Here is a 57,671-nt window from a genome sequence, read left to right as displayed (position 1 = left end):
GCACCTTCTGTAACAGCAACTTTTAAATCAATTTTCTTTATTGTTAAGATACCGATAGTATCACCTACTAAATAATCCTCATCTGTTTCTTCATCACTAGGATTATTTAGTTGTTGTTCAAAATCAGATATTTTGGTTTTGTTTTCAGATGTTCCTTTATAATTCATATAAAGTACAACACCAATTGTAGACAAACCAGCAATAATTAATAGTAAACCTATAAACTTACTTATTGAAAAACTTTTCTTCTTTCCCATATTAAACATCTCCCATATTAACTTGTCCTAATTTAATTTATATTTTGATGGAACACCAACAAATGGTGCGTTAAATTTGAATGTTTTTTCTGCACCACAATTTTCACAAACACAGTGAAATACATCGAAAGCACCAGTGTTCAATATTTCAACTAAAATTTCTTCAGTTATAAACATACCATTGCAATATTTGCAGTGAGTATGATTAACAATATAATATTCGCTTTCTATATATTGCATTATATTATTTAAAGTCATAAAAAAATCTCCTTAATATTAATAGAAAATATAAGTATCTGTAATTTAAATAGTATCAGAGCTATATATATATTTCAAGTTAAAGAATTTTATTTACTTTTTTAACATATAATTTAATGTATTAATATAAATAGGAGGGGGATAACTGTAATATGATTAACTATATATGGTTCGGAATTATATTTATTGGAACTATATTTGGAATTACTACAGGAAAGATTGAGGAAGTATCTAAAGCAGTTGTAAATTCAACTAGTTCCACAGTAGAATTTATGATAACCTTTGTCGGAATGATGTGCTTGTGGTGTGGTGTTATGAAAATTGCTGAAAAAAGTGGGCTAACAGATAAGATTGCTAAGGTTTTGACACCAATAATGAAGTTGATATTTAAAGATGCTGTAAAAAATGATAAAGCTTTAGGAGCTATGGTGATGAATATAACATCAAATATGTTAGGGTTATCTAATGCAGCAACACCTTTTGGAATAAAGGCTATGGAAGAATTGGAAAAGGATAATAAGAATAAGGGTGTTGCAACTAATGATATGGCTTTATTTTTAGTATTAAATACAGCGGCTATTCAACTTATACCAACATCGGTTATATCTATAAGGGCTGCTTGCGGATCGGCTAACCCAGCTATTATTATTGGACCAGCCATAGTAGCAACCGGAAGTGCAGCAATAATGGGTGTTATATATTGTAAAATATTGCAGAGGTATTTTTAATGATTAGTTACATAATAAAGGGAATAATTCCTATTTTGATTTTTAGTATAGTTACATATGGGATTGTAAAAAAGGTAAAAGTATATGAATGTTTTATAGAAGGGGTTAAGGATGGAATAACATTATCCTTGAGAATATTTCCATATATTTTAGCAATGTTAGTGGCTGTGAATTTATTTAAGGAATCTGGTGCATTGAAAGCTTTCACTTCATTAACATCGCCGGTAGTTAATTTAATTGGATTACCATCAGAAATATTACCACTAGTATTAATAAAGCCTCTATCAGGTAGTGGAGCGTTAGGAGTATACACGGATATAGTAAAAACTTTTGGACCAGATACTTTTATAGGTATTGTTGCATCTATTATAATGGGAACTACAGAAACTATATTTTATACTATATCAGTATATCTTGGCGCAGCAGGAGTAAAGAAGATAAGACATACTTTATGGGCGGCACTTTTAACGGATTTTACAGCCCTTATAATATCATTAATGGTAGCAAGAACAATAATATGAAAAAAATAACTATTGAACTTTTTGACAAAAATATATAAAATATTTAAGTATAAGATACAAGGAGGGAGAAATTTGGACAAATTTTTCAAAGATGGCGATTTTATAAAAGTAACTGAGATAGATGGAAATACATTATATGGTGTTTTAATGGATGAAGGTGAGAATAACTATAAAGTAGCAGTGTTGAAGTCAGATTTAGATATGTTAGATATAAGTAATAATTTAAAATATATAACTATAAAGTTAATTGAAGATAAATTCATTGATTGTAATGGATATAAAATAAATGTGGATAAAATAAAAGATGTATTACTAGTTGAAGAAATACGACAATTGTATAATATGTACTGTGGAGTAAGATAAATTAACTAGATATACTTAAAATGGGTATTTATTATTAATACAACTGGTAGGCTAATGAAGGTTGTACCTTCATATAGCTATTCTAAAGCCTACAATTAAGAATTATGAAATGTGAAATGCGAATTATCAAATATATTTTATAAAAAGAACTAATACAACAATATTTATTATGTATTGGTTCTTTTTTATTACAAATAAAAGTACAAATTATACTTTTTTATCTTACCAATATTTGTTTAAGGTAGCATAAATGTACCTTTATATTAAGCAATAAAGTTGTAGGATGACTTTTAGTAAATAACTATAATGGAAATATATTAAAACAAAAGCGAGGAATTAATATGAGAAACATAGAAATTACTAATGGTTGTTCAGAGGATGCCCCCAGTATATCAGCTCTTATTTATGAAACAGAAGAATATCCAGAACATGAATGGGGACCATATTCTAAAGAAAAGATTATAAAAAAGTTAGAAGAATTAGTAAGAGTAAAAGGAAATAGATATAGTTACGATAGAACTAGAGTTATTAAGATAGATAACAAAGTAGTGGGAGTTCTATTAACATTAAGAGGAGATGAAATAAGAAGATTAACTTATGTTACTTATTTTAAATTTATAGAATTTGATAAGTCATTTAAAAATATAGTAAGCAATGTTAGAGGAATTTTGGAATATTTATTTTTTAAAGAATGTAATAAAAATGAATATTATATTGCTAACTTAGCTGTAGATAGAGAATATAGAGAATTTGGTATTGGAAAGAGATTATTAAAGGAAGCTGAATCTTTAGCAAAAGAAAAAGGATACAATAAAATATCTTTACTTGCTAAGGATAGAACAATAGTAAGATACTATAAAAAGTTTAAATATAATATAGAAAATATGCACCATTTGAAGATGGTTAAATTTATATAATAATAATTCATATTGAGTATGTATAAAAAAATAGGGCTTGCCTTAATAACGATTAAGTTTCGTTAAGGCGAACCCTATTTATATAATAAATCAAAGCAATTGTAGTTTATTCTCCAGAATCAGCTTTAGTATAATATTCTTCTGCAGCTTTAGTATTTCCTTGTGCAGATAATACGTTACCTTTACCTATAAGAGCATATTCATTATTTTCATCTAAATCTAAAGCATTATCGAAGGCTTTAGAAGCTTCATCATATTCTTTCTTTTCGTAAAGTACTGAACCTTTTCCTATAAATGCATTAATAGATTTTTTATCTAGTTTTATTGCTTTATTAAAAGAATCTAAAGCTTTATCAAAGTCAGATTTTTTGATATATGCATTTCCAAGAGATACATAGAAGGTCACATCATTACTATTAAGTTTTATAGCCTTTTCTAAGTTTTCTATTGATGAATCAATGTCATTTTCATTTAATAAAGATACACCTTTATAGTAATAGTTATAACTATTTTTAGAATTTAATTTTATACTTTTATTGAAGTTATTTATAGCTTCAGAATTGTTATTTAACCATTGATAAGTTATACCTCTATTTGTATAGAAGCTAGCATTAGAATTATCAAATTCTATAGCTTTATCAAAGTATTTTAATGCTTTTTCATGGTCATGTAATTTGTCATTATATATAATTCCTACTTGATTATATATGAGTTCATTTTTAGTGCCTCTCTTTATAAGTTTTAGATATGTATCCAATGCTTCATCACTCTTATTTAAATGCATTAAACTATATCCTTTATATTCATATGCCAAATCTACATAATCACCTTTTTTTATGAGTTTATTACTGTTTTGTAATGCCTTTTCATAATTTTCTACCTTGGCTGCTTTAATCATATCATTTTTAGTTTTTTTACTGGATGTTAAATACACAATTAAAAGTGCACTAATGAGTATGATAAGCGTGAGAAAAATAATAGATGTAGTTATAAATGCCTTATTATTTGTTCTTTTATGTCCACGATTTGACATAAGTATCCACCTTTCAAAGTATCATTGTGGTATATAAAATTGAATTCTATATACCAATATATTGTATTATATATTAAAAAATTTAGAAAGTAAAAAATAACTTTTTTATCACTTATAATTAAAAATTTCATATTATATATCATAGGATACATTACCGTACTATAATTCATTGAAAGGTTTGAGGTGAATGGATAAAGCGGATGAAAGAAAAGAGATTGGAAAGGCAATAAATGATATGGGGGATAAGCTTCATATATTAAAAATATATATAGCTAAAATGGAAAGAATGAGTTCATTGTATAGAGACTTAATAACAGATTTAGATAGTAACAAGGTTCAAAATTTTACAGATAGAATGAGAAAAATTAAAAATGTAGAAAATGAAGATGATATAGAAGGTGTCTTTTCAAACTTGTGGATAATTGTAAAGGACTGTGAAAAAGATTACAGAATATTAAAAAGTAATAAAGGTGAAATTAACTCTAAATAGATATAGGCTGTCCTAAGATAAGACTGAAGGACAGTCTTAAGAAAAAAGGGTATATTGACAAAACAAAATACATACACTATTATGAAATATATGAAAAGCAAATGCTATGAAAAGAAGAGTAGTAGTTATGAAACCTAAAGAGAGCTACGGGTGGTGGAAAGTAGTGGTAGAGTAATTATGAAGATGGTCTTGAAGCAGATTTTCTGAACAATGATTATTTATAGTAGGAAAATACGTGGTACACGTTACGTACAAAGTGAAATATTCACTTACAGAGCTAATACTAGGTAACTAGTTTAGGAATTAGAGTGGTAGCGCGGTTTAACGCCTCTAAATAAGTATATACTTATTTAGAGGCTTTTTATTTTTTATAAAATGGAGGAATTATTATGTGTAAAAAGAACTTTTATATCACAACACCTATATATTATCCATCTGATAAGCTACATATAGGTAATACTTATACAACAGTAGCAGCAGATGCACTTGCTAGATATAAGAGATTAACAGGCTATGATGTTATGTTCTTAACTGGAACTGATGAGCATGGTCAAAAGATACAACAAAGAGCGGAAGCGAAAAATATGAAGCCTAAAGCTTTTGTTGATGAAATAGTTGCAGGAATTAAAGACTTATGGAAGATGATGGACATAAGCTATGATAAATTTATAAGAACTACTGATGATTATCATGTAAAGACAGTACAAAAAATATTTAAAAAGTTATATGATCAAGGGGACATTTATAAGGGATCATATGAAGGATGGTACTGTACTCCATGTGAATCATTTTTTACAGATACTCAATTAGTAAATGGAAACTGTCCAGATTGTGGTAGACCAGTAGAAAAAACTAAGGAAGAGTCATACTTCTTTAAGATGTCAAAATATGCAGATAGACTTATTGAGTATATAGAAACTCATCCAGAATTTATACAACCAGAATCAAGAAAAAATGAAATGTTAAATAATTTCTTAAGACCAGGTCTTCAAGATTTATGTATATCAAGAACTTCATTCTCATGGGGGATTCCGGTAGAATTTGATCCAGGTCATGTTGTATATGTATGGATAGATGCATTATCTAACTATATATCTGCTCTTGGATATGGTAGTGATAATGACGAATTATATAAAAAGTTCTGGCCAGCAGATGTGCATTTAATTGGAAAAGATATTTTAAGATTCCATACTATATATTGGCCAATAATTTTAATGGCTCTTGGAGAACCACTGCCAAAACAAGTATTTGGTCATGGATGGCTTCTTGTTGATGGTGGAAAGATGAGTAAATCAAAAGGAAATGTAGTAGATCCAGTTTTATTAGTTAATGAATTTGGATGTGACGCTGTTAGATATTATTTACTTCATGAAATACCATTTGGAAGTGATGGATTATACAATAGTGAGATATTTATGAATAAGTTTAATTCAGATCTTGCTAATGATTTAGGAAACTTAGTATCAAGAACTTCAGCAATGATAATTAAGTATTTTGGTGGAGAAGTATTAGCACCTTCTTCAGAAGAAGAAGAATTTGATAAGGAATTAAAAAATGTTGTTTTATCAATGCCAGAAAAAGTAGAAAATGCAATGAATGCATTCAAGATACCAGAAGCATTAGATGAAATATGGACAGTTGTAAGAAGAGCTAATAAGTATATAGATGAAACAACTCCTTGGATTTTAGGAAAAGATGAATCTAAGAAAGAAAGATTAGCAACAGTTTTATATAATCTTTTAGAAGCATTAAGATTTGTAACTGTAGAACTTGAAGCATTTTTACCTAATACAGCAAGTAAAATAAAAGAACAATTGAAGTTTGAAAATGTTTCTTACGAATCATTAAAATCTTTTGATGGTGTAAAAGTAGGTACTAAGTTAAAAAAAGGTGAAGTTATATTCCCAAGAATAGATGTAGAGAAGAAACTTGAAGAGTTAGCAGCAATGAAAGCAGAAGCAGCACCAAAGAGAGAAATTAAGCCTATAAAAGAAGAAATAACTATAGATGACTTTGAAAAAATCGACTTAAGAGTTGTTAAGGTATTAGCTTGTGAACCAATTAAAGGAGCTAAAAAGTTATTAAAACTTAAAGTTGATTTAGGTGGAGAAGAACGTCAAGTTGTTTCTGGCATATCTCAGTATTATAAACCAGAAGAATTAGTAGGAAAAAATGTTGTTCTTGTAGCAAACTTAAAACCAGTTAAATTAAGAGGGGAATTATCTCAAGGTATGATTCTTGCAGCATCATCAGATGATGATAAAGAGTTATTTGTGGTAGATCCAGGAAAACTTGAAACAGGATCAGTAGTAAGATAATTTACTATATAATATGAAGGAAGATGGAGGTATTGCTAACAAATGAAAATTTGTTAGCAATACCTCCTTTTATTATGATAGAAGACATGGTACAGGTTAGATGGCACATGGCAAAAGTAAGGTTAATTTTCCCTAAAGGAAAATATTATACTCCTGCGGATGGCGAATTACAATTGTATTTATTATGTATTTAGTGAATATATAAAACTATTATACTTAAGTGTTGTTTTTTATAAATTAGAGGCTTCTATTCCAAAGTTAACCAAATGGAATTTAATCAACAACTGTGTACTGATTTTGTATAAAAGTAACACTAAATACAAACAATAAAAAATGACTATGGGAAGAGGTGATAAGTGTGAAAAAAGCGATAACTATGATGCTTGGAATTTTTATGGCGTTAACAAGTATAATATCTTTTTGTAGATATGGTAATGGAGTGATGTTGTTAAGTGGAGAATGTGCAAATGCATCACAAAATATTATGATAAATGATGAAAAACCCTTAGTTATAAAGGATATAGTAAATGAAGAAAATAAACTAGAATATAAATTTAGAATTCATATTCCAAAGATAACTGGACTTAAGGATACAAAAAAGCAAAATGCTATAAATGAAGCTATTTCTAAAGATATTTTTAGATTTAGAGATGGTTTTATAGAGAATGCCAAAGGTGGAGACAATAGTGAAGCTGAGGTGTATTATACTGTAACTAATAACAAAAAAATATTTAGTTTGATTGTATATTATTATGAATATTATGGAGGAGCACATGGATTAACCACAAAAAAGTCAATCAACATATATGTGCCTAATTCTGGTGGAATTAATGAAAGTCAAAATTTTTTAACAATAGGAGATTTATTTTTAGATAAGGTAGATTATAGGTCTCTAATTAACAAATATATAATAAGTGAAATAAAGAAGGAACCAGCAAAATATTTTGAGGATACAGTGGAAAAATATACAGGATTTAATGAAAATAATTTTTATTTTAACGATAAAGGATTAGTTATTTATTTTCAAAGCTATGAAATAGCACCATATGCTTCAGGAAGTCCAGAATTTAATATATCTTATAGTTTTTTAAGGAATTATCTTAAAAAGGATTTCATTCCGTAGCTTTGATATGTTATTATAAATATAATATAGGAAATACAAGGAGAATCTTAGATGGATAAAGAAATAATGAAATCAGATAATTGCGGATGCGAAGAGGAATGTAACGAAAAATCAAACATTGTTAGTTTCATGACTGAAGATGGAGAAAAAGTAGATTTAGAGTTAATAGAAACAGTTATTGTTAAAGGAAAGAAATACATATTATTAGCACCAGTTGGAAATGAAGATGATGCATATGTTTACAAGGTAGTTACAAATTCTGAAGGTAAAGATGAACTTATAGCTATTGAAGATGATAAAGAACTTTCATTAGTAATGAAAGAATATGAAAAAACTTTCGCATAATTTACATATTATTTCAATCCTCACATGATAGTGGGGAATTTTTTTTAGGAGGATGTTATGAAAATATTTGATACACATAGTCATTATGATGATGAGGCTTTTGATAATGATAGAGAGGAATTAATAAAAACAATTATAGAAAATGATGTAGTAGGGGTAATTAATTGTGCTGCAGATATGAAAAGTGTTAAAACAACTATAGAACTTACTAAAAAATATCCTATGTTTTATGGAGCTGTAGGAGTACATCCATGTTCTGCTGATGAAATAAATGAAAAAACGATTGAAAACTTGAGAGATGCTGCAAAAAATGAAAAAATTGTTGCAATTGGAGAAATAGGACTTGATTATTATTACGACGATAATCCATCTAGAGAAATACAAAAAAATGCATTTACAGCGCAATTGGAATTAGCGAAAGAGCTGTCAAAGCCAGTAATAGTGCATATTAGAGATGCTCACGAAGATGCTTTAAAAATTTTGGAAGAATTTGTAGAAGTAAGTGGAATTATACATTGTTTTTCAGGAAGTGTTGAAATTGCTCGAAAATGTGTTAAAATAGGATATATGTTAGGAATTGGTGGAGTGGTAACTTTTAAGAATGCAAGAAAGCTTGTGGAAGTAGTTAAAGAAATTCCTATGGAGCATTTGCTTCTTGAAACAGATTGTCCTTATATGGCTCCTGTACCTCATAGGGGAGAAAGAAATAACTCTATGTATATTTCAGAAGTTATTAAGAAAATAGCAGAAATCAAGAGTATAAGTGAGGAAGAGGTAGCTAATATAGCCTTACGTAATTCCCAAAAATTTACAAACAACGTTTGGTAGAGTATTATGGTAATACCTTATAAAGCGAAGTCTCATACCACCAATACAATATGGTGCAAGGCTATTATGTGCTATATCCATATCAAAAAAGTATGGCAAATTTGACAAATAGGGAAGTTATGGATATAATAGACACGACGCATTTGCCAGAGGAGGTAAAGTATGAAAATAGACTTTAAAGGTTTTTTCAAAAAGCCTATGGCAGTGATCAGTATAGTTTTATCGGTAGGATTAGTTTTTACCGGAATAAGCTTTAAGAAGACTGTTTATATCGATGTTGATGGATCAACAACGAAAGTTACAACTTATAAAGGGAAAGTAGAAGATGTAATTAGTGACATAGACATAAAACTAGGGACAGAAGATAGTGTCAAGCCGAAGTTGAATTCGGAGATAAAAAATGGACAAACTATTAAAATAAAAAGAGCCGTGAGTTTAGATTTAATAGTCGACGGTAAGACCGTGGTGATAAAAAGTGCAGCAGATAGCGTCAAGGATTTGATAGAATCTAAAAGTATGTCCAAGAAGTTACAATCAGAAAAGATTTCTGCAATTAGGGAACAAGATAAGATTGAGCCTACTCTTGATACAAAGATAACTGCAAATATGAAAGTTATTATCAAGAGAATTGAGAAAAAAAATGAGGTAACTCAAGCGGAAATACCGTTTAGCACAGAAAAAGTAGTCGATGAGAATATGTATAAGGGCGATAAAGAGAAAGTAGTTGTTGCTGGTAAGGCTGGTATTAAAGAAGTCACTACAGAAGTTACAACAGAAGATGGAAATGTTATAGCAACTTCAGTGATAGGGGAGAAAGTTATAGAGGAGCCAACCAACGAAAAAATTGCTTATGGAACAAAGGAAAAAGTTGTTCCAACAGTAAATGTTCCATCTAGAGGTGGAAATATTCCTTACAAATCAAAAATGACTATGAAATCAACTGCATATTCAAGTAGTGATAAAGGTGTTTCAGGAATCACTGCTAGTGGTATGAAAGCGACTAGAGATCCAAATGGTACAAGTACCGTTGCGGTAGATCCAAGGGTTATACCGTTAGGAACAAAACTATATATAGAAGGATATGGTTATGCAATAGCTTGTGATACAGGATCTGCTATAAAAGGCAATAAGGTAGATGTTTACTTTAATTCTGTAAAGGAATGTTACTCTTGGGGGTCCAGGAATGTTGACGTTTACATATTAGAGTAAACGAGTAAAGAGTTATCATTAACGAATTGGAATTTGTTAATGATAACTCTTTTTTTATTGTAAATGGGCAATAATCAGGGTATAAACGGTGTGTAAAATTTAAAGTATAGAATCTCTGTAGCATAAATAGTTCTTTTACTTTACAATAAGAATAAGAAGTAATACGGATTACAGATGACATTCTATATTTTACAAATTAATATAAAAGTATTATACTAATTCAGTATTAAAAAGATATTAAAAGAGGATAAATACATTAGACATGGAGTTGAGTATATGATCAAAGAAATTATTGTTGTGGAAGGTCGTGACGATGTAACAGCAGTAAAAGCAGCAGTAGATGCTGAAGTAATAGCTGTAAGTGGTTTTGGAATAAATAAAAATACCATAGATAAAATAAAAGAAGCTCAAAAAAGAAAAGGCGTTATAATTTTAACTGATCCAGATTTCGCTGGAGAAAAAATAAGAAGAATCATATCAAAGCGAGTTGAAGGTGTAAAACATGCATATATATCTAGAGAAGAAGGAACAAAGGATGGAGATATAGGTGTAGAAAATGCATCACCAGAATCAATAAGAGAAGCATTAAGTAAAGCAAAAGCAGTTATAGAAGAGAAGAGAGAAGTATTTACAGCAAATCACTTAGTGTATTATAAGCTTGTTGGAGATACTAAGGCTAAAGAAAGAAGACAATTATTAGGCAAGATATTAGGTGTTGGATACTGTAATGGATCTCAAATGGTAAAGAGGCTTAATAATTTTAATATAAAAGAAGAAGAATTTGTTAACGCTATGGATAAGATAGAGAAACAATTATCAAAGTAATAAATATAAGAGACATTGGAGGAAGTATGAATCAACGTAAAGATGTAATAGATACTGCAGATGTAGTAAAAAAATATGGTTTTAAGTTTACTAAAAGTTTGGGTCAAAACTTTTTAATAGATCATAATGTTATAGATCAGATTGTAGCAGGTGCAGAAGTATCATCAGAAGATACAGTAATCGAAATTGGACCAGGAGTAGGAACTTTAACAAAGGAACTCTTAAAAAGAGCTAAAAAAGTAATTGCTATTGAAATAGACAGTGATTTAATACCTATATTAACTGAAGAGTTAAAGGATCATGATAATTTTGAACTTATTCATAAAGATGCTATGAAAGTTGATTTTAATAAAATCATTGAAGAAAATGAAAATGTAAAAGTAGTAGCTAATTTACCTTACTATGTTACTACACCAATAATAACAAACTTATTAAATGCAAAATATAAATTTAAGTCAATTACAGTTATGATTCAAAAGGAAGTAGCTGAGAGAATGAATAGCGATCCAAATTGTAAGGATTACGGATCATTATCATTACTAGTACAATATTATTGTGATACAAAAATTATAATGAAGGTGCCACCTATGTGTTTTATACCTAGACCAAAGGTAGATTCTATTGTTATTAGATTAGATAGGTTAGAAAAACCAAGGGTAGAAGTAGAAGATGAAAGACTATTCTTTAGGGTTATAAGAGATTCTTTTAATATGAGAAGAAAAACTTTATGGAATGGAATGAAAAACATAGGGTTAGATAAAGAAAAGTTGGAAGAAGCTTTTAATGATTCTGGAATAGATCAAAAAAGAAGAGGCGAAACACTTACAATACAAGAGTTTGCAGATTTAGCTAATGCTATAAATTCAAAAATAAAAGGTTAATTATGAGACTGTCACACAAATAAGTGGGACAGTTTTTTTTATACAATATATAACACAGAGTTTAAGCAATATAGTTAGTATATAGCATTCTAAGTATGTAACATTTTTGCAGTTGGTAGAATATTAAATAATAGTAAATAATATATATATACCAGTGTAAAAATATAAAGAGGTAGGGGGGATTGCTATGACCCATAAAAAAACATATAGTAGAGTATTTATAATTTTACAGGAAATGAAAAAGAATCTTGGGATATCTGCTGATAAGATTCCAAATGGTTATGTAAAATTAGAAATTAAAAATACCAAATGTAAGATTTGTTTTTATGTACAAAATTTAAAACCAATAGCAGAAGATTATAAAATGCTTTTATTAAGTGGAGATAAAAATGATGGTAAAGCTATTGATTTAGGTAAAGCTAAGATAGATAGTAACGGAAAATGTGAAATTAACATAGAGAAGTCTATGGATAACTTGTCAAGTTATGATATAAGTATTGATAAAGTTATCGGTGCTGCCATAGCTAAGGTAGATGGTAATAATATAGATGGTATTATGTGTGGATTTTCTATAAAAGATATACCAGAAGATTGGACAAAATATAAGCTTGTAAAAGAACAAAAAGAATATACATCACAAGAGCAAGCGAAAGAAACTAAAGTTATTGAAAAGCCAAAAGAAATAAAAAAGGTAGAAGAACAAGAATGTAAGGTTGAAAATAAAGTAGAGCCGTGTGAAGAAGAAAAAAAAGTTGAGTGTGAAGATAGAAAGCATGAAAAGAAAGAAGAAGAAAGTTATTCTACTGATGACATAGTTAATCCTCAAAATGATTTGCAAGAAGTTAAGGAAGAAGAGACAGCAGAGGAAAATGGTAGTAAAGGTGAAAATACTCAAAGTGTGGGAACAACATCAAATACTGAAAATACAAATAGCATGAAATCTAATGATATAAATTTTGATGCATATGAAGGTACTATAAAAGAAAATTTAGGTAAATCATTCTTTAGGGGAGCCAGTGGTGAGTTTTTTGAATATTTAGTATCTGGATTAGAAGAAGTGGAATATATAATGCCTGAAATAAAAAAGTGTAAATGGTATAAGATTCGAGTAAAAACTCTTGATGATTTATATTATATAACTGATTATAGAAAATATTCTATGATTTATTATCCAATGGTTAATAATTATCCATATATCTGCAAGTATGGTCATTATTTATTTGGATACAAATTAGATGAAAATGATAATTTAAAATATATGTTATATGCAGTACCTGGAACTAAACATCCATATGATCAACCATATGGCGGAAAGACAGGGTATGTTATGTGGCTTCCTATGGAAAAAGGAAAAGAAGGAGATAAGGATCCGGGATATTGGATTATGTTCTATGACTTTAAAGATGCCACAGTTTGTGTTCCAGCTAAAAAGGAATAATAGTAAATTTGAGCTTTTGCAATTGCGAATTTGTATTCGTAAGCAAAAGCTCTTTTAGCAATTTACAAATGTATTTTTTATTTGTAAAAAAATTTATAGAGTCTGTCGCACAAAGAAGTCATATCAGAGTGCGGCAGTTTTTTCATCAAAATAGAATGTCAAGGCACAACCATATATCGGTGCACAGTGATGGAGGAAATTCCCCTTGAGGGAATTTCTGAGATTTTAAATAGGATAATTTTATGTATAGAATAAGATAGTTTTCTTAAGAGATTTATATTTTCATAGAACAATGCTAAAATATGATATAATAAGGGAGTAATATATAGATAAAATGATAAAAAAAGATAGAAAGGATATATCAAAACTATTTTAAGTTTTTGATGATGGAAATTATAATGAAGCCGTTTTTATTAGAGCTAGGTAAATTTAAAATTGCAGGATATGGTACTATGATTTTAATTGGTGTTATAGTAGCATACTGTTTATTTGCATATAGAGGCAAGAAAAAGGGATACAATGAAGGTAATCTTTTTAATATTACTGTATTTTCAATAATTGGAGGATTTTTATCTTCAAAGCTATTATATATTATAATAGATAATCCAAAGGCACTACTTAATCCAGTTGAGATAGTAAAAACTTTTTCACAAGGGTTTGTTGTTTATGGTGGTATTATAGGTGGATTCTTAATATTTATATTGATGTGTAAAAGGTATAAATATAATCCTCTTGAGGTAGGGGATTTAGCAGTTGCTAGTTTAGCAATAGGTCAAGGATTTGGTAGAATAGGATGTTTGCTTGCAGGATGTTGTTATGGAAGAACTACAGATTCTGCAATAGGAATAATTTTTCACAATTCTTTTATTGCACCTAATGAAGTGAAATTATTACCAACTCAAATATTTAGTTCTATTTTTGACTTTATATTAGCAGGGATTTTGATATGGTATTCATGTTTATTAGAAAAGAAAAATGCAGAATATAAATCAGGAAAAGTTGTTGGTGCATATATGATTTTATATAGTATAGGAAGATTTATAATAGAGTTTTTTAGAGGTGACTTAGAAAGGGGTTTTGTTGGAACACTATCTACTTCACAAGTTATAAGTATAGGAGTTGTAATTATTGGATTAATAATTTTTAATTTAGATAAAATTAAAAGATTAAAGCATAAAGAGGGGATCTAATTGAAAAAAATCATATCGATAGTATTAATATTTATGACGATATTTTTAAATGGTTGTGCGATGACAAATAAAATTGGTTGGACGAATTCTGATTTTGATTACATAAAAGATGGCATGGTTACTGAGATTAAGATACAAAATACAAGAGATAAAGGATATACATTTGTTATTTCTGATCAAGTAAAGTTACAAGGATTCTATAAAATATTATCATCTTCAAAAGGTGTAAAATCAAAAAGTGAGTATGTTCCAGATTATAATATTGAAATTGAAAAATCAGATGGAAGTGTTGAAAAATTTAATTATGTAATAGGGAATCCAAATGATGGAGGAAATTTTTATAGTAAAAATAAATTTTACAATGTTTCTTCAAGATTAGATTCTGAAGTATTCAACTATTTTGAGGATATAAGAAAGCCTAAAGATTTTGATGAAGTATATTATTATGGAGTTATAAGAGGCTCTTTAAATAAATTCAGAGAAGATACAAAAACAAAAGATAAAGTTACTTTAAACTTGAATGATGATGTTACTATACAAAAGTATATTACATCTATTGAGTTAGAAGGTTATAAAAAGAAGATGAAGGACTTAGAAATTGTAGAAACATCTAAAAATGAGGGTCAAATTACTATGAGTGTAAAAACTACAGGATTTAGAACTGATACTTCATCAGGAAAATATGTATCAATATATAAAGCTATAATTACATTCCATAATAGGGGAACAAATGAGGAAAAGGTTTATTATAGTGTCAGCAATAATTCTGGAGGTAAGTGGGTTACAGATATAACAGATAGTGAACCGAAAGGATTTTAAAAGTAGAGATATAGAAAGATGTTACATTTTATGGTAATATATATAATGGGGTTATTTCAAAAGTAAAACTTATCATAATTACAATAGTTATTCAGTAATAATGTTTTATACTATATATAAAGGGGGATTATATGGTAGGTTGTGAATCTTGCAATAATAGTAAAAAAATAAAAAGAGATATATGTAATATTAAATTTGGTACAATAAAAAATATTATAGCGGTGATTTCTGGTAAAGGTGGAGTTGGAAAATCAACAGTATCAGGTTTGTTAGCAACAGAGCTTAGGAAGGCAGGACATGAAGTTGGAATATTAGATGCTGATGTAACAGGTCCATCTATTCCACGATTTTTTGGTGTTAATGAAAAAAGATCATTGATAAACCCAGAACCATATACAGGGGATGCTGTATTTGAACCGGTAATTACTACTTTAGGATTAAAGATAATGTCTTTAAATTTACTTGTAGATAAGGAAGATGATCCTGTTATATGGACATCATCTGTGTTGCATAAAGTTCTAAAACAAATGTATACAGATACAAAATGGGGGGATTTAGATTATCTAATAATAGATATGCCACCAGGAACTGGAGGTATATCTATTACTATAATGAATACTTTCCCTATTGATGGATTATTAGTAGTTGGAACACCTCAAGATATGGTATCAGTTATTGTTAAGAAAGTTATAAATATGGCTGAAAAGTTATCTATACCTATGATTGGGCTAGTTGAAAATATGGCTTATGTAACTTGTACTTGTTGTGGTGAAAAAATAAAATTGTTTTCTAATAAAACTATAGAACAGTATGAAAAGTATTTTGGTATTCCTTTAATAGCTGAACTACCAATGGATTTAAAACTCTTAGAGTCGTTAGATGAAGGTACAGCAGAAGAATATGTATTTAAAATAACTAAATACAAAGATTTGTTTGAAAAGTTTATGGATAGATATAAGGAAATGAAAGAGAATAAGTGTAACTCTTGAGGAGAAGATATTATAGTTTTTAGTATGGAATAATTCATGTTTAATGTTGAGAATTTTATAAATTATACTGTGTGTATTGAAAAGAAGTTGTCGCTTACGAAATTTATCGTTATAGCGACAGCTTCTTATTTAATATCATTATATAAATCTTCGTATACGAGATTAAACACTTGTAGAGATTCTAACATTTTATCTTTTAATAGTTCTTTTCTATGAGCAAATTCTTCTTTACCTAAAGAAGTTAATCCATAAATTTTTTGAACCTTCTTTTTAGGATTGTCCCATTTGCCTTCTATTAAGCCTTCTTTTTCTAATTTCTTTAATAGTGGATATATACCACCAGTACTTGGCGTCCAAAGTCCATTAGTTCTTTCGCCGATTTTGTTTGCAATATCATTCCCGTTGGTTGGTTGAAGAGAAAGAATATATAGAACATATATAGGAAGAAGTCCTTTGGTAAAGATACTTCCTACAGCATCATGTTCCTTTTTTACTTTCTTTAGTTCTGAAAGTTTTGCTTTATATTCTTCATATAGTCGTTTCTCTTCTTTTTTTATATCTTCAGGAGACATCTTAGTATTCAAAATCTTTTATTACTCCAAAAGCTAAGAATCCAGGACCAGAATGGACACCAGCAACTGCACTTAAAACGCCTAGTTCGATTGATTTTACATTAGGTAACTTTCCTAAAATTTCATATAAACGTTCTGCTTTAGGAAGTGCATCACCATGAAGAACTTTAACTTTACAAGGGCCTTCATTAATAAGGTCAGTGGCAATAGAAACTAGTTTATTAAATGCATTTTTATCACCTCTAACTTTGTCATAAGTATAGTATTTACCATCTTTAGGATCAATAGATACTATTGGTTTTAAGTTTAAGAGTTCACCTATTGTACCAGATATTTTACCTATACGACCACCTTTTTTTAAGTATTCAAGGGTACCGAAAGTAAAGAAGCATTTGATGTTGTCACGACATTTTGGTAATACTTTTATGATTTCATCAAATGATTTACCTTGTTCAATCATTTCACCAGCAACTACCATTAATTCACCTTCAGCCTTAGAAATAGATAATGAATCAATTATATATGATTTGATTTTGTCACTAAAATCTTCAGCTACAAAATTTAAGTTATTAAATGTACCAGACAATCCAGATGAAATACAAGTACCAATAACATGAGTATATCCTTCAGCAACTAATTTTTCATATAAATCTTCAACTTCTCCTACGGAAGGCATTGAAGTTGTAGGAATTTCAATTTTTAATTTAGCATAAACATCTTCAGCGCATATATCTACGCCATCAATATATTCTCTATTTTTATAAATAATTTTTAATGGTAAAACTTTTATATCATACTTTTTTATTATATCTTTTGATAAATCACAAATACTATCTGTGATTAGTGCTATTTTCTCCATAGAAAATCCTCCGTTAAGTTATTATAGTATCATTATAGCAGAAGTGATTATATTATCAATACTGATAATGTGAAAAAAATTATAATAATTTTTTAAATATTTGTGATGTCGCTATATATCAGGGTTTTAGTGTTAAGAAATAAGTGCATACTCAATATTGATAATAGTAAAAATGCAGATATGCAATTATAATATTTTTGTTACAAAAGAGTTAGGAGGATATATATTTGAAGAAATTATATGAATTATTCATGATAGTTATAGGAACAACTGTTTTGGCCTTAGGAGTAAATTGGTTTTTGGAACCGGTAGGATTAGTAACTGGTGGATTATCAGGGTTTTCTATAGTTGTAAAGACTGTAAGTGAAAATATAATAGGGTATGGTATACCATTATCAGTAACTACTTTTGTGTTAAATATACCATTATTTTTGATTATATTTAAACAAAGAGGATTCAATTTTATGAAAAAGACACTTTATGGTGTAGTATTTTTATCATTAGCATTATGGTATACAGAATACATTCCTAATATTTTTAATGTAAATAGTGATCTATTTTTATGTTCAATATTTGGGGGAGCCTTTGTTGGGGCAGGTCTTGGACTTGTATTAAAGGTATCTGCTACTACTGGAGGGACAGATACTTTAGCATCTATAATTAAATTCAAATTTCCATACTTTCCAATACAACAATTAATGTTAATAATTGATGGAGTTATAATTTTAAGTGGATTTTTTATTTTTGGACCTAGAAATGGAATGTATGCTATTTTAGCAGTTTTAGTAACATCAAAAGTTATAAGTGTAATCTTAGAAGGTATGCATTATTCAAAAGTAGCTTTTATAATGACAGATAAGACAGAAGAGATAGCGAAGGAAGTAATGGAAAAGATTCCAAGAGGAGCTACTGGATTAAAAGCAAGGGGAATGTATTCTAAAAAAGACAAAGAGATGTTATTTGTAGTAGTATCTCAAAAGGAGATAACACAATTAAGAAATTTAGTGAAGTCAATAGATGAAAAAGCATTTATTACAATAGCTGATGTTAGAGAGGTACTAGGAGAAGGATTTATAGAAGATTATAGTGAATCATTATAAGGATTTAATGTAGGAAATGTAAATAAAACCAAATAAAAATAATATTGATAGAGATAAAAGCTTCTGATTAATTGTTAGAAGCTTTTATTGCATAATTTTACAAAATGTCTGATATGAGTTATTAATGCTAGAGTGGTATAATTTAATTGAATACAATAGTTGAAAGAAGGCATTATTATGACAAATGTAGCGTTCAATATTAGTGAGAGAAATGAAAGTGGTAAGGCAGTAAGAAGAAATGGAGAAATTCCTTGTGTTCTTTATGGAGAACATCTTGAAAAACCTATCTCAGCAAAGCTAACAAGAAAAGAAGTAGACAAGCTATTAACTTGTGCTAAAAGTTCTATATTGTCTTTAAATTTAAATGGAACTACAGAAAATTGTGTAGTAAAAGAATTACAAAAAGATAATTATGGTAAAGTAATACATATTGACTTTCAATATGTAAATAAAGATGAAAATATAAAATTAAAAATTCCAGTAGTATACACAGGAGAAGGTGTACTAGAATCTAAAAAGTTATTCTTAGAAACATTTTTATCAGAAGTAGAATTATATGGAGAAGCAGATAAGTTCCCAGAAAATATAGAATTTGATGTATCTGCTTTAAATTATGGTGATACTGTAGTAGCTGGAGATTTAAACCTTGTAGAAGGTATGAAGCTAGTAACTAATAGTGATGTTGTATTAGCCAAAGTAGACGGAAATAATGCTGTTGAAGAAGAAGAAGAAGAGGATGCAGAATAATATATAACTAAGAGAGGTATAGATGAGCTAATGAAAGTTATACTTTCATATAGTTTAAGAAAACCTATGTTTACTCAAGGCATATGTACTAATTTAGTTATAGCAAAAAAACAACACTTAAGTATAATAGTGTGATATATGAACTTAAAATATAGATATGTTAAATATGTTATTTACAATAAAAGGAGTTATCACTTTGACGAATTTTCATTTGTTAATAGGATAACTCCTTTTATATTTATAAAATTATTTTTTTAATTTATTAAAAGCATAATTTAGTGCATTTTCAAGATTGCCATTATTTTTTCCACCGCCTTGTGCTAGGAATGGACTTCCGCCTCCACGACCATCAATTAGTGTAATGGCGTCTTTAAGAATTTCATTAACTTTAACATTTTTTAAGTTTTTAGAGCAAGCGAATATAAGATTTACTTTATCGCCAGAAACTACGGCCATAAGTGTTACCATATTATCATTTTCAACGACTTTAGATATTACAGTGTTTACATATTTAACAGTTTCATCGGTGTAAATCTTTTTTAATACTTTCATATTATCAATAGTATCAGCTTCGTTAATAAGTTCTTTTATTTCATAAGTAGCTAATTGATTTTTAATTTTTTTATTTTCATCTAAGGCATCTTTTAATGATGCATTTAGATTTTTTATTCCATTTATAACTTCGTCTTCATTACAATTTAGATATTTACATATTATATTGGCAAAGTTATCTTTTTTTAGAGAATCGGCAACAGCTCGATTTCCAGATAAAAATTCAATACGAGTTCCTTGCTTATGTTTTTCGTATTTTTTTATTTTAATCATTCTAAGATCTCTAGTGTTACGTGGATGTACACCACAGCAAGCGTTAATATCTAAGTCGCCGATTTTTACTACAGAGATATCTTCTTTTGTATTAGGTAATGCTCTTCTTAGTGTTAATGACTTTAATTCCTTTTTAGTAGGAATAAGAAATTCAACAGTTAAACCTTCAGATATAACTTCGTTAGCATATTTTTCAGCTTCTCTTACTTGTTCTTCAGTAAGGGTTCCTTCTATATCTACAGTGCTTATTTCTGTACCTAGATGTATTGCAAAGGTATTGGCATTAAAAAGTTTGTAGAAGCAGCCTGAAAGGACATGTTGACCCAAATGTTGTTGCATTCCATCGAAACGTCTATCCCAATCTATAGAACATTTAACTTTGTGAATTTTTATTGGCTTTGTTTCTACTACATGATAGATAGTGCCATCAGCTTCATAAACATCGATAACTTTATGATTTTCTATAAAGCCTAAATCGCCACATTGACCACCACCACCAGGGAAAAAAGCAGTTTGATCTAAAACAACATGAAATTTATTGTCTATTTCTTTTATTTCTAATATTTCAGCAGTAAATTCTTTTATGTAAGGATCTATGTAGAAAAGCTTCTTCATAATAACAAATCTCCTTTATTGTATTTTTGTGTAATTATAATAATATAATTATAACATTATATTATTTGTATAAATAAAGATATTTTAATAATCCTTTTTTAAATAGTGTATTAAGTATATAATGGACTATAGAAATACTAAGGCAAAGGTGAATGATTATATGAGAAATTTAAAAATGACAATACAATATGATGGTGGTAGATATAAAGGATGGCAAAGACAAAAAGAAGGAGAATCTACAATCCAATGGAAGATAGAGAATGTTCTTAAAAGAATGACAGGGGAAGAGATACAAGTAATAGGATGCGGAAGAACTGATGCGGGAGTTCATGCTGAAAACTACATAGCTAACTTTCATACTGAGTCAGAATTATCAGTAGAAACTATGATGGACTATTTATATGAATTTTTACCAGAAGATATAGTGGTAAAGTCTATTAAAGATACAACAGAGAGATTTCATGCTAGATATAATGCAAAAGGTAAAACTTATGTATATAGAATAAACAATGCTGAAGTTAGAAATGTATTTAATAGAAAGTATGCTTACCATACTAGTGTTAAGCTTAATTTAGATGCTATGAGAGAAGGGGCAAAATATCTTGTAGGTACTCATGATTTTCAAAGTTTCACTAGTCAAAAGCCAAAGACAAAATCAACAGAGAGACATATAAAATATATTAGTATAAATAAAACTGGTGATATGATCGAAATCGAAGTGGATGGAAATGGTTTCTTATGGAATATGGTAAGAATAATTGTAGGTACACTTTTAGAAGTTGGAATGGGGCATATGAAGCCTTCTGATGTTAAAAGAATATTAGAAGAAAAGAAGAGATCAGAATCAGGTCCTATAGCACAAGCAAAAGGATTATGTTTAAAAGAAGTTCATTATTAAAGAAAATTAAATACTTATGATAAATAAATCCATTAATTATGTTCATACTAATATTACCTTATAATAGAAAGTGGTGCAGATTAATGGATTTATCTTTTTATTTAATATTTAATTTTATTGTTTATTCATTTTTTGGATGGATAATAGAAGAAGTTTATTGTTACTGTACGGAAAAAAGATTTAAAGAAGATGGTTTTCTTTTGGGACCATTTAAGCCTATGTATGGTATAGCAATGACTATGTTAGTTTTTTTTAGGTACATATTAAGGTGGAATTTAATTGTAATGATACCTTTATGCTTTTTTGTACCATCTATAGTAGAGTACATAAGCGGATATCTTTTAAAAGCTATTTTTAATAAATCTTATTGGGATTATTCTGATATGAGGTTTAATATTAATGGTTTTGTCTGTTTAAAGTTTTCGTTATATTGGACACTTTTAAGTTTTATCACTGTAAGATATGTTGAACCTTTAATTAATAAATTATTTTTAGTGCAGTTTAGATTTTGGTTTATTATTGTTCCGATTCTATTTATATATATAATTATAGATTTATTTGTTACAGTAAAAAAACTACGAATTGAAGTAGCTAAAGAAAAAATTTGAATAGTAAATATGATTTTAGGAAAACTATCATAAGAAACAGTTATAGGAGGTTAAAAGTTATGCCAAGTTTAATATGTGGTGTTAAAAATTGCAATTACAATAATGAAAATTGTTGTTGTATAAGTTCTATAGATGTAAGTGGTGAAAGAGCTACAGAGTCAGAAGCAACTTGTTGTAGCAGTTTTTGTGAAAAAAATGGTTCATTTACTAATTCAGCAGTTGTACCTAATTATGAAGTAGATATTACATGTAAAGCTGAAAATTGTATTTATAATGAAAATTGTAATTGTCATGCATCAGGAGTAGAGATATCAGGAAATAGGGCAGAATGTTGTGAAGAGACAGCGTGTTCTACTTTTTGTTGCGAAAAATAGAATGTAATTTTTATTGGTGGTATCGTATTAGCGAATTTAAATTTGTTAGACGATACTTTTTTATTTATAAATCTATATTAAAGTAAATTTTATGATTATGTAGTTAATTGTATTTTTATAAAAAACATTATATATTAATAAGTATAGAAGGTAATATAAAATTATAGAAGGGAGGAATTTTTATGAAAAGTCCCTTAAGAGAATATATGAAAGGGTTATACTTAGGTATAGATACTTTTAAGTTTTTATCTAGCAATTGTGAATACGGAGAAATAAGAGATTTATTAACCAGTACAGAAAAGTTATATATAGAACAAAAATTAAGATGTGAGAAGAAATTAGAAGAGTTGGGAAGCAAAGTACCTTATAGTGCTGGGATAAAAAGTAGATTTTCAGAAACAGTATATGAATTAAAAAACTCTCTAAAAAAAGGTGGGGAAGAAAAGCTAAAAGACAAAGCAAAAGAAGTACTTTTAGCATCGATTAAAGTTTCAGAAGAGTTTTTATTAGAATATGATATTAATGATGATATAAAAGAATTTATAAAAGTTATGATTATGGAATACAAAGATAAAATAAATGAATATAATTAGGAGTTTAATATATATAGTATGAATATTTCCCGGAAAATAATTATATTTAATAAAAAAATAAGATAATAGGCAATTTTTCATGGAATAATGTAGTTAACGGGCTGTCGCACAAGGTAGTCAGATCAGAGTGCGGCAGTTTTTTCAGCAAAATAGAATGTCAGGGCACAAGTATGAAGGCACAAGGTACAGTTTTCAGTGCACAGTGGTAGATGAAATTTCCTTTGGGGAATTTCTGAAATTTTAAGTGTAATAATTTTGTGTATAGAACAAGATAGTTTCCTTAAGATATTTGTATTTGATATATAAATATTACGGGGGCTAATGAAGGTTGTACCTTCATATAGCTTGAAATAGAAGCTTATGATTTGTAAAAAACAACACTTAAGTATAACAGTTTTATATATGCACTAAATACATCACTTGTGCCATCTAACCTGTGCCCTGTCTCGTGTCATAATAAAAGGAGGTATCACTCTAACAACTTTTCATTTGTTAATGCGACACCTCCTTTATTTTAATTAGGCAATATTATTTATTTAATAATAAGTCTTCAATATTTAAACGTGTTGAACCATGAGGAGCCGTAGCTGCTTTTCCAACAGATATTAAAACTAATGGAACATAGTGTTTTGGTAAGTTATAATACTTAGAAAATGCTGCTGAATCAAAACCTCCCATACATACAGTATCAAAGTCATTAGCTTTGGCTATTAACATAAATTGCATTGCAATTAATCCACCGTCAATGTAACATAAGTTTTTAAGTGTTTCTTCTGGTACATTTGGATATAATTTCATAACTGTATCAACATAATTTTTACCGATTTCTTCTGTCATCAATCCTTCAGAAATTGATTTAGAAGCAATATCTTTTGCTTTTTCATAAGCATGAACATCTCCAATGATTGCAATAGTTGCTGATGCAGTTTCAACTTGTTCTTGATTCCATGCAATTTTACGTAACGCTTTTTTTTCTTCTTCATCATCTATAATAATAAATCTCCAAGATTGCAAATTATGTGATGATGGTGCAGTTGCAGCTTCTTGTAGCATTTCTATTATTTTTTCTCTAGGGATTTCATATGTTGAATCATATGAGCGAATTGAATGTCTTGAATTCATTACTTCGATTAAAGAGTTTTTTTCTTTCATAAATAACACTTCCCATAAATTTATTTTTATAAATATAGATAGCATACTAGAAGTAAAAGAATCAGTCAAGGTAAAGAATTATAACTTTTGAAATAGTGATTAATTAAGATATAATATAATAAAAAAGGATGGTGTTACTAATGATTAATGATAAACTTAAGAAACAATTAGATTTTATTATAGAGATTGATAAGGTAAAAGAAATTATTAGAATGACTTATATAGCTAGTGGTAGCAGACGTGAAAATGATGCGGAACATTCTTGGCATTTAGCAATTATGGCATTTTTATTATCAGAATATGTAGATGATGATATTGATATAACAAAAGTTATGAAAATGGTATTAGTACATGACTTGGTTGAAATATATGCTGGAGATACTTTTGCTTTTGATGAAAAAGGTTATGAAGATAAAGAAGAGAGAGAAAGAGCTGCAGCAGAAAAATTGTTTGGAATTTTATCAGAAGATCAATATAAAGAGTTTAAAGGATTATGGGAAGAATTTGAAGAATGCCAAACAAAAGAAGCAAAATATGGAGCAATGCTGGATAGACTTCAACCGCTTATTTTAAATTATGCAGTTGGTGGAGGAAGTTGGAAGGAACATGGTATATCAGCAGAGCAAGTATATAAAAGAAATGAAATTACATTAAAAGAAGGACCAGAGGAATTTAAAGAAATTATTAATTTTGTAGTAAATGAATGTTTAGAAAAAGGATATATTAAAAAAAATTAAGATAAAAGGTGACACAATATGAATATAACAGTAATTTCTGTAGGAAAGTTAAAAGAAAAATATCTAAAATCAGCTATAGATGAGTATGCAAAGAGATTAACAAGATATTGTAAGCTTAATATAATAGAACTTCCAGATGAGCAAACTCCAGATAATGCATCAGCAAAAGAAGAATTAATTATAAAGGATAGAGAAGGAGATAGAATCTTAAGTCATATAAAAGATACTATGTATGTAATAACATTGGACTTAAAAGGAAAAATGTTATCGTCAGAAGAATTATCAAAATTTATGGATCAATGTGCTGTAAGAGGAGATAGTAACCTTTGTTTTGTAATTGGAGGAAGTCTTGGATTAAGTGATAAGGTTTTAAAGAGAGGCAATTATAGTCTTTGCTTTAGTAAGATGACATTTCCACATCAGTTGTTTAGAGTGATGTTGTTAGAACAGATTTATAGAGGATTTAGAATTAGTAATGGAGAACCGTACCATAAATAAATGAGGTTTTTACTTAAATTAGGTTAATAAATAAGGGAATTTGAGAAGGAGAGGGTTTAGGATATTATCATTTAACTAAGCCTTTATATATAGAAATTTAGTGATAAATTATATATGGAATTGGTATGTAAATAATATTATTAATTTAATGTTAAGAGTGTTAATTTATGAAATTAGCACTTTTATATTTATAATATAATTGAAACTTTATGTTATTATGTATTTATAAAATAAATTCATTTTGATATATATTATATAAAATGGAGGAAAATATAAATGAAAATTAATATATTAATTGTTGAAGATGAAAAAGAAATAAGGGAAGGCGTAAGTGAATATCTAGCAGAGGTTGGATATAGCATTATAAGTGCAGAAGATGGAATGCAAGCAATAGAATTATTTAAGAATAATAAAATTGATTTAGTAATTTTAGATATAATGCTTCCAAAGGCTAACGGATTTGTTGTTTTAAATAAAATTAGACAAGAAAGCAATGTTCCAGTAATTATGTTAACAGCAATGAGTGATGATTATACCCAAATTATGAGTTTTGATGAAGAGGCAGATGATTATATTACAAAGCCATTTTCAATAATAGTTTTACATAAAAGAATAGAAGCACTTCTTAGAAGAGGAGTAAAAGTTAGTGAAAATAAAAAATGGTGTTATGGAGATATAGAAATTGATTTTGAAGGATATTCAGCAAGAAAGAATGGCAAAAATATTGATTTAAAACCTAAGGAAATAAAATTAATAGAGTTATTATTAAAGTATAAGGGAAAGGTTTTAACAAGAGCACAAATCTTAGATAATTTATGGAGGATTGAAGAAGCACCAAATGATAGGGTTATTGATGTATATATTAAAAATATAAGAAAAAAGTTGTTATTAGATTGTATAGTAACAGTTAAGGGAATTGGATATAAATTTGAGGAGCAATGATGAATAAGTTAAGACTATTTTCAAAAACATATATATTTACCATGGGGATAATAAGTGTAATAATTTTAATTTCAAATGTTTTAATTTATTTAGCATTACCCAAGGTATATGTGAATAATAAACAAAAGGAAGCTGATAAAATTATTGAAGATTTAATTGAACAAGTAAATAAATCTGATAATAAGGAATCATTTAAGATAGCAAAGAATTTTGCTGAAAAATATAATATTCAAGTTTTACTTACTATAGGAGATGAAAAAAGGGTATTTCAAGGTATGCACAAAGTAGATATATATGTTAATGAAGATGAAATTACAGAAAACTCTTTAATAATTCCTAATTTAAGTGGTGAAAATATTATAGAAAGTTTTGATGATGAAAATGGAGAAATATTCGGTCAATATATTAATATAAATAATTTATCAATAATAAAAAGTAGAGACTTTAAAAAAAGTAATGATGTAAATGGAAGTGCTAAAATAGTAATGGATTTAGAATCATTCACAGAAACAAGAGATATTATATTAAAAATACTTCCATATTCTATTTTTATAAGCTTGCTTATAGCACTTATTGCATCATATATATATGCAAGAAAAATTACAACTCCAATAAAAGAAATTTGTGATGTTACAAAAAAAATGGAGAATTTAAATAAAGAAGCCTTTTGTGAGGTAAAAACTGAAGATGAAATAGGAATATTAGCAGCTAATGTAAATAGTTTATATGAAAATTTATTAAATACAATTGTATCATTGGAAGAGGAAATAAAAAATGTAAGTGAATCTGAAAAAATTAAGGTGGATTTTTTAAGAAGCGCATCACATGAGCTTAAGACACCACTAATGAGTATGTATATAATGATTGAAAATATGCTATATGATATAGGAAAATATAAAAATCATTATATATATTTAGAAAAATGTAAGGATATAGTTAGTGAATTAAGTAAAATGGTTCAGGAAATTTTAGATACTTCAAAACTTAATATAATAAATAATAAAAATGAAAGTGTATTAGATTTAGGTAGTTTAGTTCAAAAGAACATAGAACCATATAAATTAATAGCTAAGTCAAAGAAAATTAATATTAAAAAGAATTTAAAAGAGTCTTTTAATATTAAAGTAGATGAAAAATTATTTACTAAAGCAATTTCTAATATTATTTCTAATGCAGTAAATTATACTGATGAAGGAAAGGAAATAAGAATATATATAAAAGATAAAAAACTTATTATAGAAAATGATTGTAAGCCAATTTCAGAAGAACATTTAGCACATATTTTTGATGCATTTTATAGAGTTGATTTTGATAGAAATAAGAGTAGTGGGGGGAATGGATTAGGATTATACATAGTTCGACAAATTTTTGAAATGCATAATTTAGATTATTCTTTTAAATCAATATTAACTGGAATGAGTTTTGAAGTTGATTTTAATTAAATATTTGAAATTTGTTCATGTTTAACAAAAAATAAAATAGTTAGAAAATAACGGGTATTAGATTAATAATATCCTTATTTTTTTATAAAAAATAATTTAATTAATACGATTTTTAATGAATTTTATAAACTTAATTTTTAAATTTCATAAATATTTTATATTAGGTTGATAGAATCTACTCAAGTTAATAAACAAGGAGGACATAAATATGAATGTATTTAAGAGATCAATATTATATATAACAAGAAAAAAAATAAAAAGTATTATTATGTTATTTATATTATTTGGAATAGCAACGGCAGTTTTAAGTGGAATTTCAATTAAAAAGGCAGCAAATATAGCAAGACAAGATTCAAATAAGGATATGGCAAATACTTTTGAATTACAAGCTAATTTTGCGGGTAATTTTGAAGGAACAATTCCAGAAAATTTAATTGATAAGGTTTCAAAGGTAGAAGGTGTTAAGAATTATGATGCAGCAATTCAAGGAGCTGGTTTAGATTTAGAAAATGTAAATTATATAAAACCTGAAAAAAATGTAGTTCAATATAATGATGATTATAAATATGAAAAACTTTTTTCTGTAGAAGCACATAAAAGTTCAGAATATGATATTAAGTTTATAAGTAAATCATTAAAGCTGATTGATGGTAGACATATTGTTGCTACTGATAAAAACAAGGTATTAATTCATAAGGATTTAGCAGAAGCAAATAATTTAAAAGTTGGAGATACTATAAAAGCAACAAAGAGTGCTGGAGATTTTAATGCATCAACTTTATCTAAAAGTGATTATGACCTTGAAATTGTAGGTATTTTTGAAAGTGAAAATACTGAAAGAGCTGGGCATAAATTAGAAATGCCAGAAAATCTTTTAATTACTGATGTAGATACTATTAAAACTTTATATGGATATTCAGATGGAAATGTAAAATATACAAATGCTACTTTCAATACAGATACTAATGTAGATAAAGTAACATCAAAAATTGAAGATATTTCTACTGATTGGAATAAGTATACAATAGTAAAAAGTGAAGATACATTTTTAGCTTTATCTAAGTCTTTTGATTCTTTAGATAAGATTATAAATATGGTTTTAATTGGAGCAATAATAGCTGGAGTAATAATACTTTCATTAGTGTTAGCATTTTGGATTCAAGGAAGAGTTCATGAAACCGGTATATTACTTTCAATAGGAGTTTCAAAGTTTAATATTATTTCTCAATATATAATTGAATTATTACTTATAAGTATATTAGCTTTTGGAGGATCATATTTCTCAAGTAAGGTAATTTCACAAAATATAGGAAATACAATAGTTGCACAAGCAGGTAAGCAAGCGGTTCAAGACGTTCAAAGTGGATTTGGAGGATTTTCATTAGGAAATGATGTTAATAGTTCTTTAGCAACTCGTACAGTAGATGAAATAGATGTAAAAGTAGAGGCTGAAGAATTAATTTATGTATATGTTATAGGAACAGTTATTATCATGCTTTCAGTAATGGCATCATCAGCATCAATAATTAGATTAAAACCAAAAGAAATATTATCCAAAATGAGCTAGGAGGAAAATAAATGTCAATTTTAGCATTAAATAAAGTTAATTATTCATATAAAAATGGAAAAAAAGTTTTAAATGATATAAGCATGGAATTTGAAGAAGGAAAACTTTACGCTATTTTAGGGGCTTCGGGTTCAGGAAAATCAACGTTATTATCACTATTGGCTGGATTAGATGAACCTAGAAATGGCGAAATATTATATAATAATCAAAATATAAAAGTAAAGGGATATGAGAATCATAGAAAAAACAATATTTCATTAATATTTCAAAATTATAATTTAATTGATTATATGACTCCTTTAGAAAATTTAAAAATAGTTAATCCAAAGGTGAATAAGAAAATATTAAACAATTTAGGGTTAGCTGATGATGAAATTAATAGAAACGTATTACAACTATCAGGTGGACAGCAACAGCGTGTTGCCATTGCAAGAACACTTGTTACAGATTCACCAGTAATATTAGCAGATGAGCCAACGGGGAATTTAGATAGTGATACAGCTGATGAAATTATAGAAATATTAAAAACAAGTGCACATAAACATGGAAAGTGTGTAATAGTGGTGACTCATAGTAAGGAATTAGCTAAAAAAGTAGATGTTGTACTTGTTCTAAAAAATAAAAAGCTAACACAGATTAATTAATAAAAATTATATTATTAACAATAAAGTTTTTAGAAGGAATTAAGTATGAAAGTAAAAAATTTTAAAGATGTAAATTTAATAAGTAAGGTACTATATGTTATTTCAATAATTATATTAACATATACATTATTAACTATATATAATTCACATGTATATATATTATCACTTGTAGCATCAGGTAAGATTGTGGTAAGTAAAAGTATATTAGTGGTAATAACATATTACATTAATTCATCATTACCGTATGCATTTTATTCAATAGCAACATTTTCTATGGGATATATTATCAATGAATTAAATGTTAAAAGGGAAGTAGAAAAAGATATAAAAACTGATTTAGAAGACTTTAATAAATTAAATGAAGATGATAATGAATTAGAAGAATTAATAGAATATTTAAAAGATTAACAACACGTCAGATCTCCGATCAAATTGAAAATATTTATGGGTTTTAAGTTAGTGAAGGTATGGTTTCAGATATTACAGAGTTTTCTTCATACACTCGATAGGTAATGTACCAGTAATTATCACTTCTTTAATTTATTAATTGCTTCATCGACAGAGATATCTCCATTTTCCAAAGCTGTTAAGACATCATTTCTATCTTCTTTAACTTTAGTTTCTTTTACTGGGTAACCTAGGTTTTTAATCACTTCATCTAACTTTGCTCTAACTGTTGGGTATGAAATGCTTAGTTCTTTTTCAACTTCTTTTATATTTCCTCTACATTTTATAAAGGTTTCTATAAAATATAATTGCTCATTGCTTAAATAATCAAATTTAGATAATTGAAATTCATTATCTATAATAGTATTGCAATGGTTACATTTTAATTTTATTGATGAATAGAATACGAATTACATTATTGATATTTTGAAAAATATCAAAGTGAAGATTTATTTAAGAAAATAATTTATACAGAAGGAAAATAAAATAAAAAAATTAGAACTAGTAATACATTTATGATGATTCTTGACATTAGTCTAAGATAAAAGTTTAGAATGATGGTATAATAATTTTAAGGAGGAAAAAGATGAAGGAAAATTATAATAAAAAGATGTTGATAGAAATTGATAAAATTATAGATAATAATAAAAAGCCAACATTGCTGTTACATAGTTGTTGTGCACCATGTAGTTCTTATGTTATTGAATTTTTATCCCAATATTTTCAGATAGAAGTCTTTTTCTTTAATCCTAATATTTATCCAGAGAATGAATATATAAAAAGATTAGAGGAACAAATTAGACTTATAAAGGAAATGGGGTTTAATTATAAGGTAGTAGAAAATAAATATGAAAGTAATTTATTTTATGATTCTATTAGAGGTTATGAGAAAATGGGTGAAGGTAGTAAGAGGTGTGAAAAATGTTTTATGCTAAGGTTAGATAAAACAGCTCAATATGCTAAGCTAAATAAATTTGATTATTTTACTACAACACTAACAATAAGTCCTCTAAAAAATGCTGAATTAATAAATTCTATTGGAGAAGAATTAGAAAATAAGTATAATGTTAAATTTCTTAATTCTGATTTTAAAAAGAATAATGGATATAAAACTTCTGTTGAATTATCAAAAAAGTACAATTTGTATCGTCAAAACTATTGTGGATGTGTTTTTTCACAACAAGAATATGTTGATAGAATGAATAAAAAAAATAATATATAGAGAAAAAAAGTTGCCACATTTTTGTGTGACAACTTCTTTTTTTATAAAACCTTACCGGCTTATAAGACGTAAAGTCCTATAAGCCTTACGTGTTAATTGGCTTATCTCCAGCATCATTTCCTTCGTAAGCCTCTGAACATTGAATGCTTTGGTTACTTTGATTTGACATCGTTGTTCCCTCCTACATTCAGTTTGGTTTTACAATCATAGTTTGGGTAGTTTAAGTTGAAATTATTCATGATTTTATAAAAAATTTTTAATCAGTCAATAACATTGTAAACAGTAGATTAACATTGAGATGATATACTTATATCAAAATTAAGGAGCTTAGTAGTACATTAAGGTTTGTTTATAAGTTAGATGAAGGTTTATAGGAGGAAGAAAGTATTATGAACAAAAAGAGGATAATTGCTATTATAACGGCTGTTTCAATAAGTTTGTTAGTTGGTGTAGGAGCATATATAAAAATAGATAATAGATATAAACCGAATCAGCAAGAAGAATTATTAGATCGATTACCAAATTCAGTGAATGTTGAGAGAGGTGATATAAGAAATGTAGTTGATGCTGGAGGTAGTGTTTCATTAAGTGATGAAAATAATCCAAATTCAATGATAATAACGCTAAGTGTCAATCAGTATGATATATCTAAATTGCAAGTAAATCAGGTAGTTGAAATTAATTCAAAGGTATTTCCAGAGGAGAATATAAAGGGAGTTATAACGGAAATAGCCAATAAAGCAAGTGAAAAAGAGAATCCTTCATATGAAGTTAAAGTGGCAATATCTAAACCTATAATTGAACTTGGTGAAGTTACTCAATCTTCACTAAACTTTAGGAAAGGTCCAGATATAAAGTATTCTGTTGTTACGCAGCTAGACAAGGGAGAAAAAGTAGAAATATTAGAAAGAAAAAATAATTGGGTAAGGGTTAAGAGAGAAGATAACAATGTAGGTTGGGTAATAGCTAATGCCATTGTATCAAAGGGAATGGATGGTGAAGCTGTAGAATCAAAGATATATAAAGATGATGTAATTATTAGAGAAAGTAATTCATCAAATAGTAAAGGCATTGGTATGTTAGTTAAGGATGAAAAAGTTACTATAATAGATAAAAAAGATAATTGGTACAAGATTAAAGTTAATGATTCAACTAATGGTTGGGTAGAAGAAAGTGATTTAGTTTTACAAAAGTTAATAGACGGGATGTCTGTAACAGGAACAATAATAATAAGTGAAAAGAAAGATATATTGCGAGTTCCTATATCAGCAATTCAAAAAGATGATGATGGATATTATGTAACAATGGAAGCTAACTATGACAAAAAATATGTTCAAGTTGGAGAAAATGATTCAGAATATATAGAAGTTACAGAAGGACTTTTTGAAAATGATAGGGTAATTACTGAATCATTACTAAGTTATGATGAAGAAAATTTCTATGAAGATTAAGAGGAAAATTTATGAGTGATTATGTAATACAGGCTAGAAATTTATTAAAAACTTATAGTATTGGTAATGAAAAGATTACAGTTTTAAAAAATATTTCATTAGATATAAAAAAAGGAGAGTTTGTAGCTATAATAGGTCCATCAGGTTCTGGAAAATCAACATTTATGAATGTTATTGGGTGCCTAGATTTAGTTGACGAGGGAGAATATATACTAAATGGTAAAAGTATAACTTCTTTAAGTGAAGATCAGTTAAGTAATATAAGAAATAGGACAATAGGATTTATATTTCAAAATTTTAATTTGTTAAATAAGTTAACAGCTTTGGAAAATGTAGAACTTCCTCTTATATATCAAGGAAAATCACGAAAAGAAAGAAGAGCAATAGCTATAGAGTGTTTAAAGAAGGTTGGATTAGAAGATAAGATAAATAATAAACCAAATCAATTATCTGGAGGTCAACAGCAAAGAGTAGCGATAGCTAGGGCATTGGGAACAAATCCAATGATACTTCTAGCCGATGAACCAACTGGAGCATTAGATAGCAAGACAAGTCAAGAAATTCTCGAGATATTAGAAGATTTAAATAAAGAGGGTAAAACTATAATTATGATAACTCATGATATGGAAATTGCAAAAAGAGCTAAAAGATTAATAAAAATAAAGGATGGCGAAATTTTTAAGTAGGAGGTGTTATAAGTGAAGTTTTTTCAAATACTGAAAATGTCTTTGGGAGAAATAAAGACTAATAAGTTACGTTCATTTCTTACTATTCTAGGTATAGCTATTGGTACAGCTAGTGTTATTTTATCTGTAACAGTATCTATGAGTAGCCAAAGGCAGATATATAAAAGTTTCGAATCCACTCCATTAGATTTGATAAATGCTAATGTATTTAGTGAGAAAAAAATAGGTGAATCTGATCTAGAGATTCTTAAGAATAATGATATTATAAAATCCATATCACCAAAGTTAACTTCATCGGAATCTATAAATTATAATCAACAGGATATTGACAAACAGATAGTTGGAACAGATGAAAATTATATAAAGTTGAATAATTTAAAAGTTAAAAGTGGCAGATTTATTATGCCTATTGATAATGATAAGACAACAAAAGTTGTAGTTTTAGGGAGCATAGTGGCAGATGAGTTATTTCCAGCAGGAGATGCAGTGGGGAATACAATTAATATTAAGTCGGTACCATATAAGGTTATAGGGGTATTAGATAAAAAAGATCCATCTTATGATACAGCAGAGGATGATACGGTATATATGCCTTTTAAGACATCTCAAGTTGTTTTAGGATTAAATGAAATATCTGAAATAAATATAAAGGCTACTTCAAAAGACAATGTAATTGAGGTAATGAGTATAGTTGAAAATTATTTTAAAGGAAAAGGCATGTCACAAAATGAATATTTTGTATCAAGTAATAAGGAAACAATAGATTCCATGAAATCAATGGATACTATTATGAATTTAACAGTAGGAGCCATAGCCAGTATATCATTATTTGTAGCAGGGATAGGAATAATGAATATGATGTTGGTATCTGTTACAGAAAGGACAAAAGAAATAGGTATAAGAAAAGCATTAGGATCACCTAGAAAATATATATTAGCTCAATTTTTAATTGAAGCTTTAGTTATAAGTTTTATAGGTGGAGCATTAGGAACAATAATAGGAATTTTTGGATCAATACCTATTTTCAATGTAATTGGTGCTGAATTTTATATAGCATGGAATGTAATTTTTGCATCAGTAGGATTTGCTTTAGTTATGGGCATAGTATTTTCTATAGTACCAGCAAGTAAGGCTGCAAGGTTACAACCAATAGTAGCTTTAAGATCAGAATAAGCGATTTTATAGTATAAGAATTAGTATTAGACAGTATAATATGTTAGTGAGAGAATCAAGCCAATAGTTTGTCTAGGAGGCTTGATTTTGTTACTAGGAGGAAAAATTTTATGAGAGTATTAATAATAGAGGATAATAAGGAGCTTGCATATAACCTTAAGTTAGGATTAGAAAAAGAAGGATTAGTTGTTGATGTGGCAAACTGTGGATATGATGGCGAAGAAAAAGCCTTTGTAAATAGCTACGATATTATATTATTAGATTTAAATTTGCCAGATAAAGATGGCATAGAGATATTGCAGCTTTTTAGAAGTAATAAGATAGATATACCTATAATAATAATTACAGCTAGAGATGGTGTTAATGAATTGGCAAGAGGATTGGATTTAGGTGCTGATGATTATATAGTAAAGCCTTTTCAGATTATAGAATTAAGGGCTAGAATACAAGCTGTTATAAGAAGATTTTATGGTAGAACAAATCCTAATATAGAAATAGGAATATTAAAAATAAATCCTTCATCAAGAAAGGTATACATAAATAATGAAGAAGTAAAACTAGGGGTTAAGGAGTTTGAAATAGTAGAATATATTGCAAGTAGACATCCTAGTATTGTATCAGGTTCAGATATAGCAGAGCATGTATACGATGAATATTTTGATCCAGTATCATCGGTATTGAGGGTACATATATCTAGACTAAAAAAGAAGTTAAAAGATGCTGCTGGAAAAGAAGTCATAATAACTAATAGAGGAATAGGATATTGTATATGCGAAGAATAAAAAGCGAAAATACTAAGACGTTAATTATATATATAAGTATAGCATTAATTATATGTATATTAGGAATAAGATATATATTAAAAATCATTAGAAATCATTCAAGTTACGGAGAAGATATATATAGTAAATCATTAGATTATTCAATTTATGATATTGATACATATAATGTTGAAATAAAAAATAAGCTAATTATTTTTGCAATTATATTTTTTATATTTATAGTGATGTCTAATCTGATATTTTTTAATATTTTAAAAAGATTACATTATAAAAAAAGTATGAAGATAATTGATAACTTAGAAAATATAGAAGGCAATATAGATGTGTTAAAGATAGATCCAGTTATGAATAGGGTATATAGAGAAATGAAAGAAAAATTTAATTCTAATATTGAAGATTATAAGAGATTAAATTCATATTTGTCTCATGAACAAAAGAATGCAATGTCTATTCTTAGAACTAGCCTTGAGTTAGAAGAAAATAAAAATTTGCTAGGAATTATTAATAAAGTTTCCAATACTGTAGAAGACGTACTTGCCATTAGTGATACAAGAAATGAAAATGAAATGTACAAAATAGATGTAGTATTAGTATGTGCACAGATATGTGACCAGTATTCTTTAGTTTATAATAATATAATTTTTGATTTTGATGAAGATTCAAATACAAATATACTAGGAAAAGAAAAGTGGATTCATAGAGCTATATCAAATATTTTAGATAATGCCATTAAATATGGAGAAGGTGGAGAAATACGAGTAAACGTCAAAAATGAAAAGGGCAGTGTAATAATATCAATACAAGATAATGGAATTGGTATAAGTAAGTCAAATATGAAAAGAATTTTTAATGATAGATATAGAATTAATGAATTGAATAAAGATGGTTATGGCATAGGTCTTAGTTTGGTAAAACATGTATGTAATTTATGTGATGGATTTATTTGGGTAGAAAGTGATGAAAATAAGGGATCTATATTTTATCTTGCATTTAAAGAATGTAGATAAGGAGAATATAAGTGTGTATTTTAAAGAATATGACTAAAGGTAAAAATAAGTTTTATAGTTTAATTAATATAGTAATAATGATATTTATGATTTCTTCTACTATTATATTTTTAATAATACATTCAAGTGTTAATAAAGCAATATTAAAATATAAAAATAAACTTGATTTAGAAGTTCAGATAGCAATTGATACAAAAAAGTTAAATGAACTTGGAATTGCAACACAATTAAGTAAAACAAAAGATATTTTTGCTAAGGATTATTTAGAATTTGCAAAATCACAATATGTAGATAAAGTATTGTTTAGTGGTAATACGATGGTACATATTGATGGGATAAATGAGAAAGATAGTGAGTATGAATTATACAATACTAAAATTAGTGTAAATGCTGAAGTTAGTGGATATAGTGATTATAAAAGCTTTCTAGAAGTATCAAATGTAAAGATGAAAGAAGGAACTGTATTTAAAGATGATACAGAATGTGTTATTAGTGAGGCATTTTCACAGTATAATATGTTGAAAATAGGAGATGAATTAACAGTATATAATGGAATTAAGGGGGAAGAAAATAATAGTATAAAATTAAAAGTAGCGGGTATATATCAATATATTCTTAATGAAGATGTCTCTGTTGTTGATACTGTAGAATTTTCTAATGTAGTAACTACATATAACTCTATGGCAAAGTTGGAGGAAGATACAGGTATGGCTAGAATTTATACAAAGGCTAAATTTTTTTTAAAGGATTCTAGTAGTAGAGAAAACTTTGAAAAAGAATTAAGAGATAAGGGGTTAGATGATATATACATAGTTTCTATTGATGAAGAATCATATAGAAAATATATAGTGCCTTTGAATCATATAGATAATTCAGTTTTTACAGCTGCATTTACAATGTTTGCGATAGGAGGAATATTACTTATACTGAATTCAATTTTAGTTCTTAAGAAAATAAAATATAAAATAGTAGTGTTGAGATTAAGTGGAATTTCAAAGTTGAAGATAGCTAAAAGTTTTATATATCAATCATCTATTTGGATTTGTATAGCATTAATTTTAGGAGTTCCATTAGGTATACAGCTATCAAAAGTAGTATTTAATTATATTTTTAATATGAAAAGGAATCTTGATGTTGCATATATATTAAAGTTAAGTATAGATGATGTATTTGCAATAACTTCAGTGTTATTAATAATGTTAATATTAACAAGTGTTATAAAAGTCTATAATATTTTCAAATATAGATTAATGGACATAATTAGTAAGAGAGATTAGGAGCAGTTTAGTGAATATATTAGAAGTAGAAAATCTTAAATATATGAATAAATATATAAATAAATGTATATTAAAAGATATTAATATTAAATTTGAAAAAGGTAAGTTATATGTTATAACAGGTAAGTCAGATTTAGATAGAAGTACGTTACTTGGTGTTATTGCTGGATTAGATAATTATGATAGTGGAAATATTATTTATCAAAATAAAGATTTAAGAACTATAAATAAAGATATATATAGAAATAAATATATAGGTACTATTTTTAAAGATTACAATATAATAAAAGATATCAATGTTTTGGATAATATGTTACTACGTCTTAATAAAAATAATATGAGAGAAGTAGAAGATATTTTGAGTATAGTAGGAATACAGAATGATAAATTATTAAAAAAAGTAGATAAGCTCACAAAAGCAGAAAAGAAAAAGGTTTTTATTGCAAAAGCTTTATGTAATGATCCAGATATAATAATATCTGATGATATCATAGAAGATTGTGATGAAGGTACAACTGAAATTATAATAAATATATTTTGTAAGTTAGCGTATGAATATAACAAATGTATAATAATATCTACCAATTCATATACTTGTGCGACTTATGCTAATGAATTATGGGGAATGAATAATGGAAAGTTAATATATATACGAGGTAAATAAAGTCTTAGTCAAATAAAATAAATGGCTAAGGCTATTTTTATAATGGAATAAAAGGTACCAAAACTTTGTAAGCTGCGTAGAATATATTAGATGTAGATATTTATTATACAAAACAGGACAAAATCAAAGAAGAATGTATAAAAATACATAAATAAATTTATTTAGGTATTGAAGTATTGACAAATAAAACTATAATTAATAATAAGGAGTAAAATATATTCCCAAAAACGTAATATAAAGTTATAAAAAGTCATATATTGGGGAGGAGAATAGATGATGAAATTAGTTAAAGAAGAATCTTTTACTGAGAAGGACGAAGAACTTGGAGTATTTGATAAGATGGAGGATGCTATTGATGCGGTATATGAAGCACAAAAAGTCTATTCTAAGCTTAGCTATAAGAAGAGAAAAGAGATAGTAGATTCATTTAGAAATGGTTTTAGAAAGTATGTAAATGAAGTAAGTGAGATGGCAGTTGAGGAGACTGGCATGGGAAGAGTAGAAGATAAGATATCAAAAACATTATTAGTTTTAGATAAAACTCCTGGTGTTGAAGATTTAAAAACAGAAGTAACTAAAGGCGATGAAGGAATCATATTAGATGAATTTGCGCCATTTGGTGTAATAGGGGCTATAACACCTTCAACAAATCCAATTGCAACTATACTTAATAATGGTATATCAATGCTTTCAGCAGGAAATACAGTAGTATTTTCTCCACATCCAGCAGCTAAGAAAGTGTCTGTCTATGCAGTTAAGTTAATTAACAAGGCCATTAAAGATGTTAGTGGAATGAGTAACTTGATTGTTACAGTAAAAGAACCATCTATTGAAAAAACTAACTTATTATTATCTCATGATAAGATTAAGATGATTTGCGCAACCGGTGGCCCACAAATAGTTAAGATAGCACTATCTTCTGGTAAGAAAGCAATAGGTGCCGGAGCTGGTAATCCACCTGTATTAGTTGATGAAACTGCAGATATAAAAAAGGCTGCAGCAGATATTATTAATGGATGTGCATTTGACAATAATATGCCTTGTATATCAGAAAAAGAAGTAATTGTGGTAGATGAAGTAGCTGATAAATTAAAAGAGTATATGTCTGAAAACAATGCTATGGAATTAAAAGATAAGGAAATAGTAGACAAGCTACAAAATCTAGTTCTAACAAAGGAAGGCAATATTAATAAGAAATGTGTAGGTAAAAATGCTGATTATATAATGAATCAAATTGGAGTTAAAATAGACCCTAATATAAAAGTTGTATTTACAGAAGTTGAAGCAAATCATCCATTTGCAGTAAAGGAATTAATGATGCCAATACTTCCAGTAATCAGAGTTAAAAATATAGATGAAGCAATTAAATTAGGAAAAGAATTGGAACATGGAAATAGACATACAGCAATAATGCATTCAAAGAATATTGATAATCTAAATAGATTTGGAAATGAAATAGAAACAACTATATTTGTTAAAAATGCACCTTCTTATGCCGGTGTTGGATTTGGAAGCGATGGAATAACAACATTTACAATAGCAGGTCCTACTGGTGAAGGATTAACTTCAGCAAAAACTTTCACAAGAAAAAGAAAAAATGTATTATGCCAAAGATTAGTGGATTAATATATTAAATTATAGGTGTTTAAGTAAGTATATGAGGGAGGAGAATGAAGTCCATATGGATGAAGTTTTCCTCTTTTTTATTATATAAGTGAAAATAACAATTATAATACATATAAATACATTACAAAATATGATAAAATATTACTTATCTACTAAAAGTAAAATATTTTAATTATAGAGTAAGAATTATACAAATATAAAAAATAGTAGGGAGTGATATAATTATGATTTTTAAAATAAATAAAAAAGTTGAAGATAGAATACGTGATATTCAAAATAAATTAAGCTATATTTTAAGTGAAGAAGGATTAATAGTTGAAGAAAACTTTGCAATAAATCAGATTTTATATAGAGGATTAGAAGCTATATCTAAAGATTTAAAACAATATGAAGATACAGGTAAATTTAGTACATACATTTTCAATAATTATAAGTGTGTTGAAGAAGATGAAGATACTACTGTTTTGAATGTAGATGACAATTCAGATAAGTTATTAGGATTTTTAAGTATAGAATATATAGAAAAAGTATTTAATGCATCTTTAGAAGATGGAACTATACCAGATTCATCTAACTTTAAAGACGTGTGTTCTATTATAGAGTATTTAGAACCTAAAGAAATTGCAGCATTAGATAATATCATAAAATATTTGTGGAGCGAGTTTATATCTGAAGGTGAAAGATTAGTTTGCACTGGAAAAGTTGAAAATATTGATTTTAAATATGTCTTTGATAATAGTGAAAAATTTATGAATCTTATAAAAAGTTTAGGAGAGTTTAGTGAAGATATAATATCAAAAGATAGATATTATAGTATAGTAGAAAACAATAAAAATCTTTATGAGAATACCGAAGGTGATTTAGCAAGTCAAGATTCTAATAAAGTTTATGAAGAAGATAAAAAAACTTCCGTTACTTATGATTCAACAGCAGTAGTTATGGGATTTATAAAGATGAAAGACTTAGAAGTGTTATTTAATTCTTGTTTAAAAGAAGGATTATATCCAAGTATATTAGATTTACAAGATATGGGATATTCTTTTGCTGGTTGTGGATTAAATATTTTGCAAAACATGGAGTATAAGATAAGTGGATTATGGCATATATTTATAGAACAAATTAAGATATTTATTAGTAAGAATGTTAATGTAGAGATTATTGATTTTAAATATGTATATGAAAATAGTCCTAAGTTTGAGGCTATGATTCAATCAATAAATGATGAGGAATAATAAAAGTTATAGAAGGAGTATTTACAATTCCAATCAATTTGCAATTTCAATAACAATGTGAACTGACAACTGTGCCCTGCACTTCTATTTTGCTGAAAAAACTGCCACACTAATTTGTGCGGCAGTTTATTTAAAGTTTACGCCTTGCATTTTTCATTCTTAAAAAGGTTAATAGGGCTCCGATTAAACAGATTAGTCCCGCAACTACATACACCCATCTCATTCCATATATGAATGCATCATTTCTTTCTGGTATATAGGTTGTAACATGATAACCAACTTTAGTACTCATTTTTGTATATAAAAGAGTTGTAGATAATGCAGTTCCGCTAATAATACCTATATTTCTAATAAGGGCATTGATACTCCCGGCAACCCCTAACTTATTTTTTTCAACAGTAGACATTACGAGAGAATTATTTGGAGATTGAAATGCTCCCATTCCAATAGACATAATTATAATAAATAAAATCATATTTATTACTGATGAATTTACATTTAATGAAGCCATTAAAAATAATCCTACACTTGTAGATACTAATCCTATAAGTGTTAATATTTCAGAACCAATTTTATCTGATAAGCTACCACTAACTGGTGCTACAACTGTTAATATTAAGGGATATGCCATAAGAATCATACCAGCTTTTTGTGGTGAATAATCCATTACATCTTGAAGGTAAAATGGCAATATAGTATTATGACAGAATATTGCTACGAAACTGATGAATCCGCAGAAAATACTTAACGAAAATAATTTATTTTTAAATATATCTAATTGCATTAATGGAGATTCTAATTTTCGTTCAACAACAATGAATATAATAAATGCAATAATTGAGATAATAAATCCACAAATGATTAATGGTGAAGTAAATCCAATACTAACACCTTCGTTTAATGAAATAAATAAAGGAACCATTGTAAATATAAATAGGATAGAACCTACAATATCAATTTTTTCATTATTTTTGTGTGTGGACTTTGGAAGTAATTTAAATGCAAAAATTAGTCCTATTATTCCAATAGGAACATTTATTAAGAAGATGTATTCCCAACTAGTAGCACCTACGATAATACCTCCTAATCCAGGACCAACTAAAGAACCTAATGCTACTGCTGTTCCAGAAAGCCCCAGTGCTTTTCCTCTTTCATTTTCAGGGAATATTTCAGTTATAATACCTTGATTATTTGCCATGGTTCCAGCAGCACCAATTCCTTGTATTATTCTTGAAAAAATCAATACAGGGAATGAATGTGAGATTCCACATAATAATGATCCAATTGTAAAAAATAACATACCAATTCTAAACATTCTAGTTTTACCAAACATATCACCAAGACGTCCAAATATTAAAATAATTCCAACAATAACAATTAAGTAACTTGTTACTACTAATTGAATTTTAGATGTTGTAACTCCTAAAGCTTTTGCCATGTTAGGTAGAGCAACATTTACAATACTACCATCTAAGGTGCACATAAATACAGCTAATACTACTATAATAAATATAGTCCACTTTTTAACATCTTTTGATTCTTTCACTTTACTCCCTCCATTTTTCGTAATACTTGTGTTTTTTCAAAGATTTTTTCTAAAGAAGCCATAGTAATATCTAACTCTTTTTCACTTAAATCTTCTGTTATCAATCCAATTATTGAATCAATTTCCCTATGTAATTCGGGTATAATTTTTTTTGCTTTTTTAGTTAAGTATAATTTGTATGCTCTGCTATCTTGCTCATCTTGTTGTCTATATATAAAGTCATTTTCAATTAATTTATTAATGGTTCTTGTAGACATTGCTTTATCATTACCAATTTCATTACTAATTTTTATTTGGCTGATGCCTTCATTTTTTTCTAATGTAAATATATAAGGATAAGCACCACTAGTTAAATTATATTTTTTTAATACTTTATCTAAATAGCTTTGAGTATTTCTAAAAATTTTATTATTAAACATTATAAAGGATTTAATGTATATACACCTCCTAAACTCAATTGATTAGTCAACAATGTCATAAATGTTATTTTATTACTTTTTGATTGACTAGTCAATTAAATTATTTTTTGTAGTATCTAGACATAAAGATATTATAAAAAGTTAAGTTAGTGAGTAATTAGAATATTATTCAATAATATATAAATAAATTCTATTGAAATAAAATAATTACAAAATGGTTGATAAATGTAAAATATGGTGATACAATTTTAAACATAGTATTTTTATAAGAAAAGTGTGTTTTAATCAATTAAAGTGATGAGGAGTGGTGAAATGAAGAAATATAAAAAGATAATACTAGCGGTAGTTATATCAATGATGGTTTCACTATTAGGTTCTTGTAAAGGCAATGAGCAACAAGTAAAGAATTCTATAAAGATAGGGTATCTACCAATAACACATTCGTTACCACTATATGTAGAGAAGAAAGTAGAAAAGGAAAATATAGAGCTTGTTAAGTTTGGATCATGGCCAGAACTTATGGATGCATTAAACTCTGGAAAAATAGATGGTGCTTCAGTACTAATAGAGTTAGCGATGAAGGCAAAAGTGCAAGGAATAGATTTGAAAGCTGTTGCCCTTGGACATAGTGATGGAAATGCAGTGATAGTAAACGAAAAAATAAAAAATGTGAAGGAGTTAAAAGGAAAAACTTTTGCAATTCCTAATAAGTTATCTACTCACTATATTTTGTTATACGAGATGTTAAAAAAAGAAAATATGAGTTTGAAAGATATAAATATTGTTGAGCTTCCACCATCTGAGATGGCAGTGGCGTTATTAGAAAAAAGAATAGATGGATATTGTGTTGCAGAACCATTTGGAGCAAAGGCTGTTGTAAATGGTAATGGAAAGGTATTAAAACAATCTTCTGATATTATTCCTAATTCGATTTGTTGCGCATTAGTTTTTAGAGGAGATTTTATAAAAGAAAGAAATGAAAAAGCAAAAGAGATAGTAGAAAAATATAGCGCAGCAACAGAGGATTTGAGTAATGAAAAAGAAAGAAGAACTCGTGCAAAAGAGTTTCTTAGTATCCAAGATACTGTCTTAAGCGAATCTTTAGGATGGATATCTTATGATAAGTTAAAGATTGAGGAAGAAGATTATAATAGAATATCACAGTATTTAAAAGAAATGAAGTTGTTAGATAATACACCAACTTATGATGAGTTTGTAGATAATTCTTTATTAGAATAAGAACAATAGGAGGTTGGAGATGAAAAAAAGTAAAAAGTTTATAAACGTTATTATATCTATTGGAATATTAGTTTTATTATGGAGTATAGCATCTATGACAGGAAAGGATGGAAGAATTATCATACCATCACCAGTAGATGTAGCAAAAGCAATAAAGGAAATGATAGATGATGGAATTTTATTTAATTATATTGGAATAAGTCTATATAGATTTTTCTTAGGATATTCTGTAGCAGTAGTTGTAGCTATATTTTTAGGACTGTTATTAGGATGGTATGGAAAGGCATGGGATATTGTAAATCCAATAGTACAACTTTTAAGACCTATATCACCAACAGCGTGGTTTCCTTTTATAGTAATTATTTTTGGAATAGGTAATTTACCTGCAATAGTAATAATATTCATAGCTGCTTTCTTCCCTGTATTATTATCTACAGTTTCAGCAGTTAAGAAGATGGACAAAATATACTTAAAAATAGCAAGCAATTTTGGGATTAAAGGTTTTAGGTTAATGACAAAGGTAGTATTGCCAGCAATATTCCCTGTAATAATAAATGCAATGCATATTGCTTTAGGAAGTGCATGGATTTTTCTTGTTGCAGGAGAAATGGTAGGAGCTCAATCAGGACTTGGATATTTAATAATTGATGCTAGAAATAATCTTAGATATGATATGTTGTTAGCTGGAATAGTATTTATAGGTGTTATAGGACTTATTTTAGATAAAGCTATAGAAGTAGTAGAGAAAAAAATAGGTTCTAAATGGGGAAATGCGTATTAAATTTAAAAGGGGGCTTTTTTATGAGTATTAAAGTAAAAGATGTATCGAAAATTTTTAATAATACTAAGGTAATTGATAATATAAATATAGATATAGATGAAGGAGATTTTGTATGTCTTTTAGGACCTAGTGGTTGTGGGAAAAGTACCTTATTAAATATGATGGCTGCTTTTGATAAACCTACTGAAGGAAAAATATATATTAATGATGTAGAAGTAGATAAGCCCACAATAGAAAGAGTAACAATATTTCAGAATTATGGATTATTACCATGGAGAACAGTAGAGAGAAATATTGAGTTTGGATTAGAAACATTAAAGATGTCTAAAGTGGAGAAGAAAACTGTTGTAGATAAATATATTAGATTAGTTGGTTTAGAAAAGTTTAAAAATCATTATCCAAATCAATTATCAGGAGGAATGCAACAAAGAGTTGCTATTGCTAGAGCTCTTGCGGTGAAACCAAAGATTTTATTTATGGATGAACCTTTTGGTGCATTAGATCCTGTTATAAGAAGCAATCTTCAAGAAGAGATAAGAAATATATGGAGAGAAGAGGGAATAACAATTATTTTTGTTACTCATGATGTAGAGGAGGCAGTATATCTTGGAAGTAAGATAGTTATTATGTCGCCGCACCCAGGCAGGATTAGAAAGGTAATTAGCAGAGATAACAAGAAACCAATAGAAAAATTAAGTGAAGAATTCTACCAATTAAAGAGTACTATTATAAATGTTTTGGAGGAAAATTCTAGAGATAGCATAGAGTATTATATATAAAAAGGGGGAAGAAGTATGCATATGGCAGATGCGCTTATAACACCAGAAGTAGGGGCTGCAATGATAGCATCAACAGTTGGAGTTACTTTATATTCTACAAAAAAGGTAAGGGGAGAATCAGAATTTGATAAGAAAATACCGCTTATGGGCGTTGTAGGTTCTTTTGTTTTTGCAGCACAGATGATTAATTTCACTATACCGGGGACAGGTTCTAGTGGACATATCGGTGGAGGATTGTTACTTGCAGCACTTTTAGGTCCTGAGGCTGGATTTTTAACGATACTATCTATTTTATTGATACAAGCATTGTTTTTTGGAGATGGAGGATTAATAGCGTTAGGGTGTAATGCTATTAATATGGGATTCTTTAGTTGCTTTATTGGATATAAGCTGATATATAATAAAATTTTAAGTAAAGGTTATTCAAAAAAAAGAATATATTTTGCGTCAATTTTAGCTGTAATAATTAGTTTACAGCTAGGGGCATTTAGTGTAGTAATTGAGACTTTATTGTCAGGAATAACAGAGTTGCCATTTAAAACATTTTTAATGTTTATGCAACCAATTCATTTTGCTATAGCCATAGTTGAAGGAATAATTACTGCATTTGTAGTAAGTTTTGTTTGGAGTCATAGACCAGAGTTAGTAGAGAAAAATACAAGTAATATTGTAAGCACACAAGGAAGAAAAAAAGTAGCTATTATATTTTTAGCAGTTGCTTTAATAGTTGGTGGTGGCGTTTCACTTATTGCATCATCAAATCCTGATGGTCTAGAGTGGTCTATATTAAAAACTTCAGGGAAAGAAGAGATAGTGCGAAATAATGAAATTCAAGATAAGGTAGCGGCAATTCAAGAAAAAACTGCTATTTTACCAGATTACAATTTAGATAGTAAAGTATCCAGTAGAGGAGGTACTACTGTAGCAGGTATTATTGGAGTGGCAATAACTACATTATTTGTTACCGTAATTGGATTATTATTAAAAAAGAGAAAAGTCATAAAGGAATAAAATAAGATGGGAGATCTTAGTAAAGCTATATATAATATAAGAAAAATTGATGAGTTAGGAAAAGAAGATACTATAATTCACAAAATTAATCCTATGATAAAGATTATAGTTACATTAGCTTATGTTATAAAAGTAATTTCTATTAAGGAATTTTTATTTGAAGATATTATTGTTATATTAGCATATTCTATATTTATATTTATTTTTGCTAAGATACCAGTAAATATAATTTTACGAAAATTAATATTTGTATTACCTGTTGTATTAGGAGTAATAACTATAAATCTTATTATAGATTTTTCATATAAGGAAATCATATATTCTTTATTGTTGCTATTTAAATGTACATTTTCGTTAATAGGGACATTACAACTTTTAGCAACTACAACTATAAATGATTTAGCTTTAGCAATGAAAAAATTAAAAGTTCCAAAAGTTTTAATTTCTACGCTACTTATGATTTATAGATATATATTAGTACTAATGGAGGAAGGGTATAGAATAAAATCTGCATATCAATTAAGAACAATGGGCAAAAAATCTATGACTATTAGTGATTGGGGCATTATAATGGGAAGATTACTTTTAAGGACTATAGATAGATCTGAACAAGTATATTCGGCTATGATAATGAGAGGATTTCATGGGGAATACTACAGTGGAGAAATTCATAAAGTTAATAGTATAGATTTAGTCTATTGTTTTGTTATAATTGGTATTTTTATTCTATTCTAGGGAGAAATTTTATGGAAAAATATATATTGGATATAGAAAAAGTAACTTATAAGTATCCAGATGGATATAAGGCTATAAAAGATATTTCTTTTAAAGTTAAGGATGGTGAAAAAGTTGGCTTAATAGGAGCTAATGGAGCAGGAAAATCGACAATATTACAACTTATTGCGGGACTCTATTTTTGCAATGAAGGAAAAATCGTTGTAGATAATATGGAAGTAAATAAAAAAACTTTAAAGGAAATAAGAAAAGGTTTAGGTTTTGTATTTCAAGAATCAGATAATCAATTATTTATGAATACTGTATATGAAGATATAGCATTTGGACTTAGAAGTAATAAGGTTTCAGAAGAAGATATTAATATAAATATTACAGATATTTTAAATAAATTATCTATAGATAAGCTAAAAGATAAGGAAATATACAAATTATCAGGAGGACAAAAAAAGATTGCATCAATAGCTGGTATTCTTGTAATGAAGCCAAAAATAATTTTAATGGATGAGCCAACGTCATCACTGGACCCAAAGTCTAGGAGAACTGTGATTAATATAATAAATAGTATTAATAAAACTTTTATTATAGCTACACATGATTTAGATATGATTTTGGATTGTTGTGAAAAGGTAATAATATTACAAGATGGTAAAGTTATTGCAGAAGGAAAGTCACAAGAGCTTCTTAGAGATAAGGAGATTTTAGAAAAAGCAAATTTAGAATTACCATTATCATTTCAAAGATAAAACATTAAAAAGAGGGGGCAAATATTTTGTTTAAATTAAGAAGAAGTAAGGCGAAATATCATCATGAAGTTTTAGGGGGACACCATAATGGTCATCATCATAGCCATGGTGGAGGAAGTAATGTAAATGATTATTTAGAAGCAGTAGCAGAATATAGAAAGACGTTTCCATCAAAGCAGGATGTATTAGATAAAACTCCAGATCCAGCAGTAAGAGAAATGCTTTTGCATATGGAACAAATAGGGTGTGATACTGCTTTTGATAGATTTGATAAGCAACAACCACAATGTAGTTTTGGTATTGCTGGTGCCTGTTGTAAGATATGTTATATGGGACCTTGTAAGATAACTAAGAAAAGTCCTAGAGGTGTTTGTGGGGCCGATGCTGATCTTATAGTTGCAAGAAACTTTACTCGTGCATTAGCTGGTGGGGTAGCTGCACATGGAGCCCATGCAAGAGAAGTAATCCTTGCACTTAAATCTGCAGCAGAAGGAAAGTTAGATTTGCCAATAATCGGTGAAGAAAAAGTAATTAACACAGCAAAACAATTTGGAATATATGAAGAAGGAAAAACAGTAAAAGAATTAGCATCAAAATTAGCAGATATACTTTTAGATGATTTATCAAGAACAATTCCTGATGAAAATAAGACAATAAAGGCTTGTGCACCAGCAGAAAGACAAAAGGTATGGAGTGATTTAGGTATTATTCCAATAAGTGCTTATCATGAAGTGTTTGAAGCATTACATAGAACTGGTGCTGCTACTGATGGAGATGCTGATAATGTGCTACAACAATTTTTAAGATGTGGACTTGCATTTGTGTTTTCTGGAGTGGTAGGTTCAGCAATTGCGACAGATAGTCTTTTTGGAATAGGAAATAGAACAACATCAAGAGTTAATGTTGGGGCTCTCAAAAAGGGATATGTAAATATTGCAGTGCATGGACATTCACCAGTGCTTGTTAGTGAAATAGTGAAGCAAGGGCAAAGTGAAGAGTTTATTAAGTTAGCAAAAGAAAATGGAGCAAAGGGAATTCAATTTTATGGAATATGTTGTTCAGGTCTTTCAGCGATGTATAGATATAATGGGGTAATCCCATTATCTAATGCAGTAGGTGCAGAAATGGTTTTAGGTACAGGGGCTTTAGATCTTTGGGTTGCTGATGTTCAAGATGTATTTCCATCTATAATGGATGTTGCAAATTGTTTCAAAACTACAGTGGTAACAACTAGTGATTCAGCAAGACTTCCAGGAGCAGAACATTATGCTTATGATCATGAACATAGTAATTTAAATGAAACTACGAAGATTGCAAGAAAGATAGTTACAAGAGCTATTGAAAGTTTTAAAGAAAGACAGGGTATACCAGTATTTATACCTCCATATGAAGTAGAAGCAGAGGTAGGATTTTCTGTAGAATATATTGAAAGTCTTTATGGAAGTGTAAAACCTATTGCAGATGCTTTAAACAATGGTGATATACTTGGAATTGTCAATGTTGTTGGATGTAATAATCCAAGGGTAATTTATGAAAAAGCTACAGTAGATGTAGTAACTAAGTTAATAGAGAATAATGTTTTGATTTTGACTAATGGATGTGCTTCATTCCCATTGTTAAAATTAGGATTTTGTAATACATCTGCATTGAAAAAGACAGGGGAAAAGCTAAGAGGATTTTTAGAAAAAGATAATTTACCACCAGTATGGCATGTTGGTGAATGTATTGATAATGCAAGATCATCAGAATTCTTTGCTAAGATAGCAGCAGAATCAGGACATGATATAAAAGATATGCCATATGGTTTATCAAGTCCAGAATGGTCTAATGAAAAAGGAATAGGTGCGGCACTTGGATTTAGATTATTTGGAATCAATTCTTATCATTGTGTACATGCACCAGTACAAGGATCAGATAAAGTTACAGAGTTTATAACTGAAGGAACAAAGAAAACATTGGGATCAAGTATGAAGGTAAACACAGATCCAGATGCCTTAGCAGATTTGATAATATCAGATTTGAAGGAAAAGAGAAAAGCATTGGGATGGGAAATATAGATACAGTGCATGGATCAGTGCACAGTTTTCAGTGCACAGTGCGCAGTTGTTGATGAAATTCCCTTTGGGAAATTTCTGAAATTTTAAGTGCCTAATTTTGTGCTATAGTATAGGCTAGTTTTTAAGGTATTGGTGTTTGAGATAGAACCATTACAGGGGGCTAATGAAGGTTTTACCTTCATGTAGCTTGTATTAGGAACTCTCATGATTTGTGAAAAACAACACTTAAGTATAATAGTTTTACATACGCACTAAGTATATGCATTAATACAATTGTGAAATGTGAAATTCGATAATGAAAGGAAATTAATAATGAATATAACAGTTTATCTTGGAGCAAATGAAGGAAATGATCCTTCGTTAAAAATAGCTATAAGAGAACTTGGAAAATGGATTGGTGAAAGTGGAAATACTCTTATATATGGTGGTTCAAAAACAGGATTGATGGGAGAGATAGCAGAAAGTGTACTTGCTTCTGGCGGTGAAGTAACGGGGGTAGAACCACAATTTTTTATAGATTCAGAATTTCAACATGAGTCTTTAACACAGCTCATTGTCACAAAAGACATTGTTGAAAGAAAAACTAAGATGATTGAACTTGGTGAGGCATTTATAGCATTTCCTGGTGGAACAGGAACATTAGAGGAAATATCAGAGATTATTTCTAAAGTATCACTAAAGTATCTTGATTCACCATGTATTATATATAATCTAAATAATTACTATGATGGTTTAAAGATATTATTGGAACATATGATTCAAATGGGACTATCATCAAAAGAAAGACAAGAAGGAATCTATTTTGTCAAGAATCTTGATCAAATAAAAGAAATACTGTCAGGACGATAAATTCTAGTTTGAAAAATATTTTGGTTTAATCATATATGAATAATTTAGAAGGTAAGAAATTGAAAAATATCTAATTGTAAATTGTAAAAGGAGTTGTCGCACAAATAAAAGGACCCATCGCTAATAAATCTTCATTTGTTAACGCGACAGACCCTTTATTATTAAAAGTTTATTATAGCATTTTTTGTAGTTCATCAAAGGTAACTGGTTTAGAAAAGTAGTAGCCTTGGAAATAATCACAATCAATATCTTTTAGTCTACTAAATTGTGATGAGGTTTCAACACCTTCAATAACTACTTTCATATTTAATAAGTGAGCTATATTGTTTATATTTTTAATGATGCTAAAAGATAGTTTATCTTCCTTATCAATAAAAATTTTATCAATTTTTAATATATCTAATTTATATTTTCTTAAGTAATTAAAAGATGCATATCCAGTTCCAAAGTCATCTAATGCAATTTTTGATCCGTATTTATGCAATAGGTGAATATTATCATATACTGCTACATTTTCATCTAAGATAATTGATTCAGTTATTTCAAAACATAAGTTGTTAAAATTAATATTATATTTATCTATTATCTTTTTTACATTAGTAACAAAATTAACATCAATTAATTGAGTTGGTGAAATATTTATACTAATTTGCAGTGAACTGTTGTTTTTATAAAGATCATCAAAGTCTTTACATACTTTTTCGATTATCCAGTATCCTATAGGAATAATTTCTCCAATTTCTTCGGCACAATTAATAAAATCCATAGGTGGAATAAATCCTAGGTCTTTATTGTTCCAACGTATAAGTGCTTCTACCTTTTCGATTTTTTTTGATTTGTTTACAATCGGTTGATAATAAATAGAAAATTCGTTTCTATTTATAGCATTTCTTAATTGAAATTTTATATCTTCTATTCTTTTTATTTTATTGTAAGTATCGTTATCGAAAAGTAGTAAATGATTACTATCAGTATTTTTCTTATTACTATACATCATAAAATCACTTTTTTGGATTAACTTATCAAAGCTGTCACCATCACGAGGATATATAGATGCACCAGCTGAAAATTCAACAATTATATTAGTATTATTAAAAGGGATTGGTTTTAGAAATTGCGGTAAAACGATAGTGTTGTAAAAGTTAAGTAATTCTTCATCATTGGTATACTTATCATATATTACAACAAATTCATCACCAGAATATCTAGTTACAATTCCTTTGTTTTTAAAAATATTTTTTAATGAATTACTAAAGTTAATTAGTAATTGATCTCCAGCATTATGACCAAGTGAATCATTGACATATTTAAAGTTATTTAAATCAATAAAAAGCAGTGCAAATGATTTGTTATTTTTTATTAAAGAAGATCCTATATTTAAAAGCATTTTTCTATTTGGCAAAGATGTAAGCTCATCATGATAAATTAAAAATTGTATCTTTTTATCAAAAGAGTTGCTTAAAGATTCAGATATAGATTCTAATTGTTTAAATTCACTATTTAAATCTAAAGTTATATCAACAGTATTCTCTTCTAAATTTTTAAGAAGTAGTTTGAGTTTATCTAGAGAGTGCATAACTGGTGTAAGTACTATAGATAAAATTTTTATTACAACAAGAGATGCTAATATACCTACTATAATTAATATTATTGCTACAATTTTATTTATTAAGTTAATTTGTTTTTTATATAATGTTAGGTTTTTATTAAAAGTAAAAATAATATTTAATTTATTGTCTAAAACACTATCGTGGTAAATTAGTGAATTATTAGTATAGATATTATCTGAATTAAGTATAGCGTCTTTTGACAAATATTTAGAATTATCTAAACTTACATATGAATTAAGTTTACCTAGGTAAAAGTTAGAATCTATATGTTCTAATAAATCTTGTACAAATATATCTAAAACAACAGCACCTAAAGGTTCTTTCATGTTTTCAGAATATATGTTTTCTACAACGCTTATAATATATTTATTTGTATTTATATCTTTGTGTAGATTTGTAATAAATGGTCTATCTAAATTGTATGAATAGGTATCTTCATAAAGCCAAGGATAATTATCTTTATTTAGTTGTTCATATAAATGACCGTTGGAAAATAAATAATTACCTTGTAGGTTTATTATATTTATAGTTTGTATAAATGAAAAAGGTTCTAGTATTTTTTCAAATAAGTTAATTTGACTTTCCATAATATCTATATCTTCATTTGTAGATATAGTATTATTTCTGTTGTTATATAATACTTCTATTATTTTTTCATCGGAACTTACTTTTTCAGTAGTAGCTTTTAAAATGTAAATAATATCATCAATAGTTGAGATACTTTGGTTATGATAAGTATCTCCAATATATTGGGATAACTTATTATAACTAGATGTTACTAATACGACATTTAAAATTATAAAAAATGATATAAGTGATAAAATTATTGCTGTGACTTGTAAGTTTATCTTTTTTGAAATTTTCAAGTTTATTCACTCCATAAATTTATTTTAGTGATAACTATATTATTTTAATATATTTATAAATAAAATGAAAATTATTTTAAAAAAATTTGATATATTTATAAATAATATGCTATGTTAAGTAATTGAAATTTACTTGTTAATAATGTAGATTTATATATGAAGGTGCCAGATATTGATAATAAAGTTATCTAATAAAATATGTGGATTTTTTCATCAAGGGAAGGAATGGAAGTGATATAAAGTGAAGAATTTAGAAGTTGATTTATTAAAAGGAAAGATTTTAAGTGCCTTAATTATATTTGCAATTCCCCTTTTTATATCAAATTTATTTCAGCAGTTATATAATACTGTTGACATAATGATAGTTGGAAATTATTTAGGAGATATGTCTTTGGCAGCAATAGGAGCTTGTGCTGCTATATATGAGTTATTAGTAGGATTTGCTCTTGGGGTAGGCAATGGGCTTAGTATAGTAACTGCAAGAAGTTATGGAGCAAAAGATGAGAACTTAGTGAAAAAATCAGTAGCAGGTTCTTTAGTAATAGGCATAGGAATAACTATTATATTAATGATTATATCTAAATTATTTTTATTACCATTATTAAGATTATTAAATACACCTTCAAATATTATAAAGGAATCATATTCATATATTTTTACCGTATGCATATTTGTTGGTGTAATGTTTTTATATAACCTTTGTGCTGGAGTTTTAAGAGCTATTGGCAATAGTATTATGCCATTAGTATTTCTTATAGTATCTTCAGTATTAAATATTGGACTAGATATATTATTTATTACGAAGTTTAATATGGGAATTAAGGGAGCCGCTATTGCAACAGTTATTGCTCAGGGAATTTCAGCGATATTTTGCATAATATATATTTATAAAAAGTGTCCAATTCTTATACCAAGAAAAGAACATTTTACTTTTGATAAGGAATTATATAAAGAATTGTTAGGACAAGGTCTATCAATGGGAATTATGTTACTTATTGTTTCAGCTGGTACAGTTATATTACAAACTGCCATTAATAATTTAGGATATTTAATAATTGCAGGACATACAGCAGCACGTAAACTTAATAGTTTTGCAATGATACCTGTATCATCTTTATCAATGAGCCTTGCAACATTTGTATCGCAAAATAAGGGAGCTGATCAGAAGGAAAGAATAAGAGAAGGTGTTCGTTATGCCAATATAATAGCAATAGTTTGGGGTGTTATTGTTACTATTCTTTTAATATTTTCAGCACCAGTACTTATGAAGGCATTATCAGGATCAAGTGAGGATATAGTAATAAATAATGGAGTAAGGTATTTGTTATGGAATTCACCTTTTTATGCAGTGCTTGGTATATTATTAAACCTAAGAAATGCACTACAAGGAATAGGAGAAAAGTTATTACCATTAGTATCAAGTATCATTGAGTTTTTTGGTAAGATAGTATTTGTAATGATATTTATACCGAGTCTTAAGTATTTTGGAGTAATTATTTGTGAACCAGTAGTATGGTGCTGCATGTGTTTACAATTAGCATATTCATTTTATAGAAATCCTTATTTAAGAGAAGAAAAGAAAATTAGATAGTATAAAGCATAGGAGCTGTTACACAAAGAAAAGTGATCTGACTCCTGTCAAGTAGACAATCAAAATAAATAAAAGATATATGATGATGCGACTACGTTGTTAGTCGCATTTATCATGATGCTCTTTTTTTCTTTGCTTCTAATTCTGCTTTATAAGCAAGTATTCTCTTATTTTCTGGTATCGGATATTGAATAGGGGTTTCTGTCGCTAATGCAGCAGTTCTAACTTCCATAGGAGCTAAGTTATTAAACCTTTCTTGATACCTATTGTTATTATAATAGTCTATAAATTCCTTTATAGCTTTTCTTAATTCATCTTCATTTTTAAAATCATTAATATAATACATTTCTGATTTTATAATCCCCCAAAAACCTTCGGTAGGACCATTATCAATACAACACCCTACACGTGACATTGATTGTGTTAGTCCGTCTTTCTTAAGCTTATTTATATATTCCTTACTTGTATATTGAAATCCTCGATCACTATGCAATAACGGCGTAGCCTTCGGATTATTTTTTAATGCAAGATTATATGTATCCAAAACTAATTTATTATCATTTCTATTACTTAGAACATATGACACTACAGATTTATCATAAAAATCTAAAATAGCACTTAGATATAACTTCTTAGTACTCATTGGTATTTTAAATTCTGTTACATCTGTTCCCCATTTTTCATTTGGTTTAGTAGCTTCAAATTCTCTATGTAGTATATTTTCAGCAATTGTTTGTACAGTAGATGAACGATATGGTTTTCTTTTTTTTCGGATTTCAGCCTTTATTCCAAGAAACTTCATAATACGCTGGATTCTTTTCTTACTGTAATTTTTGTTTTTGTCTCGATTAATATAATTACGCATTCTTCTATAACCAAGCGTACGCTTGAACTTTTCATGATATTCTTGAATCCATAGAGCAATTTGTTCATTCTCTAATTCTTCTTCCGTTTTTTCTCGATTGCACCATTTATAATATCCTGATCTTGAAACTTCTAACTTAGCGCACATCCAATTGATACTCCAATCTTTGGCTTTATAAAAATATTGAATAGTTAAATACTTAGGCTCTAATTTCCCGCGGGCTAAAATCGCCTCCTTTCGAATTCCTTCACTTTTTTTAACAGTTCTACCACCATATCTTTTTCTTCTAGCTGACGCTTTAAACGTAT

Annotated in this window: 60 protein-coding genes and 1 other annotated feature (1 of these 61 running past the window's edge); of the genes, 48 read left to right on the top strand and 12 right to left on the bottom strand. The window is 27.9% G+C overall.

The annotated features are described in order from the left end of the window. Together KQI30_RS05735 and KQI30_RS05730 are read right to left on the bottom strand one after the other, a co-directional pair. A protein-coding gene (locus KQI30_RS05735; protein WP_216462300.1) for a class D sortase crosses the window boundary here: on the bottom strand, window positions 1-257 show its beginning. The gene continues 328 nt to the left of window position 1, outside the view; 257 of the gene's 585 nt are visible here — the first part of the coding sequence; it begins with the start codon at window positions 255-257; its stop codon lies off the left edge, out of view. 27 nt (window positions 258-284) lie between these two features. Then, a complete protein-coding gene (locus KQI30_RS05730) occupies window positions 285-515 on the bottom strand; it encodes a metal-binding protein (RefSeq protein ID WP_216462298.1) in 231 nt (76 codons plus the stop codon). A gap of 152 nt (window positions 516-667) precedes the next feature. Between KQI30_RS05730 and KQI30_RS05725 the strand changes: the two genes are divergently transcribed. The 4 genes from KQI30_RS05725 to KQI30_RS05710 all read left to right on the top strand — a co-directional run bounded on the left by KQI30_RS05725 (window position 668) and on the right by KQI30_RS05710 (window position 3,044). Further along, window positions 668-1,243 (top strand): nucleoside recognition domain-containing protein, encoded by a 576-nt coding sequence (locus KQI30_RS05725; protein ID WP_216462297.1) that lies wholly within the window; start codon window positions 668-670, stop codon window positions 1,241-1,243. A gap of 2 nt (window positions 1,244-1,245) precedes the next feature. Next, window positions 1,246-1,764 (top strand): spore maturation protein, encoded by a 519-nt coding sequence (locus KQI30_RS05720; RefSeq protein WP_216462325.1) that lies wholly within the window; start codon window positions 1,246-1,248, stop codon window positions 1,762-1,764. 72 nt (window positions 1,765-1,836) lie between these two features. Beyond that, a complete protein-coding gene (locus tag KQI30_RS05715; RefSeq protein WP_216462296.1) occupies window positions 1,837-2,127 on the top strand; it encodes a hypothetical protein in 291 nt (96 codons plus the stop codon). Window positions 2,128-2,468: 341 nt separating this feature from the next. Further along, a complete protein-coding gene (locus KQI30_RS05710; protein WP_216462295.1) occupies window positions 2,469-3,044 on the top strand; it encodes a GNAT family N-acetyltransferase in 576 nt (191 codons plus the stop codon). Window positions 3,045-3,150: 106 nt separating this feature from the next. Here KQI30_RS05710 and KQI30_RS05705 read toward each other — a convergent pair whose 3' ends face one another. Beyond that, on the bottom strand, window positions 3,151-4,077 hold the full coding sequence (locus KQI30_RS05705; protein ID WP_216462294.1) for a tetratricopeptide repeat protein: 927 nt from the start codon (window positions 4,075-4,077) through the stop codon (window positions 3,151-3,153). 187 nt (window positions 4,078-4,264) lie between these two features. Here KQI30_RS05705 and KQI30_RS05700 point away from each other — a divergent pair, with 187 nt between their 5' ends. The 12 genes from KQI30_RS05700 (at window position 4,265) to KQI30_RS05645 (ending at window position 16,532) form a co-directional block, all read left to right on the top strand. After that, window positions 4,265-4,567: a hypothetical protein gene (locus tag KQI30_RS05700; RefSeq protein ID WP_216462293.1), complete on the top strand. Its 303-nt coding sequence runs from the start codon at window positions 4,265-4,267 to the stop codon at window positions 4,565-4,567. Between the two features lie 97 nt (window positions 4,568-4,664). Continuing rightward, window positions 4,665-4,902, top strand: a binding site (T-box leader). 54 nt (window positions 4,903-4,956) lie between these two features. Beyond that, complete coding sequence (metG, locus tag KQI30_RS05695) at window positions 4,957-6,885, top strand: methionine--tRNA ligase (protein ID WP_216462292.1); 1,929 nt, start codon at window positions 4,957-4,959, stop codon at window positions 6,883-6,885. A 358-nt stretch (window positions 6,886-7,243) separates the two neighbouring features. Then, window positions 7,244-8,008 carry a DUF3298 and DUF4163 domain-containing protein gene (locus KQI30_RS05690; protein ID WP_216462291.1) on the top strand — a complete coding sequence of 255 codons (765 nt, stop codon included), beginning with the start codon at window positions 7,244-7,246 and terminating at the stop codon, window positions 8,006-8,008. Between the two features lie 51 nt (window positions 8,009-8,059). Further along, entirely contained in the window at window positions 8,060-8,353 is a 294-nt protein-coding gene (locus tag KQI30_RS05685) for a DUF1292 domain-containing protein (protein WP_216462289.1), read from the top strand. 57 nt (window positions 8,354-8,410) lie between these two features. Continuing rightward, window positions 8,411-9,181: a TatD family hydrolase gene (locus KQI30_RS05680; protein WP_216462288.1), complete on the top strand. Its 771-nt coding sequence runs from the start codon at window positions 8,411-8,413 to the stop codon at window positions 9,179-9,181. Between the two features lie 162 nt (window positions 9,182-9,343). Then, the gene (locus KQI30_RS05675) at window positions 9,344-10,390 is read left to right on the top strand and encodes a 3D domain-containing protein (RefSeq protein WP_216462287.1); all 1,047 of its coding nucleotides are present in this window, start codon (window positions 9,344-9,346) and stop codon (window positions 10,388-10,390) included. A gap of 276 nt (window positions 10,391-10,666) precedes the next feature. Beyond that, window positions 10,667-11,215 carry a ribonuclease M5 gene (gene rnmV / locus KQI30_RS05670; protein ID WP_216462286.1) on the top strand — a complete coding sequence of 183 codons (549 nt, stop codon included), beginning with the start codon at window positions 10,667-10,669 and terminating at the stop codon, window positions 11,213-11,215. Window positions 11,216-11,262: 47 nt separating this feature from the next. Further along, window positions 11,263-12,096 (top strand): 16S rRNA (adenine(1518)-N(6)/adenine(1519)-N(6))-dimethyltransferase RsmA, encoded by an 834-nt coding sequence (gene rsmA, locus KQI30_RS05665; RefSeq protein ID WP_216462324.1) that lies wholly within the window; start codon window positions 11,263-11,265, stop codon window positions 12,094-12,096. A gap of 187 nt (window positions 12,097-12,283) precedes the next feature. Continuing rightward, window positions 12,284-13,534 carry a hypothetical protein gene (locus KQI30_RS05660; RefSeq protein WP_216462285.1) on the top strand — a complete coding sequence of 417 codons (1,251 nt, stop codon included), beginning with the start codon at window positions 12,284-12,286 and terminating at the stop codon, window positions 13,532-13,534. A gap of 398 nt (window positions 13,535-13,932) precedes the next feature. Then, entirely contained in the window at window positions 13,933-14,724 is a 792-nt protein-coding gene (locus tag KQI30_RS05655; protein ID WP_216462284.1) for a prolipoprotein diacylglyceryl transferase, read from the top strand. Further along, window positions 14,725-15,543 (top strand): hypothetical protein, encoded by an 819-nt coding sequence (locus KQI30_RS05650; RefSeq protein ID WP_216462283.1) that lies wholly within the window; start codon window positions 14,725-14,727, stop codon window positions 15,541-15,543. A gap of 131 nt (window positions 15,544-15,674) precedes the next feature. Continuing rightward, the gene (locus KQI30_RS05645; protein ID WP_216462282.1) at window positions 15,675-16,532 is read left to right on the top strand and encodes an Mrp/NBP35 family ATP-binding protein; all 858 of its coding nucleotides are present in this window, start codon (window positions 15,675-15,677) and stop codon (window positions 16,530-16,532) included. Window positions 16,533-16,657: 125 nt separating this feature from the next. On the opposite strand, the gene KQI30_RS05640 is transcribed toward KQI30_RS05645, so the two are convergent. Both KQI30_RS05640 and KQI30_RS05635 read right to left on the bottom strand, forming a co-directional pair. Further along, the gene (locus KQI30_RS05640; protein ID WP_216462323.1) at window positions 16,658-17,104 is read right to left on the bottom strand and encodes a PadR family transcriptional regulator; all 447 of its coding nucleotides are present in this window, start codon (window positions 17,102-17,104) and stop codon (window positions 16,658-16,660) included. Window position 17,105: 1 nt separating this feature from the next. Continuing rightward, window positions 17,106-17,963, bottom strand: a complete 858-nt coding sequence (locus KQI30_RS05635) for a DegV family protein (protein WP_216462281.1) — start codon at window positions 17,961-17,963, stop codon at window positions 17,106-17,108. 227 nt (window positions 17,964-18,190) lie between these two features. On the opposite strand from KQI30_RS05635, the gene KQI30_RS05630 reads away from it, so the two are divergent. Together KQI30_RS05630 and KQI30_RS05625 are read left to right on the top strand one after the other, a co-directional pair. After that, complete coding sequence (locus KQI30_RS05630) at window positions 18,191-19,063, top strand: YitT family protein (RefSeq protein ID WP_253287396.1); 873 nt, start codon at window positions 18,191-18,193, stop codon at window positions 19,061-19,063. 177 nt (window positions 19,064-19,240) lie between these two features. Further along, window positions 19,241-19,810, top strand: coding sequence for a 50S ribosomal protein L25 (locus KQI30_RS05625; protein ID WP_216462280.1), 570 nt, complete (start codon window positions 19,241-19,243; stop codon window positions 19,808-19,810). 246 nt (window positions 19,811-20,056) lie between these two features. On the opposite strand, the gene KQI30_RS05620 is transcribed toward KQI30_RS05625, so the two are convergent. After that, complete coding sequence (locus tag KQI30_RS05620; protein WP_216462279.1) at window positions 20,057-21,250, bottom strand: DHHA1 domain-containing protein; 1,194 nt, start codon at window positions 21,248-21,250, stop codon at window positions 20,057-20,059. Between the two features lie 160 nt (window positions 21,251-21,410). Between KQI30_RS05620 and truA the strand changes: the two genes are divergently transcribed. The 4 genes from truA (at window position 21,411) to KQI30_RS05600 (ending at window position 23,723) form a co-directional block, all read left to right on the top strand. Further along, window positions 21,411-22,148 carry a tRNA pseudouridine(38-40) synthase TruA gene (truA, locus tag KQI30_RS05615; protein ID WP_216462277.1) on the top strand — a complete coding sequence of 246 codons (738 nt, stop codon included), beginning with the start codon at window positions 21,411-21,413 and terminating at the stop codon, window positions 22,146-22,148. An 83-nt stretch (window positions 22,149-22,231) separates the two neighbouring features. Continuing rightward, the gene (locus KQI30_RS05610; RefSeq protein WP_216462275.1) at window positions 22,232-22,756 is read left to right on the top strand and encodes a putative ABC transporter permease; all 525 of its coding nucleotides are present in this window, start codon (window positions 22,232-22,234) and stop codon (window positions 22,754-22,756) included. Between the two features lie 59 nt (window positions 22,757-22,815). Continuing rightward, window positions 22,816-23,130, top strand: coding sequence for a DUF1540 domain-containing protein (locus tag KQI30_RS05605; RefSeq protein ID WP_216462274.1), 315 nt, complete (start codon window positions 22,816-22,818; stop codon window positions 23,128-23,130). Window positions 23,131-23,312: 182 nt separating this feature from the next. Continuing rightward, complete coding sequence (locus KQI30_RS05600; protein WP_216462272.1) at window positions 23,313-23,723, top strand: hypothetical protein; 411 nt, start codon at window positions 23,313-23,315, stop codon at window positions 23,721-23,723. 528 nt (window positions 23,724-24,251) lie between these two features. On the opposite strand, the gene KQI30_RS05595 is transcribed toward KQI30_RS05600, so the two are convergent. Beyond that, window positions 24,252-24,875, bottom strand: coding sequence for a nitroreductase family protein (locus KQI30_RS05595; RefSeq protein WP_216462270.1), 624 nt, complete (start codon window positions 24,873-24,875; stop codon window positions 24,252-24,254). Window positions 24,876-25,015: 140 nt separating this feature from the next. Between KQI30_RS05595 and KQI30_RS05590 the strand changes: the two genes are divergently transcribed. The 7 genes from KQI30_RS05590 to KQI30_RS05560 all read left to right on the top strand — a co-directional run bounded on the left by KQI30_RS05590 (window position 25,016) and on the right by KQI30_RS05560 (window position 31,113). Next, window positions 25,016-25,612 carry an HD domain-containing protein gene (locus KQI30_RS05590; protein ID WP_216462268.1) on the top strand — a complete coding sequence of 199 codons (597 nt, stop codon included), beginning with the start codon at window positions 25,016-25,018 and terminating at the stop codon, window positions 25,610-25,612. An 18-nt stretch (window positions 25,613-25,630) separates the two neighbouring features. Continuing rightward, window positions 25,631-26,110, top strand: a complete 480-nt coding sequence (rlmH, locus tag KQI30_RS05585) for a 23S rRNA (pseudouridine(1915)-N(3))-methyltransferase RlmH (protein ID WP_216462267.1) — start codon at window positions 25,631-25,633, stop codon at window positions 26,108-26,110. A 276-nt stretch (window positions 26,111-26,386) separates the two neighbouring features. After that, entirely contained in the window at window positions 26,387-27,052 is a 666-nt protein-coding gene (locus KQI30_RS05580) for a response regulator transcription factor (RefSeq protein ID WP_253287395.1), read from the top strand. Then, entirely contained in the window at window positions 27,052-28,494 is a 1,443-nt protein-coding gene (locus KQI30_RS05575) for a sensor histidine kinase (protein ID WP_216462266.1), read from the top strand. Before KQI30_RS05580 ends, KQI30_RS05575 begins: the two co-directional genes overlap by 1 nt. A gap of 208 nt (window positions 28,495-28,702) precedes the next feature. Then, the gene (locus tag KQI30_RS05570; RefSeq protein ID WP_216462265.1) at window positions 28,703-30,061 is read left to right on the top strand and encodes an ABC transporter permease; all 1,359 of its coding nucleotides are present in this window, start codon (window positions 28,703-28,705) and stop codon (window positions 30,059-30,061) included. 11 nt (window positions 30,062-30,072) lie between these two features. Continuing rightward, window positions 30,073-30,705, top strand: a complete 633-nt coding sequence (locus KQI30_RS05565; protein ID WP_216462264.1) for an ABC transporter ATP-binding protein — start codon at window positions 30,073-30,075, stop codon at window positions 30,703-30,705. 45 nt (window positions 30,706-30,750) lie between these two features. Beyond that, entirely contained in the window at window positions 30,751-31,113 is a 363-nt protein-coding gene (locus tag KQI30_RS05560) for a hypothetical protein (RefSeq protein WP_216462263.1), read from the top strand. 119 nt (window positions 31,114-31,232) lie between these two features. On the opposite strand, the gene KQI30_RS05555 is transcribed toward KQI30_RS05560, so the two are convergent. After that, a complete protein-coding gene (locus KQI30_RS05555) occupies window positions 31,233-31,544 on the bottom strand; it encodes a DUF2089 domain-containing protein (RefSeq protein WP_216462319.1) in 312 nt (103 codons plus the stop codon). Window positions 31,545-31,738: 194 nt separating this feature from the next. Here KQI30_RS05555 and KQI30_RS05550 point away from each other — a divergent pair, with 194 nt between their 5' ends. From KQI30_RS05550 to KQI30_RS05505, 10 genes are all read left to right on the top strand, one after another. Then, complete coding sequence (locus tag KQI30_RS05550) at window positions 31,739-32,374, top strand: epoxyqueuosine reductase QueH (RefSeq protein ID WP_216462262.1); 636 nt, start codon at window positions 31,739-31,741, stop codon at window positions 32,372-32,374. Between the two features lie 389 nt (window positions 32,375-32,763). Then, window positions 32,764-33,825, top strand: a complete 1,062-nt coding sequence (locus tag KQI30_RS05545; RefSeq protein WP_216462261.1) for an SH3 domain-containing protein — start codon at window positions 32,764-32,766, stop codon at window positions 33,823-33,825. 11 nt (window positions 33,826-33,836) lie between these two features. Beyond that, window positions 33,837-34,511 carry an ABC transporter ATP-binding protein gene (locus KQI30_RS05540; protein WP_216462260.1) on the top strand — a complete coding sequence of 225 codons (675 nt, stop codon included), beginning with the start codon at window positions 33,837-33,839 and terminating at the stop codon, window positions 34,509-34,511. Window positions 34,512-34,523: 12 nt separating this feature from the next. Then, complete coding sequence (locus KQI30_RS05535; RefSeq protein WP_216462259.1) at window positions 34,524-35,684, top strand: ABC transporter permease; 1,161 nt, start codon at window positions 34,524-34,526, stop codon at window positions 35,682-35,684. Window positions 35,685-35,794: 110 nt separating this feature from the next. Continuing rightward, entirely contained in the window at window positions 35,795-36,466 is a 672-nt protein-coding gene (locus KQI30_RS05530; RefSeq protein ID WP_216462258.1) for a response regulator transcription factor, read from the top strand. Further along, on the top strand, window positions 36,454-37,473 hold the full coding sequence (locus tag KQI30_RS05525) for a sensor histidine kinase (RefSeq protein ID WP_216462257.1): 1,020 nt from the start codon (window positions 36,454-36,456) through the stop codon (window positions 37,471-37,473). Before KQI30_RS05530 ends, KQI30_RS05525 begins: the two co-directional genes overlap by 13 nt. Window positions 37,474-37,484: 11 nt before the next feature. Continuing rightward, on the top strand, window positions 37,485-38,750 hold the full coding sequence (locus tag KQI30_RS05520; protein ID WP_216462256.1) for an ABC transporter permease: 1,266 nt from the start codon (window positions 37,485-37,487) through the stop codon (window positions 38,748-38,750). Window positions 38,751-38,760: 10 nt separating this feature from the next. Then, window positions 38,761-39,414 carry an ATP-binding cassette domain-containing protein gene (locus KQI30_RS05515; protein ID WP_216462255.1) on the top strand — a complete coding sequence of 218 codons (654 nt, stop codon included), beginning with the start codon at window positions 38,761-38,763 and terminating at the stop codon, window positions 39,412-39,414. Window positions 39,415-39,687: 273 nt separating this feature from the next. After that, on the top strand, window positions 39,688-41,040 hold the full coding sequence (locus KQI30_RS05510; protein ID WP_216462254.1) for an aldehyde dehydrogenase family protein: 1,353 nt from the start codon (window positions 39,688-39,690) through the stop codon (window positions 41,038-41,040). Between the two features lie 224 nt (window positions 41,041-41,264). After that, window positions 41,265-42,272, top strand: coding sequence for a hypothetical protein (locus tag KQI30_RS05505; RefSeq protein WP_216462253.1), 1,008 nt, complete (start codon window positions 41,265-41,267; stop codon window positions 42,270-42,272). A gap of 130 nt (window positions 42,273-42,402) precedes the next feature. On the opposite strand, the gene KQI30_RS05500 is transcribed toward KQI30_RS05505, so the two are convergent. Together KQI30_RS05500 and KQI30_RS05495 are read right to left on the bottom strand one after the other, a co-directional pair. Continuing rightward, window positions 42,403-43,818: an MFS transporter gene (locus KQI30_RS05500; RefSeq protein ID WP_216462252.1), complete on the bottom strand. Its 1,416-nt coding sequence runs from the start codon at window positions 43,816-43,818 to the stop codon at window positions 42,403-42,405. Then, complete coding sequence (locus tag KQI30_RS05495; protein WP_216462251.1) at window positions 43,815-44,237, bottom strand: MarR family winged helix-turn-helix transcriptional regulator; 423 nt, start codon at window positions 44,235-44,237, stop codon at window positions 43,815-43,817. The genes KQI30_RS05500 and KQI30_RS05495 overlap by 4 nt, the downstream gene beginning before the upstream one ends. Before the next feature lie 312 nt (window positions 44,238-44,549). Here KQI30_RS05495 and KQI30_RS05490 point away from each other — a divergent pair, with 312 nt between their 5' ends. The 8 genes from KQI30_RS05490 to KQI30_RS05455 all read left to right on the top strand — a co-directional run bounded on the left by KQI30_RS05490 (window position 44,550) and on the right by KQI30_RS05455 (window position 52,431). After that, a complete protein-coding gene (locus KQI30_RS05490) occupies window positions 44,550-45,476 on the top strand; it encodes an ABC transporter substrate-binding protein (RefSeq protein ID WP_216462250.1) in 927 nt (308 codons plus the stop codon). Window positions 45,477-45,495: 19 nt separating this feature from the next. Beyond that, window positions 45,496-46,257 carry an ABC transporter permease gene (locus KQI30_RS05485; RefSeq protein ID WP_216462249.1) on the top strand — a complete coding sequence of 254 codons (762 nt, stop codon included), beginning with the start codon at window positions 45,496-45,498 and terminating at the stop codon, window positions 46,255-46,257. A 20-nt stretch (window positions 46,258-46,277) separates the two neighbouring features. Further along, on the top strand, window positions 46,278-47,036 hold the full coding sequence (locus KQI30_RS05480) for an ABC transporter ATP-binding protein (protein ID WP_216462248.1): 759 nt from the start codon (window positions 46,278-46,280) through the stop codon (window positions 47,034-47,036). A gap of 15 nt (window positions 47,037-47,051) precedes the next feature. Then, window positions 47,052-48,047, top strand: a complete 996-nt coding sequence (locus KQI30_RS05475; RefSeq protein ID WP_216462247.1) for an energy-coupling factor ABC transporter permease — start codon at window positions 47,052-47,054, stop codon at window positions 48,045-48,047. Window positions 48,048-48,053: 6 nt separating this feature from the next. Beyond that, entirely contained in the window at window positions 48,054-48,782 is a 729-nt protein-coding gene (locus tag KQI30_RS05470; protein ID WP_216462246.1) for an energy-coupling factor transporter transmembrane component T family protein, read from the top strand. A gap of 11 nt (window positions 48,783-48,793) precedes the next feature. Then, on the top strand, window positions 48,794-49,525 hold the full coding sequence (locus KQI30_RS05465; protein ID WP_216462245.1) for an energy-coupling factor ABC transporter ATP-binding protein: 732 nt from the start codon (window positions 48,794-48,796) through the stop codon (window positions 49,523-49,525). 26 nt (window positions 49,526-49,551) lie between these two features. Further along, window positions 49,552-51,582 (top strand): anaerobic carbon-monoxide dehydrogenase catalytic subunit, encoded by a 2,031-nt coding sequence (gene cooS, locus KQI30_RS05460; RefSeq protein ID WP_216462244.1) that lies wholly within the window; start codon window positions 49,552-49,554, stop codon window positions 51,580-51,582. A 312-nt stretch (window positions 51,583-51,894) separates the two neighbouring features. After that, a complete protein-coding gene (locus KQI30_RS05455) occupies window positions 51,895-52,431 on the top strand; it encodes a TIGR00730 family Rossman fold protein (protein ID WP_216462243.1) in 537 nt (178 codons plus the stop codon). A gap of 172 nt (window positions 52,432-52,603) precedes the next feature. On the opposite strand, the gene KQI30_RS05450 is transcribed toward KQI30_RS05455, so the two are convergent. Continuing rightward, window positions 52,604-54,907: a bifunctional diguanylate cyclase/phosphodiesterase gene (locus KQI30_RS05450; protein WP_216462242.1), complete on the bottom strand. Its 2,304-nt coding sequence runs from the start codon at window positions 54,905-54,907 to the stop codon at window positions 52,604-52,606. A gap of 241 nt (window positions 54,908-55,148) precedes the next feature. On the opposite strand from KQI30_RS05450, the gene KQI30_RS05445 reads away from it, so the two are divergent. After that, window positions 55,149-56,498 carry an MATE family efflux transporter gene (locus tag KQI30_RS05445; RefSeq protein ID WP_216462241.1) on the top strand — a complete coding sequence of 450 codons (1,350 nt, stop codon included), beginning with the start codon at window positions 55,149-55,151 and terminating at the stop codon, window positions 56,496-56,498. Between the two features lie 112 nt (window positions 56,499-56,610). Here the strand turns inward: KQI30_RS05445 and KQI30_RS05440 are convergent. Continuing rightward, a partial coding sequence (locus tag KQI30_RS05440) for an IS3 family transposase (RefSeq protein WP_216462240.1) occupies window positions 56,611-57,671 on the bottom strand: 1,061 nt, incomplete at its 5' end.

It is taken from the genome of Clostridium bornimense, from assembly GCF_018917145.1.
In the GTDB taxonomy this organism is placed as follows: Bacteria; Bacillota; Clostridia; order Clostridiales; family Clostridiaceae; genus Clostridium_AN; species Clostridium_AN bornimense_A.
The sequence above is the reverse complement of the archived record's forward strand: the minus strand, read 5'-3'. Positions and strand labels throughout refer to the sequence as shown.

Excerpts from the sequence above, each read along its gene's own strand:
- KQI30_RS05565 (WP_216462264.1), top strand. The coding sequence starts at position 30,073 with ATGTCAATTTTAGCATTAAATAAAGTTAATTATTCATATAAAAATGGA.
- KQI30_RS05470 (WP_216462246.1), top strand. The coding sequence starts at position 48,054 with ATGGGAGATCTTAGTAAAGCTATATATAATATAAGAAAAATTGATGAG.
- rnmV (WP_216462286.1), top strand. The coding sequence starts at position 10,667 with ATGATCAAAGAAATTATTGTTGTGGAAGGTCGTGACGATGTAACAGCA.
- KQI30_RS05495 (WP_216462251.1), bottom strand. The coding sequence starts at position 44,237 with ATGTTTAATAATAAAATTTTTAGAAATACTCAAAGCTATTTAGATAAA.
- KQI30_RS05685 (WP_216462289.1), top strand. The coding sequence starts at position 8,060 with ATGGATAAAGAAATAATGAAATCAGATAATTGCGGATGCGAAGAGGAA.
- KQI30_RS05660 (WP_216462285.1), top strand. The coding sequence starts at position 12,284 with ATGACCCATAAAAAAACATATAGTAGAGTATTTATAATTTTACAGGAA.
- KQI30_RS05655 (WP_216462284.1), top strand. The coding sequence starts at position 13,933 with ATGAAGCCGTTTTTATTAGAGCTAGGTAAATTTAAAATTGCAGGATAT.
- KQI30_RS05480 (WP_216462248.1), top strand. The coding sequence starts at position 46,278 with ATGAGTATTAAAGTAAAAGATGTATCGAAAATTTTTAATAATACTAAG.
- KQI30_RS05475 (WP_216462247.1), top strand. The coding sequence starts at position 47,052 with ATGCATATGGCAGATGCGCTTATAACACCAGAAGTAGGGGCTGCAATG.
- KQI30_RS05545 (WP_216462261.1), top strand. The coding sequence starts at position 32,764 with ATGAACAAAAAGAGGATAATTGCTATTATAACGGCTGTTTCAATAAGT.
- KQI30_RS05530 (WP_216462258.1), top strand. The coding sequence starts at position 35,795 with ATGAGAGTATTAATAATAGAGGATAATAAGGAGCTTGCATATAACCTT.
- KQI30_RS05620 (WP_216462279.1), bottom strand. The coding sequence starts at position 21,250 with ATGAAGAAGCTTTTCTACATAGATCCTTACATAAAAGAATTTACTGCT.
- KQI30_RS05680 (WP_216462288.1), top strand. The coding sequence starts at position 8,411 with ATGAAAATATTTGATACACATAGTCATTATGATGATGAGGCTTTTGAT.
- KQI30_RS05560 (WP_216462263.1), top strand. The coding sequence starts at position 30,751 with ATGAAAGTAAAAAATTTTAAAGATGTAAATTTAATAAGTAAGGTACTA.
- KQI30_RS05540 (WP_216462260.1), top strand. The coding sequence starts at position 33,837 with ATGAGTGATTATGTAATACAGGCTAGAAATTTATTAAAAACTTATAGT.
- KQI30_RS05635 (WP_216462281.1), bottom strand. The coding sequence starts at position 17,963 with ATGGAGAAAATAGCACTAATCACAGATAGTATTTGTGATTTATCAAAA.
- KQI30_RS05705 (WP_216462294.1), bottom strand. The coding sequence starts at position 4,077 with ATGTCAAATCGTGGACATAAAAGAACAAATAATAAGGCATTTATAACT.
- KQI30_RS05485 (WP_216462249.1), top strand. The coding sequence starts at position 45,496 with ATGAAAAAAAGTAAAAAGTTTATAAACGTTATTATATCTATTGGAATA.
- metG (WP_216462292.1), top strand. The coding sequence starts at position 4,957 with ATGTGTAAAAAGAACTTTTATATCACAACACCTATATATTATCCATCT.
- KQI30_RS05700 (WP_216462293.1), top strand. The coding sequence starts at position 4,265 with ATGGATAAAGCGGATGAAAGAAAAGAGATTGGAAAGGCAATAAATGAT.
- rlmH (WP_216462267.1), top strand. The coding sequence starts at position 25,631 with ATGAATATAACAGTAATTTCTGTAGGAAAGTTAAAAGAAAAATATCTA.
- KQI30_RS05725 (WP_216462297.1), top strand. The coding sequence starts at position 668 with ATGATTAACTATATATGGTTCGGAATTATATTTATTGGAACTATATTT.
- KQI30_RS05730 (WP_216462298.1), bottom strand. The coding sequence starts at position 515 with ATGACTTTAAATAATATAATGCAATATATAGAAAGCGAATATTATATT.
- KQI30_RS05605 (WP_216462274.1), top strand. The coding sequence starts at position 22,816 with ATGCCAAGTTTAATATGTGGTGTTAAAAATTGCAATTACAATAATGAA.
- KQI30_RS05675 (WP_216462287.1), top strand. The coding sequence starts at position 9,344 with ATGAAAATAGACTTTAAAGGTTTTTTCAAAAAGCCTATGGCAGTGATC.
- KQI30_RS05580 (WP_253287395.1), top strand. The coding sequence starts at position 26,387 with ATGAAAATTAATATATTAATTGTTGAAGATGAAAAAGAAATAAGGGAA.
- KQI30_RS05625 (WP_216462280.1), top strand. The coding sequence starts at position 19,241 with ATGACAAATGTAGCGTTCAATATTAGTGAGAGAAATGAAAGTGGTAAG.
- KQI30_RS05600 (WP_216462272.1), top strand. The coding sequence starts at position 23,313 with ATGAAAAGTCCCTTAAGAGAATATATGAAAGGGTTATACTTAGGTATA.
- truA (WP_216462277.1), top strand. The coding sequence starts at position 21,411 with ATGAGAAATTTAAAAATGACAATACAATATGATGGTGGTAGATATAAA.
- KQI30_RS05575 (WP_216462266.1), top strand. The coding sequence starts at position 27,052 with ATGAATAAGTTAAGACTATTTTCAAAAACATATATATTTACCATGGGG.
- KQI30_RS05505 (WP_216462253.1), top strand. The coding sequence starts at position 41,265 with ATGATTTTTAAAATAAATAAAAAAGTTGAAGATAGAATACGTGATATT.
- KQI30_RS05455 (WP_216462243.1), top strand. The coding sequence starts at position 51,895 with ATGAATATAACAGTTTATCTTGGAGCAAATGAAGGAAATGATCCTTCG.
- KQI30_RS05490 (WP_216462250.1), top strand. The coding sequence starts at position 44,550 with ATGAAGAAATATAAAAAGATAATACTAGCGGTAGTTATATCAATGATG.
- KQI30_RS05465 (WP_216462245.1), top strand. The coding sequence starts at position 48,794 with ATGGAAAAATATATATTGGATATAGAAAAAGTAACTTATAAGTATCCA.
- KQI30_RS05640 (WP_216462323.1), bottom strand. The coding sequence starts at position 17,104 with ATGTCTCCTGAAGATATAAAAAAAGAAGAGAAACGACTATATGAAGAA.
- KQI30_RS05590 (WP_216462268.1), top strand. The coding sequence starts at position 25,016 with ATGATTAATGATAAACTTAAGAAACAATTAGATTTTATTATAGAGATT.
- KQI30_RS05510 (WP_216462254.1), top strand. The coding sequence starts at position 39,688 with ATGATGAAATTAGTTAAAGAAGAATCTTTTACTGAGAAGGACGAAGAA.
- KQI30_RS05525 (WP_216462257.1), top strand. The coding sequence starts at position 36,454 with ATGCGAAGAATAAAAAGCGAAAATACTAAGACGTTAATTATATATATA.
- KQI30_RS05610 (WP_216462275.1), top strand. The coding sequence starts at position 22,232 with ATGGATTTATCTTTTTATTTAATATTTAATTTTATTGTTTATTCATTT.
- KQI30_RS05645 (WP_216462282.1), top strand. The coding sequence starts at position 15,675 with ATGGTAGGTTGTGAATCTTGCAATAATAGTAAAAAAATAAAAAGAGAT.
- KQI30_RS05595 (WP_216462270.1), bottom strand. The coding sequence starts at position 24,875 with ATGAAAGAAAAAAACTCTTTAATCGAAGTAATGAATTCAAGACATTCA.
- KQI30_RS05710 (WP_216462295.1), top strand. The coding sequence starts at position 2,469 with ATGAGAAACATAGAAATTACTAATGGTTGTTCAGAGGATGCCCCCAGT.
- KQI30_RS05570 (WP_216462265.1), top strand. The coding sequence starts at position 28,703 with ATGAATGTATTTAAGAGATCAATATTATATATAACAAGAAAAAAAATA.
- KQI30_RS05550 (WP_216462262.1), top strand. The coding sequence starts at position 31,739 with ATGAAGGAAAATTATAATAAAAAGATGTTGATAGAAATTGATAAAATT.